This window comes from Pseudogemmobacter sonorensis, from assembly GCF_042762395.1.
GTDB classification, from domain to species: domain Bacteria; phylum Pseudomonadota; class Alphaproteobacteria; order Rhodobacterales; family Rhodobacteraceae; genus Pseudogemmobacter; species Pseudogemmobacter sonorensis.
In genome coordinates this window covers 1-57671 of sequence record NZ_JBEFZE010000014.1, presented here as the reverse complement: position 1 = coordinate 57671, position 57671 = coordinate 1, and the positions used below count along the sequence as shown (strand labels likewise).

General features: G+C 66.3%; 47 protein-coding genes, 1 tRNA gene and 1 pseudogene (1 of these 49 running past the window's edge). 17 read left to right on the top strand and 32 right to left on the bottom strand.

From position 1 onward, the window contains the following. Positions 1-267, top strand: partial view of an AEC family transporter gene (locus ABNX41_RS11910; protein ID WP_438669949.1) — the final stretch only. The gene continues 675 nt to the left of window position 1, outside the view; the window shows 267 of its 942 coding nt (coding positions 676-942); its start codon lies beyond the left edge, outside the window; it ends in the stop codon at positions 265-267. Between the two features lie 58 nt (positions 268-325). Here ABNX41_RS11910 and ABNX41_RS11905 read toward each other — a convergent pair whose 3' ends face one another. From ABNX41_RS11905 to ABNX41_RS11885, 5 genes are all read right to left on the bottom strand, one after another. Beyond that, positions 326-1243 (bottom strand): ABC transporter permease, encoded by a 918-nt coding sequence (locus ABNX41_RS11905; protein ID WP_438669948.1) that lies wholly within the window; start codon positions 1241-1243, stop codon positions 326-328. Between the two features lie 14 nt (positions 1244-1257). After that, positions 1258-2595, bottom strand: a complete 1338-nt coding sequence (locus ABNX41_RS11900) for an ABC transporter permease (protein ID WP_438669947.1) — start codon at positions 2593-2595, stop codon at positions 1258-1260. Between the two features lie 303 nt (positions 2596-2898). Further along, on the bottom strand, positions 2899-3966 hold the full coding sequence (locus ABNX41_RS11895; RefSeq protein WP_438669946.1) for an ABC transporter substrate-binding protein: 1068 nt from the start codon (positions 3964-3966) through the stop codon (positions 2899-2901). Between the two features lie 101 nt (positions 3967-4067). Next, the gene (locus ABNX41_RS11890) at positions 4068-5171 is read right to left on the bottom strand and encodes an ABC transporter ATP-binding protein (protein WP_438669945.1); all 1104 of its coding nucleotides are present in this window, start codon (positions 5169-5171) and stop codon (positions 4068-4070) included. Positions 5172-5680: 509 nt separating this feature from the next. Further along, positions 5681-5767, bottom strand: a tRNA-Leu gene (locus ABNX41_RS11885). A gap of 172 nt (positions 5768-5939) precedes the next feature. Between ABNX41_RS11885 and lipB the strand changes: the two genes are divergently transcribed. From lipB to ABNX41_RS11855, 6 genes are all read left to right on the top strand, one after another. After that, positions 5940-6677, top strand: coding sequence for a lipoyl(octanoyl) transferase LipB (gene lipB / locus ABNX41_RS11880; RefSeq protein WP_438669978.1), 738 nt, complete (start codon positions 5940-5942; stop codon positions 6675-6677). Further along, positions 6667-7104 (top strand): c-type cytochrome, encoded by a 438-nt coding sequence (locus ABNX41_RS11875; protein ID WP_438669944.1) that lies wholly within the window; start codon positions 6667-6669, stop codon positions 7102-7104. The genes lipB and ABNX41_RS11875 overlap by 11 nt, the downstream gene beginning before the upstream one ends. 174 nt (positions 7105-7278) lie before the next feature. Continuing rightward, positions 7279-8952: a cytochrome c oxidase subunit I gene (gene ctaD / locus ABNX41_RS11870; RefSeq protein WP_438669943.1), complete on the top strand. Its 1674-nt coding sequence runs from the start codon at positions 7279-7281 to the stop codon at positions 8950-8952. Between the two features lie 56 nt (positions 8953-9008). Next, on the top strand, positions 9009-9503 hold the full coding sequence (locus ABNX41_RS11865; RefSeq protein ID WP_438669942.1) for a DUF2244 domain-containing protein: 495 nt from the start codon (positions 9009-9011) through the stop codon (positions 9501-9503). 224 nt (positions 9504-9727) lie between these two features. Beyond that, the gene (gene carA, locus ABNX41_RS11860; protein WP_438669941.1) at positions 9728-10882 is read left to right on the top strand and encodes a glutamine-hydrolyzing carbamoyl-phosphate synthase small subunit; all 1155 of its coding nucleotides are present in this window, start codon (positions 9728-9730) and stop codon (positions 10880-10882) included. 447 nt (positions 10883-11329) lie between these two features. Beyond that, entirely contained in the window at positions 11330-13366 is a 2037-nt protein-coding gene (locus tag ABNX41_RS11855) for a glycosyltransferase (RefSeq protein ID WP_438669940.1), read from the top strand. A gap of 47 nt (positions 13367-13413) precedes the next feature. Here the strand turns inward: ABNX41_RS11855 and ABNX41_RS11850 are convergent, their stop codons facing one another. Continuing rightward, positions 13414-14049 (bottom strand): GntR family transcriptional regulator, encoded by a 636-nt coding sequence (locus tag ABNX41_RS11850; RefSeq protein WP_438669977.1) that lies wholly within the window; start codon positions 14047-14049, stop codon positions 13414-13416. 116 nt (positions 14050-14165) lie between these two features. On the opposite strand from ABNX41_RS11850, the gene ABNX41_RS11845 reads away from it, so the two are divergent. From ABNX41_RS11845 to ABNX41_RS11835, 3 genes are all read left to right on the top strand, one after another. After that, positions 14166-14810 (top strand): pyrimidine 5'-nucleotidase, encoded by a 645-nt coding sequence (locus ABNX41_RS11845; RefSeq protein ID WP_438669939.1) that lies wholly within the window; start codon positions 14166-14168, stop codon positions 14808-14810. A gap of 101 nt (positions 14811-14911) precedes the next feature. Beyond that, positions 14912-15160, top strand: coding sequence for a hypothetical protein (locus tag ABNX41_RS11840; RefSeq protein ID WP_438669938.1), 249 nt, complete (start codon positions 14912-14914; stop codon positions 15158-15160). Between the two features lie 135 nt (positions 15161-15295). After that, positions 15296-16492: a UbiH/UbiF family hydroxylase gene (locus ABNX41_RS11835; RefSeq protein WP_438669937.1), complete on the top strand. Its 1197-nt coding sequence runs from the start codon at positions 15296-15298 to the stop codon at positions 16490-16492. Positions 16493-16497: 5 nt separating this feature from the next. On the opposite strand, the gene ABNX41_RS11830 is transcribed toward ABNX41_RS11835, so the two are convergent. The 3 genes from ABNX41_RS11830 to ABNX41_RS11820 all read right to left on the bottom strand — a co-directional run bounded on the left by ABNX41_RS11830 (position 16498) and on the right by ABNX41_RS11820 (position 18678). Continuing rightward, positions 16498-17622: an aminotransferase class V-fold PLP-dependent enzyme gene (locus tag ABNX41_RS11830; RefSeq protein WP_438669936.1), complete on the bottom strand. Its 1125-nt coding sequence runs from the start codon at positions 17620-17622 to the stop codon at positions 16498-16500. A gap of 133 nt (positions 17623-17755) precedes the next feature. Continuing rightward, positions 17756-18223 carry an Lrp/AsnC family transcriptional regulator gene (locus ABNX41_RS11825; protein WP_438669935.1) on the bottom strand — a complete coding sequence of 156 codons (468 nt, stop codon included), beginning with the start codon at positions 18221-18223 and terminating at the stop codon, positions 17756-17758. Beyond that, the gene (locus tag ABNX41_RS11820; protein ID WP_438669934.1) at positions 18220-18678 is read right to left on the bottom strand and encodes an Lrp/AsnC family transcriptional regulator; all 459 of its coding nucleotides are present in this window, start codon (positions 18676-18678) and stop codon (positions 18220-18222) included. Before ABNX41_RS11820 ends, ABNX41_RS11825 begins: the two co-directional genes overlap by 4 nt. Before the next feature lie 128 nt (positions 18679-18806). On the opposite strand from ABNX41_RS11820, the gene ilvC reads away from it, so the two are divergent. Then, positions 18807-19829 carry a ketol-acid reductoisomerase gene (gene ilvC, locus ABNX41_RS11815; protein WP_438669933.1) on the top strand — a complete coding sequence of 341 codons (1023 nt, stop codon included), beginning with the start codon at positions 18807-18809 and terminating at the stop codon, positions 19827-19829. Positions 19830-19931: 102 nt separating this feature from the next. Here the strand turns inward: ilvC and ABNX41_RS11810 are convergent, their stop codons facing one another. The 7 genes from ABNX41_RS11810 to scpA form a co-directional block, all read right to left on the bottom strand. Further along, a complete protein-coding gene (locus tag ABNX41_RS11810; protein WP_438669932.1) occupies positions 19932-20744 on the bottom strand; it encodes a Clp protease/crotonase-like domain-containing protein in 813 nt (270 codons plus the stop codon). A 242-nt stretch (positions 20745-20986) separates the two neighbouring features. Further along, a complete protein-coding gene (glmM, locus tag ABNX41_RS11805) occupies positions 20987-22330 on the bottom strand; it encodes a phosphoglucosamine mutase (protein WP_438669931.1) in 1344 nt (447 codons plus the stop codon). After that, on the bottom strand, positions 22320-23360 hold the full coding sequence (gene folP, locus ABNX41_RS11800) for a dihydropteroate synthase (protein ID WP_438669930.1): 1041 nt from the start codon (positions 23358-23360) through the stop codon (positions 22320-22322). The genes glmM and folP overlap by 11 nt, the downstream gene beginning before the upstream one ends. A gap of 69 nt (positions 23361-23429) precedes the next feature. Next, complete coding sequence (locus tag ABNX41_RS11795; protein ID WP_438669929.1) at positions 23430-24329, bottom strand: dihydroneopterin aldolase; 900 nt, start codon at positions 24327-24329, stop codon at positions 23430-23432. A gap of 147 nt (positions 24330-24476) precedes the next feature. Further along, complete coding sequence (locus ABNX41_RS11790) at positions 24477-25199, bottom strand: cell wall hydrolase (protein WP_438669928.1); 723 nt, start codon at positions 25197-25199, stop codon at positions 24477-24479. Between the two features lie 182 nt (positions 25200-25381). After that, a complete protein-coding gene (locus tag ABNX41_RS11785; RefSeq protein WP_438669927.1) occupies positions 25382-27952 on the bottom strand; it encodes a putative PEP-binding protein in 2571 nt (856 codons plus the stop codon). A 155-nt stretch (positions 27953-28107) separates the two neighbouring features. Beyond that, positions 28108-30243: a methylmalonyl-CoA mutase gene (gene scpA / locus ABNX41_RS11780; protein WP_438669926.1), complete on the bottom strand. Its 2136-nt coding sequence runs from the start codon at positions 30241-30243 to the stop codon at positions 28108-28110. Positions 30244-30278: 35 nt separating this feature from the next. Between scpA and ABNX41_RS11775 the strand changes: the two genes are divergently transcribed. Beyond that, positions 30279-30806: a DUF4174 domain-containing protein gene (locus tag ABNX41_RS11775; RefSeq protein WP_438669925.1), complete on the top strand. Its 528-nt coding sequence runs from the start codon at positions 30279-30281 to the stop codon at positions 30804-30806. 124 nt (positions 30807-30930) lie between these two features. Here the strand turns inward: ABNX41_RS11775 and ABNX41_RS11770 are convergent, their stop codons facing one another. From ABNX41_RS11770 to ABNX41_RS11745, 6 genes are all read right to left on the bottom strand, one after another. After that, complete coding sequence (locus ABNX41_RS11770) at positions 30931-32934, bottom strand: acetyl-CoA carboxylase biotin carboxylase subunit (RefSeq protein ID WP_438669924.1); 2004 nt, start codon at positions 32932-32934, stop codon at positions 30931-30933. A gap of 165 nt (positions 32935-33099) precedes the next feature. Next, positions 33100-33333 carry a YMGG-like glycine zipper-containing protein gene (locus ABNX41_RS11765; RefSeq protein ID WP_438669923.1) on the bottom strand — a complete coding sequence of 78 codons (234 nt, stop codon included), beginning with the start codon at positions 33331-33333 and terminating at the stop codon, positions 33100-33102. A 262-nt stretch (positions 33334-33595) separates the two neighbouring features. Continuing rightward, on the bottom strand, positions 33596-34003 hold the full coding sequence (locus ABNX41_RS11760) for a hypothetical protein (protein ID WP_438669922.1): 408 nt from the start codon (positions 34001-34003) through the stop codon (positions 33596-33598). Between the two features lie 225 nt (positions 34004-34228). Then, positions 34229-34369, bottom strand: a complete 141-nt coding sequence (locus ABNX41_RS11755; RefSeq protein WP_438669921.1) for a hypothetical protein — start codon at positions 34367-34369, stop codon at positions 34229-34231. A gap of 211 nt (positions 34370-34580) precedes the next feature. Next, a complete protein-coding gene (locus ABNX41_RS11750) occupies positions 34581-35009 on the bottom strand; it encodes a DUF6497 family protein (RefSeq protein ID WP_438669920.1) in 429 nt (142 codons plus the stop codon). 17 nt (positions 35010-35026) lie between these two features. Next, on the bottom strand, positions 35027-36559 hold the full coding sequence (locus tag ABNX41_RS11745) for an acyl-CoA carboxylase subunit beta (RefSeq protein WP_438669919.1): 1533 nt from the start codon (positions 36557-36559) through the stop codon (positions 35027-35029). Positions 36560-37079: 520 nt separating this feature from the next. Between ABNX41_RS11745 and ABNX41_RS11740 the strand changes: the two genes are divergently transcribed. Further along, a complete protein-coding gene (locus ABNX41_RS11740; RefSeq protein ID WP_438669918.1) occupies positions 37080-38063 on the top strand; it encodes a hypothetical protein in 984 nt (327 codons plus the stop codon). Here ABNX41_RS11740 and ABNX41_RS11735 read toward each other — a convergent pair. From ABNX41_RS11735 to ABNX41_RS11710, 6 genes are all read right to left on the bottom strand, one after another. Then, positions 38024-38815 (bottom strand): SDR family NAD(P)-dependent oxidoreductase, encoded by a 792-nt coding sequence (locus ABNX41_RS11735; protein WP_438669976.1) that lies wholly within the window; start codon positions 38813-38815, stop codon positions 38024-38026. The two genes, ABNX41_RS11740 and ABNX41_RS11735, sit on opposite strands and share 40 nt — an antisense overlap. Before the next feature lie 118 nt (positions 38816-38933). Beyond that, the gene (locus ABNX41_RS11730; protein WP_438669917.1) at positions 38934-40868 is read right to left on the bottom strand and encodes a sigma-54-dependent Fis family transcriptional regulator; all 1935 of its coding nucleotides are present in this window, start codon (positions 40866-40868) and stop codon (positions 38934-38936) included. 261 nt (positions 40869-41129) lie between these two features. After that, positions 41130-42314: a CaiB/BaiF CoA transferase family protein gene (locus tag ABNX41_RS11725; RefSeq protein ID WP_438669916.1), complete on the bottom strand. Its 1185-nt coding sequence runs from the start codon at positions 42312-42314 to the stop codon at positions 41130-41132. Positions 42315-42385: 71 nt separating this feature from the next. Continuing rightward, positions 42386-43060 (bottom strand): 3,4-dihydroxy-2-butanone-4-phosphate synthase, encoded by a 675-nt coding sequence (gene ribB, locus ABNX41_RS11720; protein ID WP_438669915.1) that lies wholly within the window; start codon positions 43058-43060, stop codon positions 42386-42388. A gap of 31 nt (positions 43061-43091) precedes the next feature. Then, positions 43092-44180, bottom strand: coding sequence for an LLM class flavin-dependent oxidoreductase (locus ABNX41_RS11715; RefSeq protein ID WP_438669914.1), 1089 nt, complete (start codon positions 44178-44180; stop codon positions 43092-43094). Between the two features lie 52 nt (positions 44181-44232). Continuing rightward, the gene (locus ABNX41_RS11710) at positions 44233-44763 is read right to left on the bottom strand and encodes a flavin reductase family protein (RefSeq protein ID WP_438669913.1); all 531 of its coding nucleotides are present in this window, start codon (positions 44761-44763) and stop codon (positions 44233-44235) included. 301 nt (positions 44764-45064) lie between these two features. Here ABNX41_RS11710 and ABNX41_RS11705 point away from each other — a divergent pair, with 301 nt between their 5' ends. Continuing rightward, positions 45065-46138 (top strand): 2,3-butanediol dehydrogenase, encoded by a 1074-nt coding sequence (locus ABNX41_RS11705; protein ID WP_438669912.1) that lies wholly within the window; start codon positions 45065-45067, stop codon positions 46136-46138. Between the two features lie 155 nt (positions 46139-46293). Here the strand turns inward: ABNX41_RS11705 and pcaF are convergent, their stop codons facing one another. The 3 genes from pcaF to ABNX41_RS11690 are packed head-to-tail and all read right to left on the bottom strand — an operon-like array spanning position 46294 to position 51045. Then, a complete protein-coding gene (gene pcaF / locus ABNX41_RS11700) occupies positions 46294-47499 on the bottom strand; it encodes a 3-oxoadipyl-CoA thiolase (protein ID WP_438669911.1) in 1206 nt (401 codons plus the stop codon). A gap of 17 nt (positions 47500-47516) precedes the next feature. Then, positions 47517-49583 carry an FAD-dependent oxidoreductase gene (locus ABNX41_RS11695; RefSeq protein WP_438669910.1) on the bottom strand — a complete coding sequence of 689 codons (2067 nt, stop codon included), beginning with the start codon at positions 49581-49583 and terminating at the stop codon, positions 47517-47519. A gap of 7 nt (positions 49584-49590) precedes the next feature. Then, positions 49591-51045, bottom strand: coding sequence for an NAD-dependent succinate-semialdehyde dehydrogenase (locus ABNX41_RS11690; RefSeq protein ID WP_438669909.1), 1455 nt, complete (start codon positions 51043-51045; stop codon positions 49591-49593). 277 nt (positions 51046-51322) lie between these two features. Here ABNX41_RS11690 and ABNX41_RS11685 point away from each other — a divergent pair, with 277 nt between their 5' ends. The 3 genes from ABNX41_RS11685 (at position 51323) to ABNX41_RS11675 (ending at position 56738) form a co-directional block, all read left to right on the top strand. Continuing rightward, positions 51323-52483 (top strand): acyl-CoA dehydrogenase family protein, encoded by a 1161-nt coding sequence (locus ABNX41_RS11685; RefSeq protein ID WP_438669908.1) that lies wholly within the window; start codon positions 51323-51325, stop codon positions 52481-52483. 220 nt (positions 52484-52703) lie between these two features. Beyond that, positions 52704-54452, top strand: coding sequence for a sigma-54-dependent Fis family transcriptional regulator (locus ABNX41_RS11680; RefSeq protein WP_438669907.1), 1749 nt, complete (start codon positions 52704-52706; stop codon positions 54450-54452). Between the two features lie 357 nt (positions 54453-54809). Next, positions 54810-56738 carry an FUSC family protein gene (locus ABNX41_RS11675; protein WP_438669906.1) on the top strand — a complete coding sequence of 643 codons (1929 nt, stop codon included), beginning with the start codon at positions 54810-54812 and terminating at the stop codon, positions 56736-56738. Positions 56739-56902: 164 nt separating this feature from the next. Here ABNX41_RS11675 and ABNX41_RS11670 read toward each other — a convergent pair. After that, positions 56903-57139: pseudogene (locus ABNX41_RS11670) on the bottom strand (transposase); the annotation flags it as partial. Positions 57140-57671 lie beyond the last annotated feature (532 nt).

Here is a 57671-nt window from a genome sequence, read left to right as displayed (position 1 = left end):
GGCGACATGAAGGCCATCGCCATGGTCTGCGGGCTTTCGGTGCTGCTGCACCCGGCCATCGTCTGGTCGCTGGGCCGCTTCGTCTTCGATCTGAGCGACGCCCAGCTTCGCTCGGCGGTGATGACGGCGGCGATGGCGCCGGGGGTGAACGCCTATCTCTTCGCCGATCTCTACGGCAAGGCGCGGCGGGTGAATGCCTCGGCGGTGCTGATCGGCACGGCGGCCTCGATCCTGACGATATGGGGCTGGCTGCATATCCTGCCCTGAGCGGGCGCCCCCTCACGAAAGGCTCCGCCTCGTGTGACAGGCGCCCTTTCGCCGCGCCTCAGCGCCCCGTCACGCCCCGCACCCGGTCCGACCGGCGCCGCAACAGCTCGACCGTGGTCAGCAGCGCGATCGAGATCACCACGAGGATCGTCGCCACCGACAGGATCGCCGGGCTGATCTGCTCGCGGATGCCGTTCCACATCTGGCGCGGGATGGTCTGCTCCTCCAGCCCTGCCACGAACAGCACCACCACCACCTCGTCGAACGAGGTCACGAAGGCGAAAAGCCCCCCCGAGATCACCCCGGGCAGGATCAGCGGCATCACCACCTTGAAAAAGGTCGTCACCGGCGAGGCGCCCAACGAGGCCGCCGCCCGCACCAGCGACTGGTCGAACCCGGTCAGCGTGGCGGTCACCGTGATGATGACGAAGGGAATCCCCAGCGTCGCATGGGCCAGCACCACGCCCAGATAGGGGATGCCCCAGTTCTGGATCTGGATGCTGGAATAGAAGAAGAAAAGCCCGGTCGCGGTGATGATGATCGGCACGATCATCGGCGAAATCAGGATCGCCATCACCACCCGCCGCCCCGGCATTTCGGGCCGCGACAGGCCAAGCGCCGCCACCGTGCCCAGGACCGCCGCCACCAGGGTCGCGCAGATGCCGATGATGAACGAATTCTTGGCCGCCTTGACCCAGGTCGCGTTGCGCCAGACCTCGCCCCACCAGGCGGCGTCGCGCGGCCCGTCGGCATTCACCCCCATGGTCAGCAGCGTGTCATACCAGCGCAGGCTGTAGCCGTCGGGATCGAAGGCGAGCATCTTGGGCGTGAAGGTGAAATAGGGCTCGGCGTTGAAGGAAAGCGGGATCACCACCAGGATCGGCGCGATCAGGAAGACGAAGATCAGCGCGCAGATCGCCAGATAGGTGTAATACCACAGGCGCTCCAGCGGGTCGGCATAGGTGGGAAGGGCCATCAGGGTCTCTCCTCTCAGCCAAGCTTCATGTTGTCGATGCCCACCAGCCGGTCATAGACCCAGTAGAGCAGCAGCACCGAGATGAGCAGGATGGCGGCCAGGGCGGCGGCCAGCGACCAGTTGAGGCTGTTCTGCATATGGAAGGCGATCAGGTTCGAGATGAGCTGGCCCGAGGCCCCGCCAACCAGCGCGGGCGTGATGTAGTAACCCACCGCCAGGATGAAGGTCAGCAGCGCCCCCGCCCCGATCCCCGGCAGGGTCTGGGGCAGGTAGACCCGGCGGAACGCGGTCCAGGAGGTGGCGCCCAGCGAGCGCGCCGCCCGCACATAGGCGGGCTTGATGGTCCGCATCACCGAATAAAGCGGCAGGATCATGAAGGGCAGCAGGATATGCGTCATCGCGATGATCGTGCCGGCCTGGTTATACATCATCTGAAGCCGCCCGGCGTCGCTGACGATCCCCAGCGAGACCAGGATGTTGTTCACCACCCCCTGGCCCTGCAACAGCACCATCCAGCTTGTCGTCCGCACCAGAAGCGAGGTCCAGAACGGCAGCAGCACAAGGATCATAAGCAGGTTCGAACTCTTCAGCGGCAACGTGGCCAGAAGATGCGCCACCGGGAATCCCAGAAGGAGGCAGAAGAAGGTGATCAGCGCCGACAGGCCGAAGGTGCGCAGGTAAAGGTTCACATAGACCTGGCGGTCGGACGGCGCGCTGACGATGGCGCCGTCCAGATCGCGGGTCCGGTCCAAGGCGGCCAGGAAGAAATTCGCGGTATAGGCGCTTGAAGCCTGGCGCATCGCCGCCCACAGCGCCGGATTGCCCCAGCCCGCATCCTGGTCGAGCAGCGCCTCGCGGAACGGCGCCTCCATCCGTCCGGCCGAGCGCCCCGCCCCGGTGAAGAGCGAGCGCGAGCCGGGAAGGTCGTAGTTCACCCGCGTCCCGATCGTGCCATTGGCGCGAAGACCTTGCGCATGGGCCAGATCGGCGACCAGCGCGGCATAGGCGGCCTCGTCGGGCTCGGTGCCCTGGGGATTGGCCTCGAACCAGGCGCGCAGATTGACCATGATCGGGGTCTTTTCCCCGGTGCCAAGGTCGGTATGGATCGAGAAGCTTTCGTTGTAGACCGAGCGGTGCAGCATCTGGCCGATGGGGATGATGAAGGTCACCACGATGAACAGCAAGAGCGGCGCCACCAGCGCCAGCGCCTTCAGCCGCGCGCGGCGTTGCGCCCGGGCAAGGGCGGCGCGCAACGGCAGGCCGTCGGCCGTGGTCAGGGCGCCCGCCGGAGCCGGGACTGGCCCGCCCGGGTCTTGCGGCGGATCGGCGGAAAAGGTCTCGGCTGCCGTCATATGTTCGGATCCAGACTTGGGCTTGTCACTTTACTTGGGCTTGTCACTATGGCTGTCTTGGGGCCTTGCGGACATTTCCAGCAGCCTTGCCCCCGGGACAGGTTCTTGAAAAACACCGGCGCGGCCCAGGAACAGGCCGGTCCGGGAAACGCGGATCAGGGCCTAACCGACCGGGCGGATGCCCCGGGGCGCGGCGAAAGGGGATCGTCACCGGCCCGGCCCGCCACAAGGCCGACCCACAGGGCCCGCCACGGGTGGCGGCCCGGACGGCGGGAAAAACCCGCCCGCCGCCCGGAAACCGGCTCAGTTCGCCACGAGCCAGGCGTTGAAACGCTCGTTCAGTTCCACGTCGCGGTCGGCCCAGAACTCGAAGTCGTTGACGATGTAATTCGTCAGATTGTCGGGCGCGGTCGGCATATGCGGCCCCATCTCGGTCACGCCATCCATGAAAAGCCCGACCAGCGGCGCCGAGGACAGCCGCGCCGGACCGTAGGAGATCCAGGTCGCCTGCGCGGCAAGCTGTTCCGAGGCGGTGGCGAATTTGATGTATTCCCAGGCCTCGTCCTTGTTGGGCGCGCCCTTGGGGATCACGAAAAGGTCGAAGTCGAGGATCTGGCCGTCCCACAGGATCGAGAAGGGCTGGCCCTCGCCCACGGCGGCGGCAAAGACGCGGCCGTTGTAGCCGGTGGTCATGACGACCTCGCCATCGGCCAGAAGCTGCTGGGGCTGGGCGCCCGCTTCCCACCAGACAGTATCGCCCTTGATGGTGTCGAGCTTGGCGAAGGCGCGGTCGACGCCCTCGGGCGTGGCCAGGACCTCATAGACCTCGGGGCCCGCAACGCCGTCGGCCATAAGCGCCATTTCCAGATTGGCCTTGGCGCCCTTGCGCAGGCCACGCTTGCCGGGGAATTTCTCGAGATCGAAGAAATCGGCGATGGTCCCGACACCCTCGATGCTGTTGGCGTTGTAGGCGACGACGGTGGACCACACGATCGAGGCGACGGCGCAATCGGTCAGCCCGCCGGGGATGAAGTCCTCCGCCGCCGGGGTGCCGTCGACGCCATCGGGCAGCTCGTCGATGGCCAGCACTTCCAGCAGGCCTTCGTCGCACAGCCGCACCGCGTCGGAATATTCGATGTCGGCGACATCGACCGAGACGTTGCCCGCCTCGACCTGAGCCTTGATCGGGGTGGCGGGATTGTCGGCGGCGGCCATGTTCACGCCGATGCCGGTCGAGGCGGCGAAGGGCTTGTTATAGGCCTCGACCTGGCTGGTCTCATAGGCGCCGCCCCAGGACAGGACGGTGATATCGGCCTGGGCCGCAAAGGCCACGCCGCTGAGCGCGGTCGAGACTGCGAGGATCTTCTTCATGCTATTCTCCCTGTTGTCTTGTCGGAAATCCGCTGTTCGGGCGGTATTGTTATTTTTTTCCGTCCCGGGACCGGCGGCCCCGGCACGGTCTCGGCGCCCGCCTAGACCAGGTCGAGCGCGCGGGCATCCTCGGGATGCCAGCCGACCTTGATCTCTTCCCCCGCCGACAGCTTGGTCTGGCCAAGGGTGTTGCGCATCTTGATGACGAAATCGTCGGTGCCCGCCACATGGCAGCGCACCCGCAGGATGTCGCCCATGTAGATGACTTCTAGCACGCGCGCGTCCAGCATCGGCACGCCTTCGGGGACAAGGCCCGCCTTGAACTCGACCCGTTCGGGCCGGATCGAGACCAGCACCTTCTGGCCCTTGGCGCGGATGTTCACCGGGGTGGCGACGATCAGCTCCCCCGTGCTCAGCCGGACCTTGGCCGAGGTGGCGTCGAATTCCTCGATCACGCCGGGCAGCTTGTTGTTCTCGCCGATGAACTGCGCCACGAAACTGTTCTTGGGGCGTTCGTAAAGCTCGTCCGGCGGGGCAAGCTGCTGGATCCGGCCATCGTTGAACACCGCCACGCGGTCGGACATGGTCAGCGCCTCGCCCTGGTCGTGGGTGACATAGACCACGGTGATGCCCAGGCTTTCGTGCAGGTGCTTGATCTCGAACTGCATATGTTCGCGCAACTGCTTGTCCAGCGCGCCGAGCGGTTCGTCCATCAAGACGAGCTGCGGCTCGAACACCAGCGCGCGGGCCAGCGCGATGCGCTGCTGTTGCCCGCCCGAAAGCTGGGCCGGGCGGCGGGCGGCATAGGCCCCCATCTGCACCATGTCCAGCGCGCGGGCGATCTTGGCCTCGCGCTCGGACTTGCCCATGCCGCGCACTTCCAGCGGGAAGGACAGGTTCTCGGCGATGGTCATATGCGGGAAAAGCGCGTAGTTCTGGAACACCATGCCGATGCCGCGCTTGTGCGGCGGCACCTGGTTGATCGGCCGCCCGTCCAGAGTGATCTCGCCATGGGTGGCGGTCTCGAAACCCGCAAGCATCATCAGGCAGGTGGTCTTGCCGGAGCCGGACGGGCCGAGCATGGTCAGGAACTCGCCCTTGCCGATCGCAAGGTTCATGTCCTTCACGACCAGCGTCTCGCCATCGTAGCTTTTCTGCACGTGATCAAACACGACGAAAGCGTCGCTTCGGGGTTCAGCGCCCACCCGTTTCTCCCTGTTCAAATCCGGCAGGTGACCTGCACTCTCGTTGTCTTTTGACGTAAGCAAATGCCGCCCCGCATTGCAACGATCAAGTGACGCCACTTGCCGCACCTGCCGGAATGCGGGAAAAACGGGCAAACAGGGACAATACTGCAGGAAAAATGGTCAGAAAGACGTCCTTTCGGGCCACAACCTTCCCGAGGCCTCGGCCGCGCCATGCTGCGTCGCGGCACCCGGACGCCGCGTTGCCGCATCTCGGATCGGGCGGCATGGGTGCGCGCCGCGCGACGAAACGCCCCCGCCCCGGAGGTCCGGTGCGGCCGGGACGAATCGGTAAAACTGTCGGTGGACGGAATGCTCTGGACCTAGGAAGGCGGCCTCTGCAGGGAAGTTCCCGGGACACTTCGCCCCCGCCTGGCGCAATCCCAGCCAACACATTGGGGGGCCAAATGGGAGACCGACAGATCCAAAATAAAAAAGCCCCGGTCCTGCCGGGGCTTTTGCGATCCTGTTGGTGCGGATGAAAAGACTCGAACTTTCACTCCGGTTAAGGAACAGCGACCTCAACGCTGCGCGTCTACCAATTCCGCCACATCCGCACGTCCCGGATCGGGTGGCGCCGTCTTAGCGACAGTCTTCGGGGAAGAAAAGGGGGTATTTGCATCTGCCCGGGAAACCCGGCCCGGCCCCTGGAGCCGCCCGTTCCGGGCCGATCCGAAGCCCCCCCGCCGGGCAGGCGCCGCGCCCGGCTTGCGCGCCGTGCCGATTCCATTGCATCAACACCCGCAACCGCCCGGCAGGCACCGCAAGGAGGCAGGAACCATGGTCGAATGGCGTCATCTTCCGGGCCTCTCGCCCTACGACCGGACCCTTGCCGAGATGGAGGCCCGGGTCGATGCCATCGCCAGGGGCGAGGCCGAGGAGGCGGTCTGGCTGCTCGAACACCCGCCGCTCTACACCGCGGGCACCTCGGCGCGGGCCGAGGATCTGGTCGCGCCCGACCGCTTCCCGGTTCACCATGCCCGGCGCGGCGGCCAATATACCTATCACGGGCCGGGCCAGCGCGTGGTCTATTGCATGCTCGACGTCAGGACCCGCGGCGGGCCCCAGGGCGGGGATGTGCGCTGTTTCGTCCGCGCGCTGGAAAACTGGGTGATCGGCGCGCTGGCCGAGTTCAACGTCCTGGGCGAGATCCGCCCGGGCCGCGTGGGCGTCTGGGTCCGACGGCCCGACCGCCTCCCGGGCCCCGACGGCACAACCGCCGAGGACAAGATCGCCGCCATCGGCGTCAGGATCCGGCGCGGCATCAGCTTTCACGGCATCTCGATCAATGTCGAACCGGATCTGTCGCATTTTTCCGGCATCGTGCCCTGCGGCGTCCGCGACCATGGCGTGACCAGCCTTGTCGACCTGGGCCTTCCGGTGAGCATGGCGGATCTGGACGCGGCGCTGATGCGCAGCTTCGCGCCCGCCTTCGCCTTTGGCGAGGGGACCGCCTGTGCGCGCTGAGGTCTTCTCGCTGGCCCTGGTGATGCTTGCCGGGGCCGCGCGGGCCCAGGACACGGCCGAGGGCGAGCGGCTTTTCAGCCGGTGCCGGGCCTGCCATTCCATCACCGCGCCCGACGGGCGGCAGATTGCCCCGGGCGGGCGCAGCGGCCCCGATCTCTACGGCGTGATCGGGCGCCCGGTCGCCTCGGTCCCCGGCTTCGGCTACGGGCCGGGGATGCGGGCCGCGGCCGAGTCGGGCCTTGTCTGGGATGCGGCGATGCTGGCCGATTACCTGGCCGACCCGACCGCCTGGCTGCGCCAGGCCACCGGCAATCCCCGCGCCGTCTCGCGCATGGGCCTGCGCCTGGCCGAGGGCGGCGCCGATCTGGCCGCCTGGCTGGAGGCGACAGGCCCCGGAATGAGCCCCGGCGGCGGCGCGGACGACTGAGGCCCAGCCGCCCCGCCCGGCGGGAAACCGGCGGGCCGTGGCGATTTGATCTGGATCAAAGCTTCGTGTTGCGGCAGGGCCCTCGGGCGGCTAAACACGAGGTCAGCAAGGAAGCGGGGACCGCGCCGGGCAGGAGCCGGAACGGGGCCAACACAGCAAAAATCGGGAGAAGCCATGGCGGACGCAGCCATCCACGGGCATGACCACCACGATCAGCGCGGTTTCTTCACGCGCTGGTTCATGTCCACCAACCACAAGGACATCGGGATCCTCTACCTGTTCACGGCGGGGATCGTGGGCCTGATCTCGGTCATCTTCACCGTCTACATGCGGATGGAGCTGATGGAGCCCGGCGTCCAGTATATGTGCATGGAGGGGATGCGCCTGACCGCCGCCGAGATCGGCGAATGCACCCCCAACGGCCATCTGTGGAACGTGACCGTCACCGCGCATGGCATCCTGATGATGTTCTTCGTGGTGATTCCGGCGCTGTTCGGCGGTTTCGGCAACTACTTCATGCCCCTGCAGATCGGCGCGCCGGACATGGCCTTCCCGCGCATGAACAACCTCAGCTACTGGATGTATGTCGCGGGGACCGCGCTGGCGGTGGCCTCGGTGTTCTCGCCCGGCGGCGACAGCCAGCTCGGCTCGGGCGTGGGCTGGGTGCTCTATCCCCCGCTTTCCAAGATCGAGGGCGGCTATTCGATGGATCTGGCGATCTTCGCCGTCCACCTGTCGGGCGTCTCGTCGATCCTGGGCGCGATCAACATCATCACCACCTTCCTGAACATGCGCGCGCCCGGCATGACCATGCACAAGGTGCCGCTGTTCGCCTGGTCCGTCTTCGTCACCGCCTGGCTGATCCTCTTGGCGCTGCCGGTGCTGGCGGGCGCCATCACCATGCTGCTGACCGACCGCAATTTCGGCACCACCTTCTTCGATCCCGCCGGTGGCGGCGACCCGATCCTCTACCAGCACATCCTTTGGTTCTTCGGCCACCCCGAGGTCTATATCATCGTCCTGCCCGCCTTCGGCATCATCAGCCAGGTGGTGGCGACCTTCTCGAAAAAGCCAGTCTTCGGCTATCTGCCGATGGTCTATGCCATGGTCGGGATCGGGGTGCTGGGCTTCGTCGTCTGGGCCCACCACATGTATACCGTGGGGATGAGCCTGACCCAGCAGAGCTATTTCATGATGGCCACCATGGTCATCGCGGTGCCGACGGGGATCAAGGTCTTCTCCTGGATCGCGACGATGTGGGGCGGCTCGGTCGAGTTCAAGGCGCCGATGCTTTTCGCCTTCGGCTTTCTCTTCCTCTTCACCGTCGGCGGCGTGACCGGCGTCGTGCTCAGCCAGGCGCCGGTCGACCGGGTCTATCACGACACCTATTATGTCGTGGCGCATTTCCACTATGTGATGTCGCTGGGCGCGGTCTTCGGCATCTTCGCCGGGATCTACTTCTGGATCGGCAAGATGTCGGGGCGGCAATATCCCGAATTCGCGGCCAAGATCCATTTCTGGCTGATGTTCATCGGTGCGAACCTGACCTTCTTCCCGCAGCATTTCCTGGGCCGCCAGGGCATGCCGCGCCGCTACATCGACTATCCGGCGCAGTTCGAATACTGGAACTGGGTCTCCTCGATCGGCGCCTTCATCTCGTTCGCCTCGTTCCTGTTCTTCATCGGCATCGTCTTCTACACGCTGCTGGCCGGGCGCCGGATGACCGAGGCGAATTACTGGAACGAATATGCCGATACGCTGGAATGGACCCTGCCCTCGCCGCCGCCCGAACATACGTTCGAGCAACTGCCCAAGCAGTCCGACTGGGACAAGGGCCACAGCCACTGAGAACCAGGGGCCCCGGGAAACACCCCGGGGCCCTTTTCCTTCGATGAACCCGCGCCATGCCCTATCACTGGCACCCCGAAGAAAACGGCGAAAGGCTTGATCTCTGGCCCCATCGCGCGCTGACGCGGCGGGGCTTCGTGTGGTTCATCGGGCTGACCGCCGGGCTGATCGCGCTGCCCCTGCTGGCGGTGCTCGGCTCGCCGGTGCTGTGGGGGCTGCTGCCGTTTCCGCTGCTCGCCCTTTGCGCGATCTGGCTCGCGCTGCGCCGCAACGGGCGCGACCGAGAGATCATGGAGCGGCTGACCCTCTCGCCCGAGCGGATCGAGCTGGTCCGGCGCGATCCCGGCGGGCGGCGGCGCGCCTGGCAGGCCAATCCCTACTGGATCCGCGTCACCCTGCATCCGACCGGCGGGCCGGTGCCCGACTACCTCACCCTCTCGGGCGGCCCGCGCGAGGTCGAGATCGGCGCCTTCCTGTCGGAGGAGGAACGCGGGCAACTGGCCGGAGAGCTTTGCGCAAGGCTGCGCGCCCTGCGGGGCGCGCGAGACTGAAAGCCCGACCGAAGGTCTTCTGGCAGTCTTCCACCGAAGACTCGCCGCGCCCCGGCCAAGGCGGCGCGGCCTTTCCGGGACAACATTGCGCGATACGGATCAACCCATTGATATTCAAAGGAGATTCAAAACCCACCAAGTCTTGACCCCGCGCGCGCCTGTCTTTAGGTTCGCGCCAATTTGCCCGATCGCACAAGATCCCCGTGACAGCCCGGAGAATCCCCATGCCTGCGCCGCAGAATGCCACCGCCTGCCTTGCCCTTGCCGATGGAACGCTTTTCTTCGGTCGCGGCTTCGGCGCGGTGGGCGAGACGGTGGCCGAGCTGGTCTTCAACACCGCCATGACCGGCTATCAGGAGATCATGACCGATCCCTCTTATGCCGGACAGGTCGTGACCTTCACCTTCCCCCATATCGGCAACACCGGCACCACCCCCGAGGATGACGAGACCGCCACCCCCTCGGCGGCCGGCATGGTGGTGAAATGGGACGCGACCCAGCCCTCGAACTGGCGCGCGGTGGCGGATCTGGAAAGCTGGCTGGTCAAGGTCGGGCGGATCGGCATCGGCGGCATCGACACCCGGCGGCTGACCCGGGCGATCCGCCAGCAAGGCGCGCCGCATGTGGCGCTGGCCCACGATCCTTCGGGGAATTTCGACATCGAGGCGCTGGTGGCGAAGGCGCGCGGCTGGAAGGGGCTCGTCGGGCTCGACCTCGCCAAGGAGGTGACCTGCGCGCAAGGCTATTCCTGGGATCAGAAACGCTGGGCCTGGCCGCAGGGCTACCAGCCCCGCACCGAACCCGGCCCCAAGGTGGTGGCGGTGGATTACGGCGCGAAAAGGAACATCCTGCGCTGCCTGGCGTCCAGCGGCTGCGAGGTGGTGGTGCTGCCCGCCTCGGCCAGCGCCGAGGATGTGCTGGCCCATGCCCCGGACGGCGTGTTCCTCTCGAACGGCCCCGGCGATCCGGCGGCGACCGGCGCCTATGCCGTGCCGATGATCAAGGGTGTGCTGGAGCGTGACATCCCGGTCTTCGGCATCTGCCTCGGCCATCAGATGCTTGCGCTGGCGCTTGGCGCCAAGACCCGCAAGATGAACCACGGCCATCACGGCGCCAACCACCCGGTCAAGGACCTGACCACCGGCAAGGTCGAGATCACCTCGATGAACCACGGCTTCACCGTGGATGCCGATACCTTGCCCGAGGGCGTGGTCGAGACCCATGTCTCGCTGTTCGACGGCACCAATTGCGGCATCGCGGTCAAGGATCGTCCGGTGTTCTCGGTGCAATATCACCCCGAGGCGAGCCCCGGCCCGCAAGACAGCTATTACCTGTTCGAGCGTTTCGCCGAGGCGATGCGGGCCCGCAAGGCGGCCTGACCGCCGGGCCCGGGGACGCTCTCCGCGCCTCGCCCGCCCGGGGCGAAAGGCTCTGGCCCTGCCCGGATTAACCGCCCGTTAACCTTGCACCGCCAGCCTCGGAACAGGCGCATCAGCTTGGGGGCGGCGATTCGGGTGGCATGGGCCGAAGCGACGACACGGCCCGGTCTCGGCCGGAACCTTGGGCCGGGCGGCCAAGCCCTCCGGCAAGAGGGTTTCGGGCATGGTGGTTTCGGGCGGCCCGCCGATCCTCTTCCGGGAACAGGATTCGACGCCGGGGCACAGGATGCGGCCGCGGGCCCGGCGGCGCGGGCCTTCCATCTCGGGCTGATCCGCCAGGGGCTGATCCGCCTCGACCGCGTCATCCCCTTTCCCCGCGCGTTTTCCCCCGGATGGCGCGATTCCTCGCGGCCCCGCCCGCGCTCCGCGGCCGCCATGGCGGCGGCATTGCCCGATCATTTCGCCCGAGACTCGCTGCCCGAGCGGGTCTATCTCGACGCCGCCGCCCGGCATTTCCGCCTGAACCGCATCGCCGGGGCACGGGCCGAGGCCGATCCCCGCCTGATCGACCGGCTCGGCGCGGCAACCTGCCTGCACCACGGCCTCGTGCCGCTGCGCCAGGCCGGGGCCGTGACCCTCGTCGCCCTCGCCCGGCCCGAGCGGATCGCCGAAAGCCGCCCGCTGCTTGAAGCCGCCCTCGGCCCGGTCGCGCTCTTGCTCGCGACCGAGGCGCAGGTCGAGGCCGCGATCCATGCCCGGCGCGGCGCGGGACTGGCGCGCGACGCCGAAGAACGGGTGCCCGCCCGCGAAAGCTGCCGCCACTGGGGCGGGCCGCTCACACGGATCTGGTGGCTCTTCGCCATGGTGGCGGCGCTGGCCGTCCTCAGCGCCGATCCGCGCGGGATGACGCAATTGCTGCTGGCCCTCGCGATCCTTGCGCTTCTGGGGAACACCGGGCTGAAGATCGCCGCCGCGCTTGCCGCGCTGCACCGGCCGGAACGCCCGGGGCACGGCGCGCGCCCTCCCCCGCCGCTCTGCGTCACCGATCGGCCCGCCGTCACGACGCCACCCGCGCTTCCGGTGGTCTCGATCATCGTGGCTTTGCACCGCGAAAGCGATATCGCCGCGCGGCTGGTGCGCAGGCTGTCGCGGCTCGACTATCCGCGCGACCTGCTCGACGTCTGCCTCGCGGTCGAGGCGGATGACGACATCACACGCGGCGCGCTCGCCGGAGTGGAACTGCCCGCCTGGATGCGCGTGGTCCTGGTGCCCAGGGGCCGGATCCAGACCAAGCCGCGCGCGCTGAACCATGCGCTCAGCCATTGCCGCGGCACGATCATCGGCGTCTATGACGCCGAGGACGCGCCCGAGCCCGCCCAGATCCGCAAGGTCGTGGCCCGGTTCCAGGCCTGCGGACCGCGCACGGCCTGCCTTCAGGGGATGCTCGATTATTACAATCCGCGCACCAACTGGCTCTCGCGCTGCTTCACCCTGGAATATGCCACCTGGTTCCGCCTGATCCTGCCCGGGGTGGCGCGACTTGGCCTGGCCGTCCCGCTTGGCGGCACCACCCTGTTCTTTCGCCGCAGCGCGCTGAAGCACCTGGGCGGATGGGACGCCCATAACGTCACCGAGGATGCCGACCTGGGGCTGCGGCTCTGCCGCCACGGCTACCGGAGCGAGATCATCGAGACCGTCACCCGCGAAGAGGCAAACTGCCGCGCCCTGCCATGGGTCAGGCAAAGGTCGCGCTGGATCAAGGGCTATATGATGACCTGGCTGGTCCATATGCGCGATCCCGTGCTGCTGTGGCGGCAGTTGGGGCCGCTGCGCTTCTGGGGGGTGCAGGTCCAGTTCCTCGGATCGGTGCTGCAAAGCCTGCTCGCGCCGCTCTTGTGGTCGTTCTGGATCCTGCCACTGGGCCTGCCGCATCCGCTGGCCGAGGCGATGACGCCGGGCATGTTCGGGGCCATGATGGCGGTCTTCCTGCTGACGGCGGCCGTCGATTTCGCGCTGTGCCTGATCGCGCTGCGGCGCAGCGGGCACCGGCTGTCGCCGCTGTGGATCCCGACGCTGCACGGCTACTTCCCGCTTGCGACGCTGGCGGCCTTCAAGGCCCTGCATGAACTCGCCACCCGGCCTTTCTACTGGGACAAGACCAGCCATGGCCATTTCGACACGCTGCGCCCTGCCCGACCGACCGATGCCGCGCCCGACCCTGCGGGATCGCGTCCTCGCGCCATGGCGCGGGTCGTCGACGGCCTGCGCCAGGCCGCGCAAGAAGGGCTCGCACGGCTCTCAGGGCATGCCCGGGCGCATCTGACAGGCCGCAGGAAAAGCGTCATGCGCTTGCGCGGCGGTGGAAACTCCCCCGCCGCGATCCTGCCGGGGCTCAGCCCGCTTCGGGTCAATGCGGGACGGGCTTCGCGGATCGCGGCGTCGGGCCGAAATACCCTTTTCGGCAGCCTGCCGAATCCACCCTGAGGTGAATGCACGGCGAGACGCGCAATGCCGCGCGGAAAGCCCGCGCCTCAGCGCAGGCGCAATTCGCCCGCATCCACCCGCAGCCGGGTCTCGAAGGCCTGGCTGATATGCGCCTTCAGCGCCGCGCAAGCCGCATCGCCATCGCCCGAGGCAATGGCCGCGACGATGGCCTCATGCTCGTCCAATGCCACCTCGTCCCGCCCCTCGGCCGCGAAGGAGGTATGCGCCATCAGCGCCATCGAACGATGCACGAGGTCAAGCTGCTGCACCAGGAAGCGGTTGTGGCTGGCCAGATGGATCTGCTTGTGGAAACGCTTGTTCGCCCGGCTCAGCGCATTGGGATCGCCGCCCAGAAGGCGGTGATCCTCGCGCACCATGTTTTGCAGCACCCGCACCTCTTCATCGGTGGCGTGCCGCGCCGCCAGCCGCGCCGCCAGCCCCTCAAGCTCGGAGCGCACCGCGTAAAGCTCGGCCAGTTGGTTGTGATCGAGAGAGGCCACGATCAGGCTGCGCCCGTCGCGCGTCAGCATCGACTGGGTCTCAAGCCGCTGAAGCGCCTCGCGCACCGGGGTCCGCGACACGCCCAGCCGTTCGGCAAGCTCGCTTTCGACCAGCCGGTCGCCGGGCTTGTAAACCCCCGCCTCGATCGCTTCGAGGATCAGCGTGTAGGCGTCCTTGTGCACCATGGCTCCCGTCATTGCCGCCGCGTGGCAGAACGCGGGCCGGGCGCAACCCTAGTCGCGGCCCCCGCCCCGATCAACCCTTCCCATCGCGCAGCGCCCGGCCTAAGCTGCCCGCCATGCCGCGCTCGTCCTTCCAGCATGTCTCCACCTGGGTCTTCGACCTCGACAATACCCTGTATCCGCCCGCCGCGCGGCTGTTCGACCAGATTCAGACCCGCATGACCGATTGGGTGATGGCGCGACTGAATGTCACGCGCGACCATGCCGACGGGCTGCGCGATCATTACTGGAAGCTTTACGGCACCACCCTTGCCGGGCTGATGCATGAGCATCAGGTCGAGCCCGAGGCCTATCTCGCCGATGTCCATGACATCGACTTTTCCGCCCTGACCCCGGACCCCGCGCTGGCCGATGCGATCCGCGCCCTGCCGGGGCGGCGCATCGTCTTCACCAACGCCGATACGTTCTACGCCGGAAAGGTGCTGGAAAAGCGGGGGCTTGGCGGGATTTTCGATGCTGTCTACGGCGTGGGCGACACCGGCTACCGGCCCAAGCCCGAACGCGCCGCCTTCGAGGCGGTCTTCGCGCTGGACGGGCTGGATCCGCGCCGCGCCGCCATGTTCGAGGACGATCCACGCAACCTCGCCGTGCCGCATCAGATGGGGATGCGCACCGTCCATGTCGCGCCCGAACCTGCGACGGGCGCGCATATCCACCATTACACCGACGATCTGACGGGTTTCCTGGCCCGGCTGGGCTGATCCCCAGGGGGAGCCAGGGGTGGGACATTTCGCCCGCTTGAGAATGGCGCGGGCCGGGGCGATATCTCAAAGGCATATCCAGTAGTCAGGAAATCAGACCGATGGCACAAGCCGATCTTGCCAACCCGCCCTCGCGCCTCGACCGCATCCTGTTCTCGCTGCCCCTGATCGGGCGGATCGCGCGGGAAATCGCGGCGGATGTGGATAACTTCTTCTGGCTCCTGCCGGTCGTGGTGCTGGGGCTGGTGCTGGCGGTGATGACCTGGGGCCTTGCCGCGCTGACCATCGCCGCGCTTTGCCTGGTGCCGTTGATGTTTGTGTTTTTCGTCGCGATCTCCTGGCCGTCCTGATATCTGGGCCGTCCTGATATCTGGGCCGTCCTGATCATTGGAGCCTTCCCGGCCCCCTGCGGGACGATCTGTCCCACTGGAGCTTTGCGCCCCGCTCGCCTAGGCTCCACGGCGGAACCATGAAGGGCGGATCCGATGCGCAAGACCACTGACATCCTGGTTTCCGGCGGCGGAGTCGCCGGGCTGACGGCGGCGGCGGCCTTCGGCGCGGCCGGATTCTCGGTGATCTGCGTCGATCCCGCCCCCCCCGTCACCGCCGAGGCCGAAGCGGGCGCCGACCTGCGCAGCACCGCCTTCCTGCAACCCTCGATCCCGGTGCTGGAGGCGGCGGGCCTCTGGGCGCGCCTGCGCCCCCATGCCGCCGAATTGCAGATCATGCGCATCGCCGATGCCGGGGGCGATCCGGGCGTCGCCCGCATCGTCAAGGATTTCGACGCCGCCGACATCTCGGACCAGCCCTTCGGCTGGAACCTGCCCAACTGGCTCTTGCGGCGCGAGATGGTGGCGCAGCTGGCTGAACTTCCGAATGTCAGCTTCCGCCCCGGCAAGGCCACAAGCGCGCTGCTGACGCGCGAAAGCGAGGCGCTGGTCACCCTGTCGGACGGCGAACGGATCGCGGCGCGGCTGCTCGTCGCCGCCGACGGGCGTGATTCGCCGATGCGCGAGGCGCTCGGGATCGCGGTGCGGCGCATCCACTACGGCCAGAAGGCGCTGGCCTTCGCGGTCACCCATGAAAAGCCGCATGGCAATGTCTCGACCGAGGTCCACCGCTCGGGCGGACCCTTCACCATGGTGCCGCTGCCCGACCGGGACGGGCGCCCGGCCTCGGCCGTGGTCTGGATGGAGCGCGGGCCCGAGGCCGCCCGGCTGGCCGCCCTGCCCGTCCCCGAATTCGAGGCCGAGATGAACCTGCGCGCCTGTGGCATCCTGGGCAGGATGCGACTGGCCTCGCGCCGCCCGGTCTGGCCGATCATCTCGCAGGTGGCCGAACGGCTCTCGGGCGAGCGCAGCGCGCTTCTGGCCGAGGCCGCCCATGTCGTGCCGCCGATCGGGGCGCAGGGGCTGAACATGTCGCTCGCCGATCTGCGGGCGCTTTTGGATCTGGCCCGTGCCGAGCCCGACCGGCTGGGCGATGCCGCCATGCTGGAGGCCTATCACCGCGCCCGCCATGGCGACATCGCCTTGCGGGTCAAGGGGATCGACCTGCTGAACCGCGCCTCGATGATGGGCGCGCCCGCGCTGCGCAACCTGCGGGCGGGGGTTCTGGACACGCTCTACTCGCTCACCCCGCTGCGGCGGGGGATGATGCGGGCGGGGCTGGGCGTGCGCTAGGGCGGCTAGAGCACCGCCTCGACCCCGCGCGCGATCCGGGCCAGCGTCGCCTCGACATCGCGCAGCTTGTCGAGCCCGAAAAGCCCGATGCGGAAGGATCGGAACCCCGCGCCCTCGCCCACCTGCAAGGGCACGCCCGCCGCGATCTGGATGCCCAGCTCGCGGAATTTCGTACCGTTCTGCACCTGCGGATCCTCGGTATAGGCCACCACCACCCCCGGCGCGCCGAAGCCCTCGGCCGCGACCGAGGCGACGCCGCGCGCCGCCAGCATCCCGCGCACCGCACGGCCAAGCGCCCATTGCGCCGCTTTGGCCGCCTCGAACCCCATTTCGCGGGTCTCGACCATGGCGTCGCGCAGGCCCAGGATCGCATCGGTGGGCAGGGTGGCGTGATAGGCGTGGCCGCCGCCCTCATAGGCCGACATGATCGCGCGCCATTTCTTCAGGTCCAGCGCGAAACTGTCGCTTGTCGTGGCCTCAAGCCGCGCCTCGCCGCGCGGGCCCAGGACCACGATTCCCGTCGAGGGCGAGGCCGACCAGCCCTTTTGCGGCGCCGAGATCAGCACATCCACCCCGAGCGCCGGCATATCGACCCAAATGCAGCCGCTGGCGATGCAATCCAGCACGAAAAGCGCCCCCACCTCGCGCGCCGCCGCGCCGATCCGCGCGACGTAATCGTCGGGCAGGATCAGGCCGCTGGCGGTTTCGACATGCGGGGCGAAGATCGCATCGGGGCGGGTCTCATGGATCTTCGCCACCACCTCCTCGATCGGGGGCGGCGCGAAGGGCGCGAGGGGCGCGTTCCCCGCCGCCCGCGCCATCACCACCTCGGTCTGGGCGGAGAAACCGCCGGTCTCCAGGATCTGGCTCCAGCGAAAGCTGAAAAAGCCGTTGCGCAGCACCAGGTTGCGGCCGCGCCCGAACTGCCGCGCCACCGATTCCATCGCGCAGGTGCCGCCGCCGGGAACAAGCGCCGTGGCGGTGCCGCCATAGACCTCTTTCAGCAGCGCCGAGATGTCGCGCATCACGCCCTGGAACCGCGCCGACATGTGGTTGAGGCTGCGGTCGGTGAAGACCACCGAGAATTCCTCCAGCCCCTCGGGGTCGATATGGTCATGCGGCAGTTTCATCGCGGCTCCTCCGGTTGTGCCGGGCCAGTCTAGCCGCCGCCCGCGGGCATCGCCAGCGCCCCGGATTCCGCAGCAGCATCCTGTTCCCGAAGAAAATCCCCGGAAGGCTGCGGGAACGGCGCCACCCCGCGCATTAGCCCAGGGGACCGGGACGTCGCTCTTCGGTCAGCACCACATTGGCCTCGACATGGCCCACGCCCGGCAGGGTCATCACGCGCCGCCGCAGCACGCGCTCGAAATCCGCCAGATCCCGCGCCACCACCCGCAGGCGGTAGTCGAAGACGCCCAGCACATGCTGGACCACCTGCACCTCGGGGATGGCGGTCGCGGCGCGTTCGAAATCCTCAAGGCCGACGCGCCCCTTGGTGGCAAGGCGGATGCCCAGGAACACCGTCACCCCGAAGCCGAGCGCGGCGCGGTCGACATCCACCCGCAGCCCGGCCAGGACGCCGCTTTCCTCAAGCCGCCGGACCCTGCGCCAGGTCGCGGGCTGCGACAGGCCCAGCCTGCGCCCCAACTCCCCCGCCCCCAGCCCGCCATCGAGCGAAAGCGCGCGCAGGATGGCGCGGTCGGTGTCGTCCAGATCGACCGGATCCTTCACAGGGCCAATCCCCCGCTGTCCTTGATGGTCGAGATCAGCATCAGCGCCTCGACTTCGGCGATATGCGGCAGGGTCAGGATGCGGCTGCGGTAAAGCGCGGTCCAATGCGCCATGTCGCGGGCGATCACGTTCAGCCGCACATCGACCGAGCCGAGGAAGGTCTCGATCGCCAGCACCTCGGGCACCTCACGTGCGGCCAGGGTGAAGTCGTCGAAGGCGCGCGGGTCGGTCTTGTCGAGGGTGAAGCGCAGCGAGACCTCGACCTCATAGCCCAGGCGGCGCCAGTCGATCGCCGCCGTCTCGGCGCGGATGATGCCGGCTTCGCGCAAACGCTCGATCCGGCGCCAGAGCGTGGCGGTGGTGACGCCCGCGCGCTGCGCGAGCTCGGCCCGCGCCAGCCCCGGCTCGGCCAGCCAATGGCGCAGGATCCTGCGGTCTGCATCGTTTATCTGCATGAAAAATCCATTATCATGCAATATAAGGCATTAAAATCCATTATTTCTGCCTATATCGTGATGGATTGCACAGAGCGTCGGAAAGATTTTCCTATTCTGCCCATATCGAAAGCAATGGAGGATGCGTGATGCGCGTCTATTATGATCGCGACTGCGATGTGAACCTGATCAAGGACAAGAAGGTCGCCATCCTGGGCTATGGCAGCCAGGGCCATGCCCATGCGCTGAACCTGCGCGATTCGGGGGCGAAGAACCTTGTCGTCGCGCTGCGCGAGGGCTCGGCTTCGGCGAAAAAGGCCGAATCCGAAGGGCTCAAGGTCATGGGCATCGCCGAGGCGGCCGCCTGGGCCGATCTGATCATGTTCACCATGCCCGACGAGCTTCAGGCGGAAACCTATCGCAAATACGTCCATGACAACCTGCGCGAAGGCGCCGCCATCGCCTTCGCCCATGGCCTGAACGTCCATTTCGGCCTGATCGAGCCGAAGGCGGGCGTCGATGTCATCATGATGGCGCCGAAGGGCCCCGGCCACACCGTGCGCGGCGAATATGTCAAGGGCGGCGGCGTGCCCTGCCTGGTGGCGGTCCATAACGACGCGACCGGCAAGGCGCTGGAAATCGGGCTTTCCTATTGCTCGGCCATCGGCGGCGGGCGCTCGGGCATCATCGAGACCAATTTCCGCGAGGAATGCGAGACCGACCTCTTCGGCGAGCAGGCCGTGCTTTGCGGCGGCCTCGTGGAACTGATCCGCATGGGCTTCGAGACCCTGGTCGAGGCGGGCTATGCCCCCGAGATGGCCTATTTCGAATGCCTGCACGAGGTGAAGCTGATCGTGGACCTGATCTACGAAGGCGGCATCGCCAACATGAACTATTCGATCTCGAACACCGCCGAATACGGCGAATATGTCTCGGGCCCGCGCATCCTGCCTTACGATGAGACCAAGGCCCGGATGAAGGCGGTGCTGCGCGACATCCAGACCGGCAAGTTCGTGCGCGACTTCATGCAGGAAAACACCGTCGGCCAGCCGTTCTTCAAGGGCACCCGCCGCCTGAACGACGAGCATCAGATCGAACAGGTCGGTGCAAAGCTGCGCGAGATGATGCCCTGGATCGGCAAGGGCAAGTTGGTGGACAGGGCCAGAAACTGAGGTCCGTCACAGTCAAAGAGGGCGCCCTCTGGCGCCCTTTTTCAATCTCGTTGGCATGGCAGCGGCCCCGCAGAACCGTCGGTTTGACGGCAGGACAGATTTCTACATCTTGTAGCGGCCGGCATAATCCTGACCGTCCGCACAAACCCCGCTCAAGTCGCCGACAGAATATTTCTCGCCAAGTTCAGAAAGTATTCTGTCAAAACCGGAGGCGTCCACCAAGCCAAAGGTGATCGCCACATGGTCATCGTAAGTGATGAAGACATTGTTCTCCACATCAACCGGCATCAGCATGCCTATGCCCGTGATGTCGTTGAAGGCCTCATCAGCTGATGCTGATCGCCTCAGTTCCAGCCAGCACTGTCCTGCAGGGGCGGCAAAGGGGCTGCCAGCAGTCTTTTCCTGAGGCTCCATCCCGGCAAGGATAATCCGCTCGCAGAAGATGCCACGGCCAAAGCCAGCGTAGTCGCAATACCAGTCATCATATTGCAGGATTTCTTCAAGACCGACCCGGACCACGGTATCCGGGGTTGTCGCCATCATAAGATCGAACCATTCCTGCTCCGGTTTGCCGGTAATTTCCCCGAGAACCCGGGCCGAGCGCCTCGTGGCGAACTCATCACAATAGCTATTGCCAGCCATATACGCACAATGAAACAGAAGTTCGGTTCCGACGTCGGGCACATATGAATCGGGCAGATACTCCAGCTTCTGACGCGCGGCCAAGGCAATCACCGTGGCCGCACTTGCTGCCGGTCCGTTGATCTGGACAGAAAGGTCGCGATCAAAGATCAGGCGCGCAATCTCGATCCCGGCATGCAGATTTCCACCCGGGCTGTTTCCGACAATGATCTTCTCCACGTCAGGATGGCGGTCCAGCATCTCGGCAAACAGTATTTCGTCACCGAACTCCACCCCCCCCCTCAATATGGATGTGCGCCGGATATTCGACATTGGCACCTGTCGTCCGATAATCCTGTTCAGGATAGTATTCCATTTCGAGAGCGCGGCCCGCACCACAAGAAACGGCGAACACCACGACAGTGGCTGAGAGCAAAGACCTCGGCACGGTCATCCAGAGAACCCTTTTCTGCGTTGTGATCATTAAAACACGTTGATCATAGCATTTCGCCGGAGAGGAGGGCAAGATACGGAAATCAAATCGCCGCTTCGACCGCGCCGACGATCTCGTCCACCACCTCGGTCAGAAGGGTGGGATCCTCGCATTCGGCCATGACGCGGATCAGGGGTTCGGTGCCGGATCTGCGGATCAGGATCCGGCCCTTGCCGGTGATGCGCGCCTCATTGGCGGCGATGGTCGCGCGGACGGATTCCGCCTCCAGCGGGGCGGCGCCCGCGGTGAAACGTATGTTTTTGAGAAGTTGCGGCACGGTTTCGAACTGGCGGATCAGGCGGCTGGCGGGGGCGGCGGTGCGCACCATCTCGGCCAGGACCTGAAGCCCGGCCAGAAGGCCGTCGCCGGTGGTGGCGTAATCGGTCATCACGATATGGCCCGATTGCTCGCCGCCCAGGTTCCAGCCGCCGCGCCGCATCGCCTCGACCACATAGCGGTCGCCAACGGCGGTGCGCTCCAGCCGCAGGCCCCGGCCCTGAAGAAACCGCTCCAGCCCGAGGTTCGACATCACCGTCGCGACCAGCGTGTCGCCCCTCAGCCGCCCGTCCCCGGCCCAGCGGGCGGCCAGCAGCGCCATGATCTGATCGCCGTCCGCCACCGTGCCGTTCTCGTCCAGGATCATCACCCGGTCGGCATCGCCATCGAGCGAGATCCCCACATGCGCACCATGGGCCACCACCGCCTCGGCCGCCGTGGCGGTATGGGTCGAGCCGCAGAAGGCATTGATGTTCTTGCCGTTCGGCGCGGTGCCCACCGGGATCACCTCGGCGCCCAACTCCCACAGCACCTCGGGCGCGGCGCGATAGGCGGCGCCATTGGCGCAATCCACCACCACCTTCAGCCCGTCGAGCCGCAGCCCGGCGGGGAACGAGGTCTTGACATATTCCTGATAGCGCCCGCGCCCGTCCTCGATCCGCTTCACCCGGCCGATGTTCTCGGGCTGCGAGAGGGTGATCTCGCCCGCGAGGATCGCCTCGATCTCGGCCTCGGCCTCATCTGAGAGCTTGAAGCCGTCGGGGCCGAAGAACTTGATGCCATTGTCCTCATGCGGATTGTGGCTGGCCGAGATCATCACCCCCAGATCGGCCCGCATCGAGCGGGTGAGGAATCCCACCGCAGGCGTCGGCACCGGGCCGAGGAGCAGCACGCTCATCCCCGTCGAACTCAGCCCCGCCGTCAGCGCGTTTTCCAGCATGTAGCCCGACAGCCGCGTGTCCTTGCCGATCACCACCCGATGCGCCCCCCCGCCCGAGGGGCGGAAATAGCGCCCCGCCGCCGCGCCAAGGCGCAGGGCCAGCTCGGCGGTCATCGGATGGCTGTTGGCGCGGCCGCGCACGCCATCGGTGCCGAAAAGTTTACGCGTCATGTTCTGCTCCGTTTCCGTCTTTTTCGTTGTCGCCCGCCAAAGCCTGCCAAAGGCGCAGCGCCTGCCGGGTTTCATATGTGTCGTGGACGCGCAGGATCTGCGCCCCCGCCGCCGCCCCGGCCAGCGCCACCGCGACCGAGCCCGCCATGCGCTCGGGCGCCCGATCCGCACCGCCGATCTCGCCGATGAACCGCTTGCGGCTGGCGCCCAGCAGGACCGGGCAGCCCAAATCGTGGAAGGCCGCCAGATCGCGGATCAGCGCGAGATTATGCGCGGCGGTCTTGGCGAAGCCGATGCCCGGATCAGTGATGATGCGATCCTGCGCGATCCCGGCGGCCAGCGCGGCCTCGATACGCTCGGCCAGATGTTCATGCACCTCGGCCACCACATCGCGGTAGCTGGCATGGTCGTTCATCGTCCGGGGATCGGCCAGCGAATGCATCAGGACGACCGGCGCGCCCGCCTCGGCCACCACCCGCGCCATGTCGGGATCGAACCGCAGCGCGGTCACGTCGTTGACGATATCGGCCCCCGCCTCCAGCGCCGCCGCCGCGACCCGCGCCTTGCGGGTGTCGATCGAGATCGGATTGGCGATCCCCGCCGCCCGCAGCGCCCGGATCACCGGCGCGGTGCGGGCGATCTCTTCGCCCTCGGGCACGTCGTCGGCGCCCGGCCGGGTGCTTTCGCCGCCGATGTCGAGGATATCGGCCTCTTGCGCCATGACCCGCGCCCGGGCCAGCGCGGCCTCGGGCCCCTGATGGCGCCCGCCGTCCGAGAAGCTGTCCGGGGTGACGTTGAGGATCCCCATGATCCTGGGCCGGTCGAGGGCGAGGCCGCACAGATCCGCCCGCCGGGCCGAAAGCCGCTGGCAAAGGCCGGGGTCCATTTCGCCTGCCCGAAGATACTCCGCCCGGCACCCGTCCCGGATCGCCGTCCCCGCCTCCCACCAGACATGGCGGCTGCCCGCCAGTGGCCAAGCGCCATCGGAACGGCGGTGGGTCATCGGGACGGGCTGAAAGCGTGTGGTCATGGATCATTCGGGCCGGGAAAGCGTGCCCAAGGGTTTCGCGCCCCGCAGGCGGTTTGGCAAGCGCCGCGCTCAGCCCCGCTCCACGCCCACGCGGCTTCCCGCCGGGACCGAAACATCGCCGTGAACCACCAGCGCCGCCGCCGCCACCTCTTCGGCCAGCCAAAGCGCCAGCGCGACCGGGGTGCGGTCCTGCGGGCCGTCCACGGCGTCGAGGACCAGCTTCGACGGCGCCCAGACCACCGAACCGCCGCGCTTCATCGCCCAGTCGATCTCGGAGCGCGAGGCCACCACCACGCAGCGCGGATCGCGCGCGGCCAGGACCCAGGCGTTCTGCTCGATGGCCAGCAGGTCGATGCGGCGCTGCGTGGGGCGGTGGCCGGTCTGCGGCGCGGGCGTCTCGGGCAGGCCGACGCAGAAGATCATCGGCAGGCCGCGCGCGGCAAGCGCGTCGATCCGCGCCGCCAGCCCCTCGGAAGCCAGGCTATCGTTGTCGAAATAGACCACCAGCGGATGCACCGCCGCGCCCTCATGGCGCAAAGGCACCTCGGCGCGCGAGCGCGCGATCTCGACCCCAAGCGCATAGGGGCCGACGTCGAGCTTCTCGATCCGCACGAAGGCGCGCATGGCCTGCGGCTCGGCCAGGATCCGCTCGGCCACCTTCTCGGCCAGCGTCTCCAGCAGGTTCACCCGCGACTGCGCCAGTTCGGCGGCGATCTCCTCGGTGATCCGGTCATAGGAGAGGATGCGGTCCACATCATCCTCCAGCGGCGCGCGCGGCGGGCGCACCTCGACCACCACGTTGAAGCGCAGGCGCTGCTTCTGGCCGCGTTCCTTCTGATAGGCGCCGATATCGGCCTCGACCACATGGTCGCGCAGCGAGATGCGGTCGCGCGGATCCGCCGAGGCCGAGGCCTCGGCCCGCTCGACCGGATGGGCGAAAGCCAGGCTGATGTCGCTTTTCGTGGTCATGGCGCTGATCTGGCCCCTTCCCGGTGCTGGCATCCGCCCGCGCGCAATCCCGCCCGGGCCGATCGCACGACCCTGCCACGGCCGCGCGCCCTGCCCATGCCCCAAGACGGCCATCGGCGCAAGCATTGCGACATGCGGAAGACGGGCTCAGCCCTTGCCGCGCCCGGGAAGGCTGTAGAACAGATGCGCCCCGATGGCGGCGGTGCGATCGAGCCGCTTCGACCAGCCCGGCGCCACGGCGCGGGTGTGGAAGAAGGTCGCCCCCTCGGTCAGCGGGCGCGGCGCACCGCCCAGCATCAGCGCGGCGATCCGCCCGGCGATGGCGCGCGGGCCCTTCTCGGACATCGCCTTGGCGCCCTTGCAATGGTAGGAAAACTGGCAGGTTCCGCCGGTCTTCTGCTTCACCACGCCGCAGACGGTCGAGGGGAAGACCGGATCGTCGCGTCGGTTCAGGATGACCTCGGCCACCGCGAACTGGCCGCGCAGGCTTTCGCCGCGGGCCTCGTGATAGATCGCCTCGGTCAGGCATTGCCACTCCGGGTCGCCGCCCTGCGGTGCGGGCTGGGCCAGCAGCCAGGCCAGGTCATAGCGCAGGCTCGGCGCGGTCTTTTCGGGCGCGGCCTTGCCTGCGGCTTTTGCCGCCGGGGCGGCCTTTTCCGCCGCCCTGGGCCCGGTCGCGATGGCGCCCAGATCGGCGCTCGAAAGCGTGGCGAGGCGCGATTTCTCGCTGCCCAGAAGGGCGCCCATCTCGCCCGCGATGGCGGATTGGGGGGTATTCTTGTCGCTGCGCGTGACATCGGCATGCGCCGCCTGGGTCAGTGCCATGACCGCGATCATCGCGGCCCCCAGCGTCTTCCCTGAGCGTTTCATGTGGTCATCCAAAGCTGTTTCCCGCCCTGCAAGCCCCCCGGAAGGGCGCCCCGCATGACCGGGCGGCGCTTAGGCCAGGCAGGGCGCCGGGGTCCACCCGTGTTGCAAAACTGCCATGAAAATAGGCGGGATTTCGGCAGATTTCCGCCGAAACCGCTCATGTTTCCATCAAAGAAACAATGTCAAGCCAATGGAATATAATCGGAATTCCGACTTTCACCCGAAGAGCGGATCGCAAGATGCGCAGCCGCCAGCCGTGCCATCGGCACCCGGTAAGGGCTGCAAGACACATAGTCGAACCCGGCCCGACGACAGAAATCAATCGATTCGGGGCTGCCGCCATGTTCGCCGCAGATCGAAAGCGTCAGATCCGGGCGGGTCTCGCGCCCGCGCGTGGCGCCGGTCAGCAGCAGCTCCCCCACCCCGTCGACATCAAGGATGTGGAACGGGTCCTCGGGATAGACGCCCTGCTGGACATAGGTGTTCATGAACTTCCCGGCATCGTCGCGCGACAGGCCATAGGTCATCTGCGTCAGGTCGTTGGTGCCAAAGGACAGAAAGGCGGCATGCTGCGCGATCTCGCCCGCCCGCAGCGCGGCGCGCGGGGTCTCGACCATGACGCCCAGCCGATAGTCGAACTGCGCCTGCGCCCGGGTGCGCACCATCGCCGCCACCGCGTCGATGCGGGTTTTCACCAACTCCACCTCGCGCCGGGCCGAGACCAGCGGGATCATCACCTCGGGCACGATGGGGGCGCCGCGGCGGGCGGATTCGATGGTGGCCTCGAAGATCGCCTGGGCCTGCATGTCGTAGATCTCGGGCAGGACGACGCCGAGGCGCACGCCGCGCATGCCCAGCATCGGGTTCACCTCGCGCAGCGCCTCCGCCCGGCGGGTCACCTCGGACAGCGGGCGGTCCAGCGCCTCGGCCAGTTCGCGCAGCCCCTCGCGCGTCGAGGGCAGGAATTCGTGCAGCGGCGGGTCGAACAGCCGGATACAGACCGGACGCCCGGTCATGATGCCGAAGAGCTGCGCGAAATCCTCGCGCTGCATCGGCAAGAGCCGCGCCAGCGCCGCCGCCCGGTCGGCGGGGGTGTCGGCGAAGATCATCTCGCGCATGACGATCAACCGGTCCTCGTCGAAGAACATGTGCTCGGTGCGGCACAGGCCGATGCCCTCGGCATCGAAACGCCGCGCGGTCTCGGCATCCGAGGGGGTGTCGGCATTGGCGCGCACGCCGATGTCGCGGAAAGCATCCGCCCAGCCCAGCAGGCGGCGGAAACTGTCGTCCAGCGCGGGCGGCAGCATTGCCGCCGCGCCCGCCAGCGCCTCGCCGCGCGAGCCGTCGATGGTAATCACGTCGCCCTCGCGCAGGATGCGGCCGTCCTGCGCGGTCATGCGACGCTCGCGCATGTCGATCCGCAGGTCCGAGGCGCCGACGACGCAGGGCACGCCCAGGCCGCGCGCGATCACCGCCGCATGGCTGGTCATGCCGCCGCGCTCGGTCAGCACGGCCACGGCGGAATGCATGCCGCGAATATCCTCGGGCGCGGTCTCGCGCCGCACGAGCACGCAATCCTCGCCGCGCGCGGCCGAGGCCTGGGCGGCCTCGGGGTCGAAGACCAGCCGCCCCGTCGCCGCCCCGGGCGAAGCCGCCATGCCGCGCGCCACCACGTCGCGCGGCTCGCGCGGGTCGACCTGGTGGTGCAAAAGCTCGGACAGCGCGCGCGGCTCCACCCGCAGGACCGCCTCGCGCCGGTCGATCACCCCGTCGTCGGCCAGGGCAACCGCGATCTTCAGCCCGGCCCGGGCCGAGCGCTGGACCCGCACCGCATCCAGCACCGACAGGCGGCCGTCCTCGACGGTGAATTCGATCTGCATCTCCTCGCGCAGGCGCTCGCGGCAGACCGCGCCATGGCGGGCGAGATCGGCGAAGACCTGCGGCGCCAGCTCTTCCAGCGAGGGGCCGCGCGGATCGCGGGTGAGGTAGATGGATTCCCGCGCCGCAAGCGCATCGCGGCCCTGGCTCTGGCCAAGATAGCGCCCGGTGACCCGGCGCGCGCCGGTGACGGAATCGACGAACTGGATCACGCCCGAGCCCGAGACCCCCTGCCCCAGCCCCTGGGCCATGTCCTGCACCACCAGCCCGAGCGCGGCATCCTGCGGCGCCCCCTTGGCCGCGCGCAGCAGCCGGGCCGAGGTGCCCTCCCAGGCCCGGGCCATGCTTTTCAGCACGTCGGAAAGCTGCCGGGCCGGGTCCTGGGGGAACCGCTCGTCGGTTTCCGCCTCGTAGAGTTTAAGGACCTCGGCCAGGGCGCCCTTTCCCGGCTTGATGTCTTCGAACATATCCGGGTCAAGGCGGGCGACGTGGATCGCATATTTCTGTATGAATCGAACACAGAGCGCATCCGCCGCCTCGCGCCCATGGGTCTCGGCCAGAAGCAGGTGGCGCTTGGCGTTCATCCCGACATTCAGGATCGTCGCGGGCCCGCCCCATTCCGGCTCGGCCGGAGAGGCCCGGACCGAGACCAGCGGCTCCGGCCCGAAAGCCGCCAGGATCCCCGCCGCATCCACGGCATGGCCCTGGGCGATGGCGCGCACGCTATGGGCGGGCAGGGCCACCGATTTCGGCACCGGCAGGTCGAGCCGCACCAGTCGCTGAAGGCATTTCGCCTTCCAGCCATGCTCGGCCGCCGTGACGCGCGCGCCCGGGGTGATTTCGGCATGGTCTGGGATCGGCTCGTATTTCTGCACTGCAGCATCCTCCGTTCCGGCGCAGGATACGCCAGTCCGGCATTTACGCAAGTGTCACGCTCGGGCAGTCTCGAAAGCGCCGGGCGAAAGCGCCCCCCGGCCTGGCACCGCAGCGCGGGCCGGACCGGAGAACCGGAGCGATCAGGCCATCGCGATCACGCCGCCGCGCCGCGCGCGGCGCGGATCAGGGCCAGCAACTCTTTCGCCGCCAGCGGGATATTGGTGCCGGGGCCGAAGATCGCCTTCACCCCCGCCGCCCTCAGGAAATCGTAATCCTGCTGCGGGATCACGCCGCCGCAGATCACGATGATATCCTCGGCGCCCTTTTCCTTCAGCGCCTCGATCAGCTTGGGCGCCAGGGTCTTGTGCCCCGCTGCCAGCGAGGAGATGCCGACGACATGGACGTCGTTGTCGACCGCATCCTGCGCCGCCTCTTCCGGGGTCTGGAACAAGGGCCCGACATCGACGTCGAAACCGATATCGGCATAGGCGGTGGCGATCACCTTGGCGCCACGGTCATGGCCGTCCTGGCCCATCTTGACCACGAGGATCCGCGGGCGGCGGCCCTCTTCCTCGGCAAAGGCCTCGACATCCTTCTGGATCGCGGCGAAGGCCTCGTCGCCCTCATAGGCGGCACCGTAAACTCCGGACAAGACCTTCACCTCCGCCCTGTGGCGCCCGTATGTGCCTTCCATCGCCAGGCTGATCTCGCCCACGGTGGCGCGGGCGCGGGCGCATTCCACCGCAGCCTCCAGCAGATTGCCGCCCTCGACGGTGCGACGGCCAAGCTCCAGCAGCGCCGCGTCGCATTTCGCCTGGTCGCGGGTGGCGCGGATGCGCTCCAGCCGGGCGATCTGGGCGTCGCGCACCTTCATGTTGTCGATGTCGAGGATCTCGATCGGGTCTTCTTTGTCCTTGCGGTATTTGTTGACGCCGACGATCACCTCATCGCCCCGGTCGATCATCGCCTGACGCCGGGCGGCGGTCTCCTCGATCCTGAGCTTGGGCATGCCCGAGGCCACCGCCTTGGTCATGCCGCCCATGGCCTCGACCTCTTCGATCAGCTTCCAGGCCTCTTCGGCCAGTTGCGCGGTCAGGCTTTCGACGTAATAGCTGCCCGCCAGCGGGTCGACGACATGGGTGATGCCGGTTTCCTCCTGCAGGATCAACTGGGTGTTGCGCGCGATCCGGGCCGAGAATTCGGTGGGCAGGGCGATCGCCTCGTCCAGCGCATTGGTGTGCAGGCTTTGCGTGCCGCCAAGCGCCGCCGACATCGCCTCATAGGCGGTGCGGATGACGTTGTTGTAGGGATCGGCCTCCTGCAGGCTGACGCCCGAGGTCTGGCAATGGGTGCGCAGCATCAGGCTGCCGGTCTTCTTGGGGTTGAACTCCTTCATGATCCGCGTCCAAAGCATCCGCGCCGCGCGCAGCTTGGCCGCCTCCATGAAGAAGTTCATGCCGATGGCGAAGAAGAACGAGAGCCGCCCGGCGAAGGCATCGACATCCATCCCCGCCGCCAGCGCCGCGCGCACATATTCGCGCCCGTCGGCCAGCGTATAGGCCAGCTCCTGGACGAGGTTCGCCCCCGCCTCCTGCATGTGATAGCCGGAGATCGAGATCGAATTGAACTTCGGCATCTCGTTCGCGGTATATTCGATGATGTCGGCGATGATCTTCATCGAGGGTTCGGGCGGATAGATATAGGTGTTCCGCACCATGAACTCTTTCAGGATGTCGTTCTGGATCGTGCCCGACAGCAGGCTGCGGTGGTGGCCCTGTTCCTCGCCCGTCACGATGAAGCTGGCCAGGATCGGGATCACCGCGCCGTTCATCGTCATCGAGACCGACACCTTGTCCAGCGGGATGCCGTCGAACAGGATCTTCATGTCCTCGACCGAATCGATGGCGACCCCGGCCTTGCCGACATCGCCCACCACGCGGGGGTGGTCGCTGTCATAGCCCCGGTGGGTCGCCAGGTCGAAGGCGACCGAGACCCCCTGCTGCCCCGCCGCCAGCGCCTTGCGGTAAAAGGCGTTCGATTCCTCGGCGGTGGAGAACCCGGCATATTGCCGGATGGTCCAGGGACGGCCCGCATACATCGTGGCGCGCACGCCCCGGGTGAAGGGCGCGACGCCCGGCACCTCGCCGATCTGGGGCAGGCCGTCGAGATCCTCGGCGGTATAAAGCGGCTTGACCTCGATCCCCTCAAGCGTCCGCCAGTTCAGGCTGGCGGGATCGCGACCCTTGAGTTCCTTCGAGGCAAGCGCCTCCCATGCCTTGATGTCGCTCATCGTCCTCACTCCGTTCTGGCCGCTTTCGCAGACCGATGCCGCTTGGGGTTTTGCGCGCCCTGCCCTATATCCGGGACATGAGCCTTCGCATCCACCGCCGTTCCCTCGTTCTTCTTGCCGCCCTTGGCGCGGCCTTTCCCTGGCGCGCCCGCGCCGAGGAAGATCTTTCCGCCGGGACCGAGGCCGAAGTCGCGCCCTTCGGGCCGGTTCCTGCCCGTGACGTGGTCGAGGCCGATCTGGTCTATGTCAAACGCCCGGTCATCGTCTTTGCCGATACGCCGAACGATCCGAACTTCATCCGCCAGATGGAGCTTCTGCCCCGGGTCTACGACGATCTGGCCCTGCGCCGGGTGATCCTGATCACCGACACCGATCCGGCCGATCCTTCGGCGCTGCGGCGCAGGCTGCGGCCGCGCGGCTTCTCGCTGATCCTGATGGATCGCGACTGGGGCTCGGCGATCCGCAAGCCCCTCCCCTGGGAGGGGCGCGAGATCGTCAACGCCATCGACAAGATGCCGCTGGCGCGCTCCGACGCGCTGGAGCGCAGTCCGGCCGGGCGCTGACGGCAGGACGGCGGGCGGCAGAACGGCGGGCGGGCGGGCGCGGCCCGCAGGGGCCTGCCCCCGGCCCCTTTGCGGGGCCGGTGCAACTTGCCGTCCCCGTTCCGCCAGCCGCCCCTGCACCATCCTATTCGAACTCCATGATCACTTCGTCGACCTTCAGGCTCGCCCCCGGGCTGGCGGCGATCTTCTTGACCACGCCCTTCCGCTCGGCCTTGAGGATGTTCTCCATCTTCATCGCCTCGACGGTGGCCAGCGCCTGGCCCTCCTGCACCTCCTGCCCCTCCTCGACCGAGATCTTCACCACCAGCCCCGGCATCGGGCAAAGCAGGAATTTCGAGGTGTCGGGCGGCAGCTTCTCGGGCATCAGCCGCGCCAGCTCGGCCGCGCGCGGGGTGCGGACATGGACCTTCAGATCGGCGCCGCGCAGGCGGATGCGGAAGCCCATCGGGATCTTGCCCACCTTGAGCACCAGAGGCTGGCCGTCGACCGAAAGCCGCGCCAGGTTCTGCCCCGGGGCCCAGTCCGAGGTGACGCGGTGCTGCGTCCCCTCGGCGAAGGTCACGGTCGAGCCATCGCGGTCGGCGGCGATGTTCACCGCCAGATCCTGGCCATCCAGGCTGACCACCCACAGATCGCCCACCCGGCGCTGGTGGTTGTCCATGGTGCCCGAGATGCGGGTGCGCCGGATCTCGGCCACGCGGTGCATCGCCGCCGCCGCCGCCGCCACCCGGCGCAGGATCGAGGGCGGCAGCACCGCGCCCTGGAAGCCCTCGGGATATTCCTCGGCGATGAAGGCGGTGGTGATGTCGCCCGAGACGAAGCGCGGGTGATCCATCACCGCGCCGACGAAGGGCAGGTTGTGGCCGATGCCCTCGACCTCGAACGTATCCAGCGCCAGCCGCATCTCTTCGATGGCGGCCTCGCGCGTCTCGCCCCAGGTGCAGAGCTTGGCGATCATCGGGTCGTAATACATGCTGATCTCGCCGCCCTCGAAGACGCCGGTGTCGTTGCGGACCACGCCGCCACGCGCGGTCTTGCCCTCGACCGGCGGGCGGTAGCGGGTCAACCGCCCGATCGAGGGCAGGAAGTTGCGATAGGGATCCTCGGCATAGAGGCGGCTTTCCATTGCCCAGCCGTTGATCTTCAGGTCGGATTGCGCGAAGGGCAGCGCCTCGCCCGCCGCCACGCGGATCATCTGCTCGACGAGATCGACGCCGGTGATCAGCTCGGTCACCGGATGTTCGACCTGAAGCCGGGTGTTCATTTCAAGGAAATAGAAGTTGCGGCTGCCGTCGACGATGAATTCGACCGTGCCCGCGCTGGTATAGCCCACGGCCTTGGCCAGCGCACAGGCCTGCTCGCCCATGGCCTTGCGGGTGGCCTCGTCCAGGAAGGGCGAGGGCGCCTCTTCGATGACCTTCTGGTTGCGGCGCTGGATCGAGCATTCGCGCTCATGCAGGTAGACGGTGTTGCCATGGCTGTCGGCCAGGACCTGGATCTCGATATGCCGGGGTTGGGTGACGAATTTCTCGATGAAGATCCGGTCGTCGCCGAAGCTGTTCGCGGCCTCGTTCTTCGAGGATTCAAACCCTTCGCGCGCCTCACCGGCGTTCCAGGCGATGCGCATGCCCTTGCCACCGCCGCCGGCGCTGGCCTTGATCATCACCGGATAGCCGATCTGGTCCGAGATCTTCACCGCCTCGTCAGCATCGGCGATCAGGCCCATATAGCCCGGCACGGTCGAGACCCCGGCCTCCTGCGCCAGTTTCTTCGAGGTGATCTTATCGCCCATGGCCTCGATCGCCGAAGAGGGCGGCCCGATGAAGGCCACGCCCTCGGCCTCCAGCGCGGCGGCGAAATCCATCCGCTCGGACAGGAAGCCATAGCCCGGATGCACAGCCTCGGCCCCGGTCTGGCGGATCGCCTCCATGATCTTGTCGATCACGATATAGGACTGGTTGGCGGGGGGGGGGCCGATATGGACGGCCTCATCCGCCATCTTGACGTGAAGCGCGTTGCGGTCGGCATCGGAATAGACCGCCACGGTCTTGATGCCCATCTTGCGGGCGGTCTTGATGACGCGGCAGGCGATCTCGCCCCGGTTGGCGATCAGGATCTTCTTGAACATGGGTCTCCCTCGGTTCCGCCCGGATCTCGGGGCCGGAAAATGCAAAGGGGTCCTCCGGGCTCATGGCCCGGAAGACCCCGGTTCAGGTCTTGAACTTTGCTGTCCGCCCGCGCGCGGACCTGTGCCGGGCGGCGCGCCGCCCCGGTCAGCCCCGCAGGACCGGCATCAATAGCAACCGTCGATGCCCGGCACGATGCAGGAGCCGCCACCGGCGACGGCGCCGATAAGCGCGCCGCGGGTCTTGGAGCCGCCGGTCGCATCGGCCACCAGGGCGCCCGCCGCGGCGCCGCCGATGGTGCGCACCGCCGCGCTGTCGAGCGGCGAATGGTTGCTGCGACTGGAGACGCAGCCGGCGAGCGGCAGGGCAAGGACGGGAAGAAGAAGAAGGATGTTGCGCATGATAGGAGACTGCCTCGACTTGTTGTTATTGAGGCCGATTCTAGCGCAAGGCGGCGCGCCGCAAAAGACTTTCCGGCATCGATCACGGGAACGGCACCGCGAAAGGCGGAGTTCCGCCCGGCATCCGCAGCCGAGGGCGGGCCGCAACGATCCGGAACGGTGTTGAAAACGCGGAAAAATCCAGCCCCCGCCCCGGACAGTCCCGCGCGAGCGGATGCGGGACCGGCGGCGGTCCGCCGATGCAACGGGGCCGGGGCAAGGCTCAAGCGCGATCCTCCCAACCGTCGTCGAAACCGTCGTCGTCGAAATTCACCGGCTCGGCATCCGGGGCGAAGACCTCGGGGAAGGCGATCGCCGCCTTCTTCGCGTCGATCCTGAGCAGCGCCTCATAAGAGGCGGGGTCGAACGGATCCTCGGCCGCGACCACCTCGCGCCCGAACAGCCACGAGAGCCGCCCGGCATCGAGATTGCCGCGCTCGAAGACCTCTTCGCCGAAATACTGCCAGAGCGCCGCCATGAAGGCCTGATCGGCCATGCGGTCCAGGCCGCGACGGTCCTTGAACCTCTCGCGGCGGATGATCTTCGTCGCGCCCTCCTTGTTGGCACGGCGGATGGTGAACTGGAAATCGGTTCCGGGCAGGCGCCCGGGAAAGCCGCGATGCTTCAGCATATGGATGCCCCTTCTCTTGCGGGGCGGGCTTTAGCAGCGGCGGGGGATCGAGGGCCAGCAAAATAGCCGCTGGCGCCGGAGCGGCCGGTCGGCACAGGTTCGCACCGCGGAAAGGCGATGGCCCGAGGGGAAGACGCCGCGAAGGCACCCGCCCCGCCCCGGGCACGGGGCAAGGAAAGGGCAAAGCCCCCGAGCACCCGTGGCGACCGGGGGCTTGCGGTATTCTTACTTGTATTTGCCGGTGTAGACCGGCTCGTAGCTGACCGGCTCGTCGATATAGACGACTTCGGTTTCCTGCTTCTTGGCGCAGGCGGCAACGCCCGCCACGACGGCCAGGGCCAGAACGATACGCATTGTGCTCGACATCCTCTTCTCCTTGATTCTTCCGGAGTCCGGGCCTGCGACATGCAAGACCGCCCCCCGCACGAGGTTGAGGCCGCTTGGGTTCGGCCTTGCTCCACAATAGCCGAAATGCCGCCCGATTGACACGCCCCCCGGCCCAAGTTGCGGCCCTGTGACCCAACTACATCAGCCGAGAAGGATTTTTCGCGGGGATCAACAAGATATGGTGCCATGCTCAGAACATCTCCCAGATGCAGGAGGTGTTTTCGACGCGGTAGGCCTCGAAGAACTGGACCGCCTCGGGCACGGCCTCGCCGAAGGGCAGGTCGCGGTCGGCCAGCGCGATCACGATCTGGCGCGGCGCGGGCACCATGCCCTCGACGCGCGGCAGGGCGTATGTCTCGCACAGAAGCTGCATGTCGGCGGACCAGTCCTCGTCCTGTTTCAACCCCGGCACGACAAAGCGGAACCGGGCGGTGGCACCCTCGGTGCCGGGGGCGTTGGTGATCACGTCAAGCGGCAGGACCTGACGCCCCGACGGCAGGGCGACACCCTCGCCTTCGGAGACGTCCCCCGTGGGGGCCTCCGCCTCGTTCTCGCAGCCTCCGGCCGCAAGCGTCAGCGTCAGAAGCGCGGCAAGCGCGAGGCGGTGCAGGTCGGCCATGGCAATCTCCCCTCAGGTCAGAGCGGGATATTGTCGTGCTTCTTCCAGGGGTTTGCGAGCTTCTTGTTGCGCAGGGAGGCAAAGGCCCGCGCGACCCGGCGGCGGGTGGAGCGCGGCTGGATCACCTCGTCGATGAAACCGCGCTCGGCCGCGACGAAGGGATTGGCGAAACGGTCCTCGTAATCCTTCTGGCGCTGCGCGATCTTGTCCTTGTCGGCAAGCTCCGAGCGGTAAAGGATCTCGACCGCGCCCTTGGCCCCCATCACCGCGATCTCGGCCGAGGGCCATGCATAGTTGAAATCGCCGCGCAGGTGCTTCGAGGCCATCACGTCATAGGCGCCGCCATAGGCCTTGCGGGTGATCACCGTCACCTTCGGCACCGTCGCCTCGCCATAGGCGAAAAGCAGTTTCGCGCCATGCTTGATGACGCCGCCATATTCCTGCGCCGTCCCCGGCAGGAAGCCCGGCACGTCGACGAAGGTCAGGATCGGGATCTCGAACGCATCGCAAAAGCGCACGAAACGCGCGGCCTTGCGGCTGGAATCGATATCGAGGCAACCCGCCAGCACCATCGGCTGGTTGGCGACGACACCCACGGTCTGGCCCTCGATGCGAATGAAGCCGGTGATGATATTGCCCGCGTAATCCTTCTGGATCTCGTAGAAATCCGCTTCGTCCGCGACCTTCAGGATCAACTCCTTCATGTCGTAGGGCTGGTTGGGATTGTCGGGGATCAGCGTGTCGAGGCTGGTCTCCACCCGGGCCGGATCGTCGAAGAACGGCCGCACCGGCGCCTTTTCGCGGTTGTTCAGCGGCAGATAGTCGAAAAGGCGGCGGATCTCGGCCAGGGCCTCGACATCATTCTCGAAGGCGCCATCAGCGACCGAGGATTTGCGGGTATGGGTCGAGGCGCCGCCCAGTTCCTCGGCGGTCACCACCTCGTTGGTCACGGTCTTGACCACATCGGGGCCGGTGACGAACATGTAGGAGCTGTCCTTCACCATGAAGATGAAATCGGTCATGGCGGGCGAGTAGACCGCCCCCCCCGCGCAGGGCCCCATGATGACCGAGATCTGCGGCACCACGCCCGAGGCGAGGATATTCTTCTGGAACACGTCGGCATAGCCCGCGAGCGAGGCCACCCCCTCCTGGATCCGTGCGCCGCCGGAATCGTTCAGCCCGATCACCGGCGCGCCGTTCTGGATCGCCATATCCATGATCTTGCAGATCTTCTGGGCATGGGTTTCGGAAAGCGAGCCGCCGAAGACGGTGAAATCCTGGCTGAAGACATAGACCATGCGGCCGTTGATCGTGCCCCAGCCGGTGACCACGCCGTCGCCCGCCGGACGGTCCTTCTCGATGCCGAATTCGACGCCCCGATGGGCGACGAACATGTCGAATTCCTCGAAACTGTCCTCGTCGAGCAAGAGGTCGATCCGCTCGCGCGCGGTCAGCTTGCCCTTCTTGTGCTGCGCCTCGATCCGGCGCGCGCCGCCCCCGGCCCGGGCGATGGCGCGGCGCTGCTCAAGCTCTTCAAGGATATCTTTCATCGGCTCTCTCCCCGGGGAATCGAGGGGAGAATATTATTGCGCGGCAGGAAGTGGAAACGAAATCGCGTTAATTTGCAAATATCTCAGGAAGGTCAGATTGAAAATTGAATAATTGCGAAACATCTTCGCCAAGGGCTTGTCGCGGCCGGGCCTTGCTGGACAAGTCCGGTTGAGGATTCACCTTTCGGATTCAGCCTTGTGCATAAAGCAGACCCAGCCCCCGGAGCGGCAAGACCAGGAACTGTTCGACCTGTTGAGCGGCCTGCAACCAGGCCCCCGCTTCTGGGGTGATCTGCGTCCCAAGGTGGCGCCGCCGCCCGTGGTTTGGGTCCATTGTGCTTCTGATGGTTGTCGGAGGCCGATCGCGGGATGCTGATCGTGGAGATCGAGCCGCTGAAGGCGCCATTGGTTCGAGCCCAACGGCGAGGCGCAAAGATCAGGCGGCTACATTTACCGAGGGCAGGGGGATCAAGACGATTTGCCGCGGCCAGAGGCCTATCAATAAGATGGTTTCCGCAAGATGGCACCAAAGACCACAAAGCACGCGGAGGAAATCCCGCAGAATTTCTGGCGGTTCATGACCGTCTACGCCCGTCCGTCGAAGCTCTTCATCAGCCGGTCGCACAAGCGCTATGTGGATGGGACGCCCGAGAGCGTCACGCCCCTGACGCTCGACCAGATCCAGCGCAACAAGGGGCGGGAAGGCCCGCTCACCCTGCGGGCGCACATGGCCTACGTGTCGCGCGACACGTCGGACCTTCTGCCGACCTCGATCTATGTCGCGGACGGCCATACCTTCGACGTCGAAGTTTCCGACCCGAACCCGGGCCGCGCCATGCGCCCGGAAATCACATCGATCATGGACGCCCCCACCCGGAAACTGGTGCGATGCCCGATTTCCTGCGAGGAAAACGTCATTGCGGCCTGCGAGGCGCTGAGCAATACCTGCCGCGACAATGGAATTTGCGCACTTTTCTATACCGACAGGGGCGCAGGCTACAAAAACAAGAGATTCGACGCGGATGACTCCGGCCTGATGTCCCGTCTGAGCATCACCAAAATGCGTGCCTTGCCCTACAACAGTCAGGAGAAGGGCAATATCGAGCGGTCGCACCAGAGCATCTGGATCCCGCTTGCCCAGGAATTCCCCACATATCTGGGCGACCTGATGGACAAGGAAGCCCGGAATGCCGCTTACCGGGCCACCCGCCGCGACGTGAAGGAATTCGGTGTCTCGAACCTGCTCATGCAACGGCCGGATTTCCACAAGGCCATCGCGGCCCGGGCCGAAGAATACAACAACGATCCCCACAGCGCCCTGCCGAAAATACAAGACAACTGCGTGTCCGAAAAATCGGCAGCAGGCTATCGCTCATGGAGGCCGAGACCGGCCCGGAGCGGCAGTCGGGGCCGGTGGAGCAGACCTCCTCAGAACCCATCATGCGCGGCCCCCCTGCGCAGTCCTCAGCCCAGTGAGAACCCGCCATCGACCGCCAGAGCCTGACCGGTCAGATGCGGCGCGCAAGCCATATAGACAACCATCTGCCCCATATCCTCCGGTGTCTGCGCCTCGCCCTGCGGCAGGAAGGATTGCTGGTGACGCGCCCAGGACTGCTCTTCGGTCTCGCCCGGCAGAGCCCAGAGCCCGGACAGGCCGGTCTCGCCACGCCACATCCCTGTGCCAACGATTCCGGGACACAACGCGTTGACGGTGATGCCCTCCTTGGCGACTTCCTTGGCGATCGCATTGGTGAAGCCGATCACGCCGAACTTCGACGCGCTGTAATGGGAGAGGTTCGGGAAGCCGACCTTGCCCGCGATCGAGGAGGTGTTGATGATCCGGCCGAACCCGGCCTTGCGCATCAGCCTGATCTCGGCTTGGCAGCACAGGAAAACCCCGCGCAGGTTGACGTCGATCAGGTCGTCCCATTGCTGGACGGTAAGGTCCGCGATCCCGCCGAGGCTGACGATACCTGCGTTGTTGACCGCGATATCGAGCCGACCCCAGGTGGTTTCGATGCTGTCGATCATCGCCTGAACGCTCTCGGGTTCGCGGACGTCGACGATGATCGCGGCGCTCTTGCGCCCCAGGGCCTTGACTGCGGCGGCCCCTTCTTCGGCGAGAGCCGCATTATAGTCGGCGATCAGCACATCGGCGCCGGCCTCGGCCAATGCCTTCGCGATGCCCGCGCCGATCCCGCGACCGCCACCCGTGACGAGTGCGACGCGTCCACTCAGGGAAAACTGAGAATCCACCAAGATTTTTCTCCATTCTTGACTGCTGAAACAGGGCGTCGCCGGAGCGCGGGATCGACTGGCACCGCCTCGCGCCGGCGAAAGGATCGGGACCTTGTCCCACGGCTGGGCGCGAGGACTACGAGGCCTCGACGCGGACCTTGCCGATGTTGATCTTTCGATAGAGCGTTGCCCGAGACACGCCGAGATACCTGGCGGTCAGCGAGACATTGCCGTTGTTGTGACGCAGCGCAGCCTGGATGCGCGAGGCTTCCGACTTCGATCGCGCGGTCAAATCGGTGTCCGCGATTTCCGCAACGATGTCGTCAGGCAGATGATCGAGCTGGATGAAGCGATCATCGCACAGAACCGCCGCATGTCGAAGCGCATGCTGTAGCTCCCGTGCGTTTCCGGGCCAGTGATAATTGAGCAGAACAACGCGTGCCTCGTCGCCGAGCCGAATGTTCGCTTTGCGCAATATCTGTGCTTCGACTTCCAACATCTCGAGGATCATGCCTTCCAGGTCAGCGATCGCCCGAAGCGGCGGCAGCACGATCGAACCACCCTTGAGCCGATGAAGCAGGCTCGCACGCGGGCGGCCGTCCTTCTGCATCTGTTCCAACGACAGATTGGTATTGGCCACGACGGAGATCCCGTTTGTCCCGGCGCTGCGATCCCGCTCCAGCATCCCGAGAAGCGCGATTTGCCCCGCGTCGTCGAGCTCATCGATCCGGTCCAGGATCAGGCAGGCCCGGCCGCGGGTTTGACCGATCGATCGGATTGCACGGCCGACCTCATCACCAGACATCGCCGCGCAGTCCACAAAGAAGATCTCGCCCTCCCGCGCCAGACAACGGGTGGCGACAGCCCTTGCATAGGCCGATTTCCCTGTGCCGGTCTCGCCCACCACGATCAGTGGCAGCCCAGATTGAAGAAGGCGTTGCCCCCGCTCCAGAGCGATTTCAGAAACCGGCCCCATACGCGACAAACGGGGCTCTGAAACCTCTTCGACCATGCGCACCGTTGAAATCGCTTCGCTTTGTGCGGGGTTCCGACCGCCGGAGCGGGCCCTCCAGCGCGGCGATTCTGACACTGGCTCGCGCACCAATGCTTGCAGACGACGCCCGTAGGCATGCATCCGTATAGTCTCGTCGGGCCGGATCATATCCAGATCAGAGTCGAGATCGAACGCCTCTTCGACTCTGCGCCCAAGGACCTCCGCGAGAGAAACACCGACCAAAGCCTGCAGGTTAGAAGTGCCCGCACGAATGCGGCCCTGGTCATCCAGTGCCACATGGCTCGCTTCGGCCAGCTCCGCATCGACAACGTCCACCGCGATCCGCAGCAGGCGGCTCGTCCGATGTTGCCGAAGGAACTGACGGTTCTCTATGCGCAGTGCCGCGCGTTCCACAATATCGCGCACGACACGGTTCGCCCGCATATCACCACCCGAGGCGGTGGTCACGTTGATCGCGCCTTCAATAGCGCCATCCCGACCAAATACGGGCGCAGTCATGCAGGTCAGCGCCCGGGTTGAACTCCCATAGTGCTCACCCCCCGCTATCGCGATTGAACGACCTGTGCGAAGGCAGGTCCCGACACCGTTCGTACCCTGGCGCTCCTCGACCCAGACCGACCCCGGCTGAACGCCGAAGGCCGACATATTGTCCAGGAATGGGAAATCGCACCGGAACAGCATCATGACAGCCTCGGGCGATGCGAAGGATACGAGATACTCGCTGTCGACCAGTCTCATAAACAGCCGTTCGACCTCGGGTCCCGCAATGCCGATCATCTCGTGATGTCGATCCGCAAGCTCGCGCATCTCGGAGTGGGTAAGCACGGCCGCGCGCGGCACACGGTCAGGGTCGAGATTGTATTCTGACAGGCAGCGCTTCCACGAGTCGGCGACAATGCCTGACAGCGGGGCCGCTACATCCTGGCTTCGGGCGGCATGCAGCCGGTAAACTTCCTGAAGCGAAGCATCCGTTCCGCAATGTTCCGCGCTATTCCCCTGCTCCCACATCTTGCTCCTCCCAAAGCAATCTCCGGAAAATGAGTTCGGATCGGTCATGTTCTCGAGTCAGGGCCGGCCCGAATGCCTTCTGCCTGTCACGATCATGGATGTCCGTGCCTCTTCATCTCCTCCCTGACCTTCTGGCTCCTCAGACGGAAGGTCGGCAGATGCTACATTGAGAAACGAAGATTGGTATATGGCTCAGGCGAGACAAAGCAGGCGGAATGACTGTCTCAAATGAGACTGGCCGCAGATCGGGCCTCCGGGCGGATCACCGGGGGCGAGATCCGGTCAAGTCAGTTCATTGGAACTCCGTCCTTATCTGACCACGGCCTCTCCGAACAGCGCGGCGATCTTCGCATCATCGAAACCGAAACGACCAAGAACCTCACGGCTGTGCTGCCCGATGCTGGGTGGGACCAGTCTGACCGAGCCGGGCGTCCGCTTGAGTTTCACCGCAAGGCCCGGTCCGCGATAGCCCTCGTAGTCGACCGTCATTTCGCGGCTGCGGGTGTGGTCGAGCGCCAACGCCTGCTCGACCGACAGGACCGGCGCGCAGGGAACACCAAGCTCCATCAGCCGCTCGAAAAGCGCCAGACCGTCGTGCGGGCTCAGCAGAGGCTCGATCCGCGCGCGCAGGCTCTCGCGATTCACCACCCGGTCGCCGTTGGTGCGGTAAAGCGGATCGGTGCCCAGGGCCTCGTCGCCGAGCTCACGGCAGAAGGTGCGGAACTGGCGGTCGTTGCCAATGGCAACGAACAGCTTGACCGTGCCGGTCGGAAACAGGTCGTAGGGCACGATGTTCGGGTGCCCGTTGCCGGTGCGGATGGCCTTGCCGCCGTTCAGCACATTGGCGGCATGCGGATGCAGCATCGCGATCGCGGTATCGTAGAGCGTGACCTCGACCATCTGTCCCTTGCCGGAGCGATTGCGCTCCAGCAGGGCCATCAGGATTCCCATGGCGCCATACATGCCGGTGCAGGTGTCGACGACCGGAACGCCGATGCGACAGGCGTCGTCAGCCGGGTCGCCGTTGATCGCCATCAAGCCCGACATCGCCTGGATCGCCGCATCGTAGCCCGGAAGCCCTCCATATTCGCCGGTATCGCCGAAGCCCGAAACCCGACAATGGATCAGGCGGGGAAAACGGCGGGTGATCTCGGCCGGATCGTTGATCCCCCATTTGGCCCAGGTCCCGAGCTTGAAGTTCTCGATGAACACATCTGCCCGTTCGAGCATCTCGAACAGCACTTCCATTCCGGCTGTGGTCGAAAGGTCGATGGCCAGGTCCTGCTTGTTGCGGTTGAGGCCAAGGAAGTAGGGCGCGACGCCATCGACGAAGGGCGGGCCAAAACGTCGGGTATCGTCCCCGTCAAAGGCCTCGACCTTGGTGACCTCTGCGCCATAGTCGCCCAAAAGCTGGCCGGCGAACGGCCCGGCGAGTACCCGCGAGGCATCAACTACGACCGTGCCGCTCAGGCAGCCCGAAGGCAATGTGTTCATGTTCGCTCCAGCGGGCTTCAAGGAAAGATAGCCGCCCCCATCAGCATCAACAGGAGCGAGCAAAGTAAGGGTCAGATATCGCCGCGCGCCCTGCGCCACTCGATCATTTGCGCGACAGAGATGGTCTGGAGCCCAAAACGGCGGGCGAAGTCGGCGATCTGTTCACCGCGCATCATAGTGCCATCCGGATTGACGAGTTCGCCGAGCACTCCGACCGGCACATGACCGGCAAGCCGGACGAGATCCCAGGCGGCCTCGGTATGCCCTTCGCGGGTCAGCACACCTCCCCTGCGCGCACGCAGGGGAAAGATGTGCCCGGGCCGACGCAGCATTCCCGGGTGAGGTGTCGCCGCCGACAGCACGTGGAACGACAGCGTTCGGTCACTGGCCGAGACACCCGTCCCGCAGCCGACAGCATCACAGGTCACGGTGAAAGCCGTTGCCTGTGGGTCGTTGTTGCGCGCAACCATCGGGGGCAGACCAAGCGCCTCCGCCCGGTCGTCATCCATCGCCGCGCACAGGATGCCCGTCGTATGGTTGACCATGAAGGCGACCATCTCTGGCGTGATGCCCTGCGCCGAGGCGATCAGGTCGCCCTCGTTCTCACGGTCATCGTCGTCGACAACGATGACCATGCCGCCTTCGGCAATGATCCCGATGGCCTGGCTCACCGGATCCGTTTCGTGCGGGACCACGCGAAAGGGCAGTGCTTCCGCAGCAGGCTCGATCTTGCAGTCAATATTCACGATACATACTCCGGTTACCAGTCCACCTGGCTCAGGACGCGTTCACCATCGGCAGAACCTCTTGTGCGAGGCGGCGCATCGTCAGACGCTCACGCTCGAGGTTCTCACCGCTGCCGTCCATTGCCGCCATCAGCAGCGTGCCGAAGGGGCCGGACCGCTCGCGCAGGCTGTTGATCTTGTCCGCCACGGTCTTGGGCGAACCGAAGATGACCGATGCGCGGACGATATCCTCGACGGTCACATCCTCATCCTTCATGTCGGGATCGGGCTTGATCACCGAAATGTAGTCGGCGCGTTTCAGCACCTGGAACAGATAGTCGAAGTAGTAGAAGTTCGAGCCCTTGGGGTCCATCAGCCAGTCCTCGGCCTGCGCATCGCTTTCGCCGATCAGCACGTTGCGCGCGATGGTCCAGTCCTCGCCGGTGGGTTCGCGCCCGATCGCCTCGCAGCCCTCGACATATTTTTCCCAGTGGCTGATGATCGTGCTTTCCGGGGCGAAGTTCGCCGAAACCGGCCGGTAACCCTTTTTGACCGCGAAGGAAATCGAGCTGCTGCCCGGCGACATCGAGGTCAGCGCGATCGGCGGATGCGGCTTGGTATAGGGCTTCTGCATGAAGCCGACGCCGAGTTCGGGGATGATGTTCTCGGTGATCTTGATCTGCCAGTGCTTGCCCTGGATGTCATAGGGCGGATCCTGCGACCAGATCTTCAGGATCATCTGCATCGACTCGGCCATGCGCTCGTTGCGGATGCCGGCATCAAGGTTACCGAACAGTTCCATGTCGGACGCGAGTCCGCCCGGGCCGACACCGAACACGAAGCGGCCCTCGGCCATGTGATCGAAGAGCGCGACCTCGGCTGCCACGATGGCGGGGTGGCGGTTCGGAAGGCAGACCACGCCGGAGCAGAGCTTGATGTTCTTCGTCTGCGGCAGAAGCGAGGCGAGAAAAACCAGCGGCGAGGTGATCGGCTCGGTGGTCGCCGAGATGTGTTCGCCCACCCAGGCCTCGGCAAAGCCGAGCTCGTCCGCATAGACGATCTTCTGGGTGTTTTCCTTCACGACATCCGAAAGCGCGCGGCTGGCCGGATGCAGCGGCATATGGAACAGTCCGATTTCCAAAGTATTCCTCCCTCAGGTTTGCTCAACGCCCGGATGGGCGCAGTTGAAAGTGTCAGGCCACGCGGGAGCGGATGGAAACCCGCTCCCCATTCCGCCATACGAGCGGTGCGGACTCGTGCATCCCGGCCCCGGGCAGAACGACATCGTCGACCTGGCCGAAGAAAACCGTGTGCGTGCCGAAGTCATGTGCGGCGACAACGGTGCACAGATGCGAGGCCAGGGCGCCGCGCAGGACCGGAAGCCCGTGCAGCCCCTCGGACCAGTCGTCGGTCGCGAAACGCATTTCCCGCATGTCGCTGCGCGAAAAGCGTTCAAGGATGGCGCCATGATCCTCAGCCATAAGGTTCAGACAGAACGTGCTGCTGGCGGCGATCACCGGATGGATCGACGCCGTGCGATTGACGGCGACCATCATCGACAGCGGATCCATCGACAGCGAGGTGGCGCTGGTCACCGCCATCCCGTGCCGCTTGCCCGACCCATCGCGGGCGGTCACCAGAGAGATGCTTGCCGCGGCAAGGCGCATGCTGGCGCGAAAACGATCCGTCAGGGTCCCGTCTACACTCACATCATTCATCATCATCTCCAGCCTCCCCTCTGTCGCGCCGGGCAAATGCCTGCCGAGCAATACTCCCGACGCACGTCCTCCAGCTGTGCGATCCATGGATATCAATCAGTTAGCATCTGTATACTGGCCCAATTGCGCCAATCCGGGCTTGCCCGCTGTCTCATGAGAGACAGTTGTCACCGGAAAGGGAGAGCAATTACTTCTGTTCCTGCTGCCCTCGGCGCACCCGCGCTCTTCAAAAAGCCGAATTCCGTGGATCCGCCGATGCAGTCCGCCTGACGCCTCCGTCAGGTGGCACGAGGGAGGAGGAAACCCCATGAAAGCACTGCGTTTCCACGCAGCCAAAGACCTGCGCGTCGAAACCATTCCGGAGCCGGCGGACCCTGCGGCGGACGAGGTGGTCATCCGCAATCGCTATGTCGGCATCTGCGGCACCGACCTGCATGAATATGCCTACGGGCCGATCTTCGTGCCGAAAGAGCCGCATCCCGTGACCGGAGTGTCCGGTCCCCAGGTCCTGGGCCACGAATTCGGCGGAGTGGTCACGAAAGTCGGCCGCGACGTGACGCATGTCGCCGTCGGCGACCGTGTTTCTGTCCAGCCGTTCATCACCCCGCGCAGCGGCGACTATTACATCGACCGTGGCGCCTTCAACCTGTCGGATACGATGGCGCTGGCCGGGCTCAGCTGGGTTGGAGGCGGGATGGCCGAGGCCTGCCTGCTGAAGGGCTACAATGTCTACAAGGTGCCTGAGGCCCTGTCGGATACCGATGCGGCCCTAGTCGAGCCGACCGCCGTCGCCGTCTACGGCTGTGACCGTGGCGGGGTGAAGGTAGGTGATTCGGTTCTGGTGACCGGCGCCGGGCCGATCGGCCTTCTGACCCTGCTGGCCGCGCGGGCCGCCGGGGCGGTGCAGCTCTTCGTGTCCGACCCCAACCCGACGCGCCTTGAAATCGCCAAGGGTATCCTGCCGGATGTCGTGACCATCAATCCGAAAGAGCAAAATGTCGGGGATGTCGTCCGCGCCGTGACCGAAGGAAATGTCGGCGTGGATGTCGCGCTGGAATGCGTCGGCAACACCTTCGCCCTGCAGGCCTGCGTCGATGCCGTGCGCAAGCAGGGGGTCGTCGTCCAGATCGGCCTGCATTCGGGCGAGGCGCCGGTGAACTGGTTCAACGTGGTCTACAAGGACATCGACATCCGGGGGTCCTGGGCCTACCCGAGCCAGATCTGGCCGCGCGTGATGCGCCTTCTCGCCTCGGGGCAGATCCCGGCACAAAAGGTGGTGACCCGGACGGTCACGCTCGATACCGCGATCAAGGAAGGCTTCGACGTGTTGCTCGATCCTGCGGGCAGCCACCTGAAGATCCTGATCGACCTTCAGCCGTAACAGTCGCCACGGCTGCCCGGAAGGACAGCGGCAGGGCCGGATCACGGAAATACGCGAACCGGCCCTGATCTGTTTCGGGATGCCTCTGCACCGGCAGTGATCACTGCCGGTGCAGAGGTTCGGCACGACGGACGCGCCTTGTCAGCCCGACACTCTTACGCGCGTTCGAGCAGCAGCGCGACCCCCTGCCCCACGCCGACACACATCGACACGATCGCCCGGCGCGCATCCGTGCTGTGAAGGTCCAGCGCCGCGCTGCCCGCTATCCGGGCCCCCGACATGCCCAAGGGATGGCCAAGCGCGATGGCCCCGCCATGGGGGTTCACCCTCGGATCGTCGTCGGCGATGCGCAGCCCCCGCAGACAGGCCAGAACCTGCGAGGCGAAGGCCTCGTTCACCTCGAACAGGTCGATATCCGCCGTGCCGAGCCCCGCCCGCTCCATCAGCTTGCGCACCGCCGGGACCGGGCCGTAGCCCATGATCCGGGGCGCAACCCCCGCCGCCGCGCCACCGGCGACGCGGGCCAGAGGGCGCAGCCCGTGGCGTTTCACCGCCGCCTCCGACGCCAGCAACAGCGCGGCGGCGCCGTCGTTCACGCCCGAGGAATTGCCCGCGGTGACAGAGCCATCGGCGCGCACCACCGGCTTCAGCCGCGCCAGATCCCCGGCCGTGGTCTGCGGGCGGGGATGTTCGTCCTGCGTCACCTCGACCGTCTTGCCGCGGCCGGCCGGGACTGTGACCGGCACGATCTCGCGCGCGAAAAAACCACTGGCTATCGCCGCCCCGGCCTTTTGCTGCGAAGCCAGCGCGCAGGCATCCTGATCGGCGCGCGAAATCGCGAAATCCGTCGCGACATTCTCGGCAGTTCCCGGCATCGGATCGACGCCGTATTGCGCCTGCATCTTCGGGTTTACGAAGCGCCAGCCGATGGTGGTGTCCTCCATCGCGACAGTCCGGGAATACGCGCTTTCCGCCTTCAGCATCACGAAGGGGGCGCGGCTCATGCTTTCGACGCCGCCCGCAATGGCCATGTCCATCTCGCCCGCGCGGATCGCCCGGGCCGCAGTCAGCACCGCCTCCAGCCCCGAGGCGCAGAGCCGGTTCAGCGTGACGCCCGGCACGGATTCGGGCAGGCCCGCCAGCAAAAGCGCCATGCGCGCCACGTTGCGGTTGTCCTCACCGGCCTGGTTGGCGCACCCCATCCACACCTCCTCGATGGCGGCCGGATCGAGCTCGGGTTGACGCGCCAGCAAGGCCGTCAGCGGCACGGCCGCGAGATCGTCCGTGCGCAACGCCGCCAGCGCGCCGCCGTGACGCCCGATCGGTGTCCGCACATAGTCGCAGATGAACACATCGCTCATGGTCGTTTCCTGTCGGTTCAGTCGTTGAGGTCGGCAAAGGCCGTCCCGGTGTCGGCGAGGCGGCGCACCAGCGGCGGCACCCGCCAGGTGAGCGGATCGGTGACGGCCAGTTCCTCGATCCGGCGCAGGATCGCAGCGGTGCCCAAGGTGTCGGCATAGTGCAGCAGGCCGCCGCGCCAGCGCGGAAAGCCGTAGCCATGCACCAGCACGATATCGATATCGCGCGGGCGCGCGGCGATGCCTTCATCGAGGATGTCCGCCGCCTCGGCGATCATCGCCAGCAGAATCCTGCCCGAGATGTCCTCGGGGGCGAAGCTCCGGCGGGTGACGCCAGCGCCTGCAGAAGCTTCGAGGATGACCTTTTCCACCGCCGCCGAAGGCATGGGCCTGGCCTTGTCGTCGTAGTCATACCAGCCCGCGCCGGACTTCCGGCCGAGGCGCTTCATATCCTCGACCAGCGTGTCGGCGACCGGGACATGGCGGATATCCGTCCGGTCCTTGAGGTTCTGGCGCTTGCGGTTGGCATAGGCGATGTCGAGCCCCGACATGTCCTGCGCGGCATAGGGGCCCATGGCCATGCCGAAACCGCGCATCGCGGCATCCACCTGCCCGGGCAGCGCGCCCTCGATCAGCAGGATATCGGCGACCTGACGATAACGGGTCAGGATGCGATTGCCGATGAAGCCGTCGCAGACGCCCGCCAGCACCGGCATCTTGCCCAGTCGTTTCGCCAGCGCGAACGCCACCCCCAGCGTCTCCGCCGAGGTCCGCTCGCCGCGCACGATCTCCAGCAACTTCATGATATGCGCCGGGCTGAAGAAATGCAGCCCGAGGAACCGGCCCGGATCGCGGATACCATCCGCCAGCCGGTTCACGTCGAGATAGGAGGTGTTGGTGGCAAGGACCGTCGTCTCGGGCTGGCTGGCCTGCAAGGTGGCAAAGATGCCGCGCTTGACCTCCATATCCTCGAAGGCGGCCTCGATGGCCAGATCCACCTGCGGCAGGGCGTCGAACCCCGCGACACAGGTCAGCCGCGCGGCGATCCGCGCCGCCGCATCGGCGGACAGCGCGCCGCGCTTCACTCCCTGCTGCACCAGCCCATCGACATTCGCCTGCGCCCGAACCTGCCCGGCGGCATCGGTCTCGACCACGGTGACATGGATACCGCTGCTCGCCAGTGTATAGGCGATCGCCGCCCCCATGTTGCCGCCGCCCACGACGATGGCGGTCTCTATCGCGCCGACCGGCGCCGGAAAAGCCTTGCCCGCCGAAAGCGCCGCCCGCTCGGCAAAGAAGATATGGCGCAGCGCGCGCGACTGATCCGCGCCGCGCAGGTCGAGGAACGCCTTCCGCTCGGCCGCAAGGTTGGCCTCCAGGGGATGCTCTGCCGCCGCCTCGACCAGGCCGATGGCGATCGGTGGCGCCGTCTGTCCCGGCATGCGCCTGGCCACCAGCCCGCGCGCCGCTTCGATGGCCGCCGCATCGGCCTCGGGTGCGGGACGGACATCCGCGACGAGGGCGCCGCGCAGCGTGGCCTCGTCCAGCGCCTTCGCCGCCGCGACCGGATCCTCGGCGATCGCGTCGATCATGCCCAGATCGAGCGCCTCCGCCGCCTTCACGCTGCGGCCCTGGCCGATCAGATCGACCGCGGCCGCGATTCCCGTCAGCCGGGGCAACCGCTGCGTGCCACCCGAGCCGGGGACGATCCCGAGCGTCACCTCGGGCAGGCCCAGCCCCGCCGAGGGTGCCGCGATGCGATAGCGGCAGGCCAGCGCGATCTCGCAGCCGCCGCCGAGCGCGATGCCGTTGATCGCGGCGACCGTGGGAATCGACAGCGCGGCGAGCCTTGCGAGTATCTCGTTCAGATGCGGCGCCAGGGGAGGGCCGTCGAATTCCTTCGCATCCGCACCGGCGACAAAGGCGCGCCCCGCGCCGGTCAGGATGATGCGGCCAACCCCGGCCTCGACCGCCTGTATGATCGCGGCATCAAGACCGGCGCGCGTTGCCTGGCCGAGGACGTTCAGGGGCGGATTGTCGATGGTGATGAGGGCCACGCCCCCGGCGATCTCGCAATGAACGGTCATCTGATCCTCACGCCACGGGCCGGGTCATCATCGATACGAATTTGGTGTTGAGATAGGCGTCGAAGGTCTCCGACCCGCCCTCGGTGCCGTATCCGCTGTCCCGGACCCCGCCGAAGGGGGTTTCCGGCAGGGCGAGGCCGAAATGGTTCACGCTGACCATGCCCGCCTGCAACCCGGCCGCCGATTGCTCGGCGCGCTCCAGCGAATTGGTGAAGACATAGGAGGCAAGGCCGAGCGGCAGCCGGTTCGCCCGCGCCAGACCGTCCTCGATGCCACGGAAGGGCGACACCACCGCGATCGGGCCGAAGGGTTCGTCGTTCATCAGCGCGATCTCGTCGCCCTCGGTGGTGACGATGGTCGGCGCATAGAAGTTGCCGACATTGCCGGTCCGGCTGCCGCCGGTCACCACATTCGCCCCGTGCTCGACCGCATCGGCGACAAGGGTTTCCATCGCGGCGACACGCCCGGGATGGCACAACGGCCCCATCTGCACACCCGGCTCCAGCCCGTCGCCGAGTTTCACCTTAGAGAAAGCCCCCGCCAGTTCGTCGACGAACCGCTCATATCCGCGTTCCTGCACGAAAAACCGTGTTGGAGAGATGCAGACCTGCCCGGCATTGCGCAGCTTGTTCGCCGCCAGCGCGCGGGCTGCGGCCTCCGGATCGGCATCGTCGAAGACCAGCACCGGCGCATGACCGCCGAGCTCCATCGTCAACCGTTTCATGTGACGACCCGCCAGTTCCGCCAGGTGCTTGCCCACCGGGATCGAGCCGGTGAAGCTGAGCTTCCTGACCTCGGGCCGCGCCATCAGCGTCTGCGAGATCAGGTTCGAATCCCCCCAGAGGAGGTTGAGGCATCCGTCCGGCAGCCCCGCCTCGCGCAGAAGGTCCGACATCGCCATGACGGAGGACGGCGTTTCCCCCGCCGCCTTCAGGATCACGGTGCAGCCCGAGGCGAGCGCCGCCGCGATCTTGCGCACCGCCTGGCTCATCGGGAAGTTCCACGGAGAGATCGCGAGGCAGACGCCCACCGGCTCGCGCAGGACCTGCTGCTGCACCCCGGCGATGCGGGCGGGAATGATGCGCCCATAGATGCGCCGCCCCTCCTCGGCGTGCCAGTCGACGTGATCGGCGCCCGAGCGGATCTCGACCACCGCTTCGGCCAGCGGCTTGCCCATGTCGCGCGTCAGGTTGGTCGCGATGGCCTCGGCATTGGCGCGCAACAGATCGGCGAACCGCCGCAGGATCGCGCTGCGATCGTAGGCCGACATTGCGCGCCATGTGGCGAAGGCCGCTTCGGCCGCGCTGACAACCCGGTCCAGATCCTCCGGCGTGGCCGAAGGCATCATCCCCAACTGTTCACCCGTTGCTGGGTTGATCACGGGCCGGGCCTCACGCGCCTCGGGGCCGATGCGCTCGGCGCCGATCACAAGCTCGATCCGGGGATACGGGGTGGAATGCATCACAGGTCCTCATCATTGCCGACAGCCAGCACCCCGGATGTGATCCGAAATGGCCGCATCCGGCCCCACCGAAAGCTGCGCCGCCACATTCCCCTTCATTGCTAGAGGGGTCCTTACCCCTGCGGCAATTGTCTCTTGTGCGACAGGCCATCCCTGCCGTGCTGCCACACCTGCGCCAGTTACGCGTTTCCCAAGTGTCTGATATTCCTGCTGTGAAATGCTGATCGCCGGACGGCTTCAGCCATCCGGCCGCCAAGAGAGAAGGACACGCCAGACCATGAGCCTGGATGCCGAGACGCTGAAGCAGTTTCTGGAAACGCTGGACCGCTTCGTGCGCGAACGGCTTGTGCCACATGAAGCGCAAGTTGCCGAAGACGATCGTATCCCGTCCGGCCTCATTGCGGAAATCCGAGAGATGGGCCTGTTCGGCATGTCCATCCCCGAGGAATTCGGCGGGCTGGGCCTGACCATGTCCGAAGAGGTTGCCGCCGCATTCGTGCTTGGCCAGACCTCGCCCGTCTTCCGCTCGCTGGTCGGCACCAACAACGGCATCGGCTCGCAGGGGATCATCATCGACGGCACGCCCGAGCAGAAGGCGGCCTATCTGCCGAAGCTCGCCAGTGGCGAGATGATCGCGTCCTTCGCGCTGACCGAACCCGAGGCGGGCTCCGACGCCGGATCGCTGCGCACTTCCGCCCGCCGCGATGGGGATGACTTCGTGCTGAACGGCACCAAGCGGTTTATCACCAATGCACCGCATGCGGGCCTGTTCACCGTCTTTGCGCGCACCGATCCCACCTCGAAGACCTCCGCCGGCGTCACTGCCTTTCTGGTCGAGGCCGGCACGCCGGGCCTGTCTATCGGCGCCATCGACAAGAAGATGGGGCAGAAGGGATCGCATACCGCCGATGTGATCCTCGAAGACTGCCGCGTTCCGGCCTCGGCCATCATCGGCGGGCCCGCGCGCGAAGGACAGGGCTTCAAAACCGCGATGAAGGTGCTGGATCGCGGGCGGCTTCACATCTCGGCCGTCTGCGTCGGCGCCGCGGAACGTCTGATCCGCGACAGCCTGGCCTATGCGATGGAGCGCAAGCAATTCGGCGAACCCATCGCCGAAAAGCAACTGGTGCAGGCCATGCTGGCTGACAGCCGCGCAGAGGCCTTTGCCGCCCGCTGCATGATCGAGGAAACCGCGCGGCGCAAGGACGCGGGGGCCAATGTCTCGACCGAGGCCGCATGCTGCAAGATGTTCGCCTCGGAGATGGTGGGCCGCGTGGCCGACCGCGCGGTGCAGATCCACGGCGGGGCGGGCTATGTCGAGGAATACGGCATCGAGCGCTTCTATCGCGATGTGCGCCTGTTCCGCATCTACGAGGGCACGACCCAGATCCAGCAGCTGGTGATCGCGCGCAACATGATCCGCGAGGCCTCGGCCTGAAGCGACCGGATTCGGATGGCCTCCTCCCGCGAATTCGCGCCATCCGAAACAGGGAGCGGCCCCCGTCCGATGCGGGGGCCGCTTTCCGTTCAAGGATGGTTCTCGCTGACCGGCAGATTTTCTCTGTCTTTCTTTGGGGAACCCCCTAGATTGGTACGGTGTGCGGTCGGCCAGACCGACCGGAATGACGACCATGTCTGTTGCAGGGGAGGGCCCGGGCATGCTTTCTCATATTCATCGGTTGCGCGCCCTGTCCACGGTCGAAGGGGCGAGAGGGTTGCCGACCCTGGTCGAAGGCAGTTGGCGCAGATGTCTTGAAACCCACCGGCTTTTGCCTGATTTCGCGCGCCGTGCCGACGTTCTGAGCTATGGCGAGCTGCGTGAAACGCTGGATCAGGAGGAGTTGCTGATCCGCTCGGCCACTGCCGAAATAGACCGGCTGTTCCGCCGTCTGGCCGCCGATGCCTGCACCGTGTCTCTGGCTTCGGCCCAGGGGGTCAAGCTGCTTTTCCGGTGCGATCCCTACCATATGGACGATCTGAACCGGGCGGGCGTTCTGCCCGGCTCGGTCTGGGCCGAGGACATGCAGGGGACAAACGGCATAGGCACCTGCCTGCTGGAGCGCCGTCCACTCTCGATTGTCGGAGACGAACACTTCAATCGCGTATTGAGCGACATCACCTGCACCGTGGCCCCGATCTTCGGCAGCAATGGCCAGCTCGCGGGTGTGCTCAACATCTCGTCGCTTGGCAGGATTGGCGCACAGGCTGTCCGCCTTCTGAGCGATGTGGTGAACCGTTCCGCGCGCAGGATCGAAACCCAGCTCTTTCAGCGGCGCAATTCCGGCCACCGCCTCGTCAGCCTCTCGGCGGATGGCGATTTCGCCGATGCGGCGGCGCTTTCCATGCTGGCGCTGGATGATTCCGGGCAAATCGTCGATTTCACACACGATGCTCCCGTGATGCTCCGCCGCGCGGCAGACCAACTCCCGATGGCTCGCCTTGATCAAATCGTCGAGCCTGATGCCGTGCACGGAGTCTGGTCCGAACCTATGACTCCTGCTGAAACAGGGCACTTGCGGATGGCTGCCCCAAGCCAGACAACTGTGGCAATCAGCGATCACCAGCCAGCGGCAACACCCGGATCCGAAGCGACGCTCTCAGATCCCCGGCTGGACGAAATACTACACCAAGCTCTTGACCTCGCACGCCGACAACTACCGCTTATGCTCATAGGTGAAACGGGAACCGGAAAAACGACACTCGCGCTCCGGCTCGCCCGCCTTGTCTCCGGCGATTTCCTGATGCTAGAGGGCGGGGCGGCTGATGATGTCACCCGTTTGAAACTCGATACGCTCAGGGCAAGACCAGGCTTTGCTCTTGTTCTCGATCAGATCGACGAGATGTCCGTTCCGATGCAGCGAAGCCTGGTTCAGGCTCTGGAAGGCGCCCAACGCCCTCTCATCACGGTCACATCCCCCGCAAAGGACCTGCAGCCGGAACTGGCGGGACTTCGTCCGGATCTCGTCCATAGGCTTAACGGTGCCGCATTCATCCTGCCTCCGCTGCGATCGACCCCCGAGCCGGAGAAGGTATTCCTGCGGGCTCTGGCCGAAGAAGCCCGGCTGGCAGGTCGGGCTGCGCCGCATATTTCGTCCGAAGCGCTGGCAATCCTGTGCTGCCATCACTGGCCCGGCAACCTCAGAGAGCTTCACTTCGCCCTGCGTCGTGCAATCGCACTGGCAGGGGATACGGTCACAGTGGCGCATCTTCCGACCCGGCTGATCGAGCTTTCTGAAACTCATGATGTTCTGGCACGCTCGAAAGCCGAGACGGCGAGGATTGAGACAGCCCTCCGCTATCACAAGGGCAATGTGATGGAGACGGCACGCTACCTCGGGGTTTCGCGTGCCACGCTCTATCGCAAAATGCAGGGCAAGCGATCAAAAGGGCTGACCGACAAACCCTAATCTAGATCACAGAGTTCACCATCATTCATGACAGGGCCTCCGCCACAAGTCGGGAGGAGCGGCAAGGAGGCAGCAGGCGCCATCTTCGATGTGCACGCACGCAGGGCGATGCGTTCCATACGCGCGCCTTCCAGCCCTTCGTCGAGGAACTCGACCTCGGCGGCGTCCAGTATCCGTTCGCGCAAGCCGGTGTCTCGCGGCCTTCCCCGGCCACGGCCGGACGGATTTTCTCGCTTCGCGGTCATGCTGCCCCTGTTTACTTTACTCACCGGCTCTGAAAACAGAAGGGCCTGCATCCTTCGGCAACTCTCCCTTCCGGTTTGCATGGCAGGATGAACAGCCTTTCGGAATATCCCGATGAAAAACCTGAACGGCGCCCTGCGTGATCCGCTTGTCCGGGCAACCGCCCTTCGACTGACCCTGGCCGCCATGATCGCGATGGTGGTGGCCACCGGGCTTGGCCTGGAGAACCCGTGGTGGGCCGCGATGGCGACATGGATGATCGGCCAGCCGCCGCGCGGGCTGATGCTGGAGCGCAGCATCGCCCAGTTCGTCGGAACGCTTCTGGGTGCGGCCGCCGGGGTGGCCATCGCGCTGGCGGGGAACCCGTATCTCGAACTGACATGCCTCGCGCTGTGGCTGGCGTTCTGTTGCGGCCTGGCGAACGCCATGCGGCATCAGCGCGCCTATGGGGCGGCGCTGGCCGGGCTGACGGCCAGCGTCGTCGTGACCCTGACGACCGGGACCGAAATCGCCCCCCTGAGCTTTGCCGGCGCCCGCGTCGCCGACACGCTGATCGGGATCGCCGCATCACTGGCCGTGGGCTTCCTGCTGCAGCCCCGTGCGCGGGCCCAGAGCCTGTCGGCGCGCTCGGCGGCCGTGCTGGCCGATGGTCTCCGCCTGGTCGGCATGGCGTTGCAGGAACATCAGACCGACCTGGTGGCACGGGAAGCGGCCTTCTTGTCGGCCCTGGCCGCGATCTCGGCGGGCGCCGAGGATGCTGCCGCCGGATCGTTCAAGGCGCGGCGCCGCCTGCGACCGCTCAACACGATGTCCGCATCGTTGCTGGATCTGATCGTGGTGGCCAGGATGATCCGCAAGGCATCGCAAAGCCGATCCATCACCGAGCAGGCGGACCTGCCGGCGCTGCGCGCCGCACTGGAGCGCGCGGCGGATGTTCTGGAGGAGACCGGCGAACTCGCCCCCCTGCCCGCCCTCGGCATGGTCGAGCGGACCGCAGCCGCGCATGCCGAACTGCAGGCCATCCTCGGCACCTTCGCGGCCGGGTTGCGGGAGGTTGCCCAAAGCCATCGGGCACTCGCCGACCCCTCGCTCATTGTTTCCACCGCGCGCATGCGGCCACAGCCGGATCGGACCGGGCTCAAGCGCGCAATGGCGCGCGGTTTCCTCGCGATTGCGACGTCCGCTCTTGTCTGGACCCTGACGGGATGGGAGGCCGGGCGCTTCCTGGTGCTCGGCGCCTCCATTTTCACCGTGCTGTTCGCGACGCTGGACCAGCCTCTGCCGCTGGTCCGCCAGGGGTTGATCGGCGGCGCGGTCGCGGCGCTGGCAGCCGTCGCATGGCGGCTGGGCATTGTCCCGTTTGCAGAGCTTTCGTGGCTCTCGCTGCTGCTGGCGCTTCCACTGTTCTGTGTCGCCTCCCTGCTGCAGGCAAGCCGGGCGACGGTTTTCGCCGGGCTGACATTCAACATGTTCTTTGCCGTCATGGCGCGGCCGGTGGACATGTTGCCATCCTCGCCGCAGACTGTCGTCGCTAGCGCCGCCATGCTGATCGTGGGCGTGGTGATCAGCGATTTCTTTTATCGCTGGGTCCTGCCGATGGACGTCGATCGCCGCCGCGGCCACATAGAAGCCTCGATCCGACGCGAAATCGCGTTCGCCAGCCTGCGCGCCGGCACCCCCTTGGCCGAACGCCACCTGTCGCGGCTGCGTCATCTCGTCTTGGAAATGGTGACGCGGGCCCGGGCAGACACGGCGGTCATCGGGGATGCGGTCGCCGCGCTGTCCCTGGGCCATATCGCGATGCGGCTCGGGCAGATCGTGCATCGGGAGCCGCCTGCTGCCGATGGGGACGGAATTGCGCAGGATTGCCTGCGCAGACTGGCAAATCCGATTGCGGACCCTGCCGCCTGTGGGCGCGAACTCCTCGAGTCAGGCCGGGCCATTGTGCCGGAGAAGATGACCTCTGCCGTTCGTCTTGCGCATCTGATGGCGCGCGAGCTCATCGACCATCCGAGGATTTTCAAGGACACCGCGACCAGGTGAAAGGCGTCTCTCGGTCCCGATTCACTTGACAGACGCCGAATATGAAAACCCGCCCCGGGGAGGGGCGGGTTTTGGGGTCCAGTTCATTACGAACTGCGCAAGACTGCCCGGCTCACTGCGCCTCGGGCAAGGCGTAGGCGACCACGTAGTCGCCGCGACCCGGCGACTGCCCGCCCGACGCGTTTCGATATCCGCAGTGTCTCGTTTCGGGCGATTGCTCCCGGGGTGTCGGCCTTCCAGAATTTGGCGTTCTTGCGGGGGGGAATGATGGCAGCAGCACCGTGGGCGGCAATGGCGTCGTGGCACTTGCGGGTGTCGCAGGCGCCATTGGCTGTGACACTGCCGATCTCCTGCCCAGTCGGGATCTGGTCGAGAAGTTCGGCCAGCATGGGCGCATCGTCGCGGAATACCGCCGCGCCTTCAACGAGACGACTGCGGATGCCAACGCTGAACGCAACAAGGTAAAGGTAGAAAAGAAGATCGCCAACATGCTCATCGCGATCCAGAGTGGTTTCTACAACTCATCCATGAAGGCCGACATGGTAGCGCTGAAGGACGAGAGATCCAGCCTCACCCGTTTCCTCGCCACCAGCCCGGAACCGCCCGCCCTGCGGCTGCATCCGCGCATGTCGGATCTCTACCGCGAGGAGATCGCGGATCTGGCCGAGGCGCTGAACCAGCCGGAGCTGAGGCCGCAGGCGACCGAACTGCTGCTCGGGCTGACCTCCGAGGTTCGGATGGTGCCCGCCCCGGGCATCCCCGGCGGCCATGAGATTGAACTTGTTGGGGAACTCGCCAGAATCCTGAACCTCGCCGAGGCGGATATGACAAAGCCCCCGCATGGTGCGAGGGCTGGTGTCGGGTCCAGGTCGGATACGGTGGTTGCGGGGGCCTGCGGCCACTGGCGTCATAAGTCCTGTTCGCCCCTGTTCC

Coding starts and splice junctions, on each gene's coding strand:
- ABNX41_RS11905 (WP_438669948.1), bottom strand. CDS start 1,243: ATGGCCCTTCCCACCTATGCCGACCCGCTGGAGCGCCTGTGGTATTAC.
- ABNX41_RS11900 (WP_438669947.1), bottom strand. CDS start 2,595: ATGACGGCAGCCGAGACCTTTTCCGCCGATCCGCCGCAAGACCCGGGC.
- ABNX41_RS11895 (WP_438669946.1), bottom strand. CDS start 3,966: ATGAAGAAGATCCTCGCAGTCTCGACCGCGCTCAGCGGCGTGGCCTTT.
- ctaD (WP_438669943.1), top strand. CDS start 7,279: ATGGCGGACGCAGCCATCCACGGGCATGACCACCACGATCAGCGCGGT.
- ABNX41_RS11865 (WP_438669942.1), top strand. CDS start 9,009: ATGCCCTATCACTGGCACCCCGAAGAAAACGGCGAAAGGCTTGATCTC.
- carA (WP_438669941.1), top strand. CDS start 9,728: ATGCCTGCGCCGCAGAATGCCACCGCCTGCCTTGCCCTTGCCGATGGA.
- ABNX41_RS11845 (WP_438669939.1), top strand. CDS start 14,166: ATGCCGCGCTCGTCCTTCCAGCATGTCTCCACCTGGGTCTTCGACCTC.
- ABNX41_RS11840 (WP_438669938.1), top strand. CDS start 14,912: ATGGCACAAGCCGATCTTGCCAACCCGCCCTCGCGCCTCGACCGCATC.
- ABNX41_RS11835 (WP_438669937.1), top strand. CDS start 15,296: ATGCGCAAGACCACTGACATCCTGGTTTCCGGCGGCGGAGTCGCCGGG.
- ABNX41_RS11830 (WP_438669936.1), bottom strand. CDS start 17,622: ATGAAACTGCCGCATGACCATATCGACCCCGAGGGGCTGGAGGAATTC.
- ABNX41_RS11820 (WP_438669934.1), bottom strand. CDS start 18,678: ATGCAGATAAACGATGCAGACCGCAGGATCCTGCGCCATTGGCTGGCC.
- ilvC (WP_438669933.1), top strand. CDS start 18,807: ATGCGCGTCTATTATGATCGCGACTGCGATGTGAACCTGATCAAGGAC.
- glmM (WP_438669931.1), bottom strand. CDS start 22,330: ATGACGCGTAAACTTTTCGGCACCGATGGCGTGCGCGGCCGCGCCAAC.
- folP (WP_438669930.1), bottom strand. CDS start 23,360: ATGACCACACGCTTTCAGCCCGTCCCGATGACCCACCGCCGTTCCGAT.
- ABNX41_RS11795 (WP_438669929.1), bottom strand. CDS start 24,329: ATGACCACGAAAAGCGACATCAGCCTGGCTTTCGCCCATCCGGTCGAG.
- ABNX41_RS11790 (WP_438669928.1), bottom strand. CDS start 25,199: ATGAAACGCTCAGGGAAGACGCTGGGGGCCGCGATGATCGCGGTCATG.
- scpA (WP_438669926.1), bottom strand. CDS start 30,243: ATGAGCGACATCAAGGCATGGGAGGCGCTTGCCTCGAAGGAACTCAAG.
- ABNX41_RS11775 (WP_438669925.1), top strand. CDS start 30,279: ATGCCGCTTGGGGTTTTGCGCGCCCTGCCCTATATCCGGGACATGAGC.
- ABNX41_RS11770 (WP_438669924.1), bottom strand. CDS start 32,934: ATGTTCAAGAAGATCCTGATCGCCAACCGGGGCGAGATCGCCTGCCGC.
- ABNX41_RS11765 (WP_438669923.1), bottom strand. CDS start 33,333: ATGCGCAACATCCTTCTTCTTCTTCCCGTCCTTGCCCTGCCGCTCGCC.
- ABNX41_RS11760 (WP_438669922.1), bottom strand. CDS start 34,003: ATGCTGAAGCATCGCGGCTTTCCCGGGCGCCTGCCCGGAACCGATTTC.
- ABNX41_RS11755 (WP_438669921.1), bottom strand. CDS start 34,369: ATGTCGAGCACAATGCGTATCGTTCTGGCCCTGGCCGTCGTGGCGGGC.
- ABNX41_RS11750 (WP_438669920.1), bottom strand. CDS start 35,009: ATGGCCGACCTGCACCGCCTCGCGCTTGCCGCGCTTCTGACGCTGACG.
- ABNX41_RS11745 (WP_438669919.1), bottom strand. CDS start 36,559: ATGAAAGATATCCTTGAAGAGCTTGAGCAGCGCCGCGCCATCGCCCGG.
- ABNX41_RS11740 (WP_438669918.1), top strand. CDS start 37,080: ATGGCACCAAAGACCACAAAGCACGCGGAGGAAATCCCGCAGAATTTC.
- ABNX41_RS11730 (WP_438669917.1), bottom strand. CDS start 40,868: ATGACCGATCCGAACTCATTTTCCGGAGATTGCTTTGGGAGGAGCAAG.
- ABNX41_RS11725 (WP_438669916.1), bottom strand. CDS start 42,314: ATGAACACATTGCCTTCGGGCTGCCTGAGCGGCACGGTCGTAGTTGAT.
- ABNX41_RS11710 (WP_438669913.1), bottom strand. CDS start 44,763: ATGATGATGAATGATGTGAGTGTAGACGGGACCCTGACGGATCGTTTT.
- ABNX41_RS11705 (WP_438669912.1), top strand. CDS start 45,065: ATGAAAGCACTGCGTTTCCACGCAGCCAAAGACCTGCGCGTCGAAACC.
- pcaF (WP_438669911.1), bottom strand. CDS start 47,499: ATGAGCGATGTGTTCATCTGCGACTATGTGCGGACACCGATCGGGCGT.
- ABNX41_RS11695 (WP_438669910.1), bottom strand. CDS start 49,583: ATGACCGTTCATTGCGAGATCGCCGGGGGCGTGGCCCTCATCACCATC.
- ABNX41_RS11690 (WP_438669909.1), bottom strand. CDS start 51,045: ATGCATTCCACCCCGTATCCCCGGATCGAGCTTGTGATCGGCGCCGAG.
- ABNX41_RS11685 (WP_438669908.1), top strand. CDS start 51,323: ATGAGCCTGGATGCCGAGACGCTGAAGCAGTTTCTGGAAACGCTGGAC.
- ABNX41_RS11680 (WP_438669907.1), top strand. CDS start 52,704: ATGCTTTCTCATATTCATCGGTTGCGCGCCCTGTCCACGGTCGAAGGG.
- ABNX41_RS11675 (WP_438669906.1), top strand. CDS start 54,810: ATGAAAAACCTGAACGGCGCCCTGCGTGATCCGCTTGTCCGGGCAACC.